Origin of the sequence: Streptomyces sp. NPDC005423 (assembly GCF_040606415.1) — a bacterium.
Classification (GTDB): Bacteria; Actinomycetota; Actinomycetes; order Streptomycetales; family Streptomycetaceae; genus Streptomyces.
In genome coordinates this window covers 54,990-102,741 of sequence record NZ_JBEXET010000027.1, presented here as the reverse complement: position 1 = coordinate 102,741, position 47,752 = coordinate 54,990, and the positions used below count along the sequence as shown (strand labels likewise).

Here is a 47,752-nt window from a genome sequence, read left to right as displayed (position 1 = left end):
GGTCCAGCCGCACTCCAGCGAGCCGGTCCTGCTCTCCACCCTCACCGACGAGCAGCAGACCGACGTGACCGTGCACGTGATCGTGCGCAGCGGCCCTCGTGCCCCGCCGACCCACACCGCCCGGAGCAGCCCGTGCCGCCCGCCCCGCCCTCCTTCCACCTGCTGCCCGGCGCCGGGGAGTCGCCCGTGATCCTCCATGTGCCGCACTCGGCGCGGGAGATACCGGCCGGGGTCCGGGCGGACCTCGTGCTGGACGACGCGGAGCTGACGCGGGAGTTGGACCACATCACCGACGGGCACACGGCCGAACTCGCCGCCGAGGCAGCCCAGTTGTGTGTGCCCACTCCGTGGCGGTTCGTCAACCGGCTGTCGCGCCTGGTGGTGGACCCCGAGCGGTTCCCCGACGAACGCGAGGAGATGCTCGCCGTCGGCATGGGCGCGGTCTACACGAGGACCACGCACCGCGCCGCCCTGCGGGCCGCCGGCCACGACCCGGCCCCGCTGGTCGACCGCTACTTCCGCCCCTACGCGCGGGCGATGACGGAGGCGGTCGCCGGCCGGCTCGCGGCCACCGGACGGGCCGTCGTCATCGACGTCCACTCCTACCCGAGCACCCCGCTCCCCTACGAGCTGCACGGCACCGGCCCCCGGCCGCCCGTCTGCCTCGGCACCGACCCCTTCCACACCCCGCCCGCCCTGCTGTCGGCGGCCCGCGAGGCGTTCGCCCCGTGCGGCGGAACCGGCCTGGACACCCCGTTCGGCGGGGCCTACGTACCGCTGGAGTACTACGGCCGGGAGCCCGCGGTGAGCGCCCTGATGGTGGAGATCCGGCGGGACACCTACATGACGGAGCCCGGCGGTCCCCCGGGCCCCGGACTCTCCCGGCTCGCGTCGGCGCTGGCGGCGCTCGTCACGGCCGTCCCGCGCTGACCTCCGGCTGGAGCACTCCCGCAGGACAGCCGTCCCCCGCCGTACGAGGGTGGACAGCATGACCGAGGAGACCAGCACACTGACCGGCCGTCCCGCGCCCCCGCCCGTCCGGGAGTGGCCCGCGCTCGATTTGGCCGGGACCGAGTTCGACCCCGTCCTCGCGGGGCTGATGCGGGAGGGCCCGCTGACCCGGATCCGGCTGCCGCACGGCGAGGGCTGGGCCTGGCTGGCCACCCGTTACGACGACGTACGGATGATCACCAACGATCCCCGGTTCGGCCGCGCGGAGCTCGCCACCCGGCAGGTGACCCGGCTCGCCCCGCACTTCAAACCGCGCACGGGCTCGCTCGCCTTCGCCGACCAGCCGGACCACAACCGGCTGCGCAGGGCGATCGCCGGGGCGTTCACCGTGGGCGCGATGAGGCGGCTGCGGCCCCGGGCGCAGCAGCTGCTCGACGGGCTGGTCGACGCCGTCGTACGGGAGGGACCGCCCGTCGATCTGGTCGAGCGGGTGCTGGAGCCCTTCCCGATCACCGTGGTCAGCGAGGTCATGGGGGTGCCCGGCGGCGACCAGGAGCGGGTGCACTCCTGGACCCGGCAGATCATCTCCACCTCCGGCGGCGCCGAGGCGGCCGAGCGGGCCAAGGAGGGGATGTACGCCTGGATCACGGAGACCGTCCGCGCCCGCGCCGGGAGCACCGGCGACGACGTGTACTCGCTCCTCGGCACCGCCGTGGCGCGCGGCGAGATCAGCGAGCAGGAGGCGGTCGGCCTCGCCGGTCCGCTGCAGATCGGCGGCGAGGCGGTCACCCACAACTCCGGCCAGATGCTCTATCTGCTGCTCACCCGGCCGGAGTTGGCGGAGCGGCTGCGCGCACAGCCGGAGTCGCGCGAGGCCGCCCTCGACGAACTCCTGCGCCACATCCCGCACCGCGCCTCGGTGGGCCTGGCCCGGATCGCGCTGGAGGACGTCGAACTGCACGGGCTGCGCATCGCCGCGGGCGACCCGGTCTACGTCTCCTATCTCGCGGCCAACCGTGACCCGGACGTCTTCCCGGACCCGGACGGCATCGACGTCGACCGCGACCCCAACCCGCATCTGGCCTTCGGCAACGGCACCCACTACTGCACGGGCGCGGTGCTCGCCCGGTTCCAGATCGAACTGCTCGTCGGCACCCTGCTGGACCGGCTGCCGGGGCTGCGGCTCGCCGTCCCGGCGGCGGAGATCGGCTGGCGCCGGAAGACCATGATCCGGGGGCCGCGGACCCTGCCGGTCACCTGGTAAGGCCGTCCAGGGCCGCGCGGGTCAGGGGCCGCGCGGGTCAGGCCCGCAGCCACTCGGTGACGACCACCCCTCCGCCGGCCCGGAGCCGGAGCGCGAACGGGCCGCTCGGTGTCACATCACTGGTGAAACGGCCCATGCCGTCGGCGGTGAGAGTGGTGGGCGCCAAGGTCTGCGGGCCGTTCAGCACCTCGATGCCGGCCGGCTGCGGCGGCAGGAGCTGGCCCATCAGTCCCTCGGCGGTCACCTCGATGTCGACGGTGAGGTCACCGGCCACGAAGGTGAGCATGCGGGGTACGTCGGTGGCGCCCCGCACCGGGATCGCGTCGACCAGCGAGTCGAAGGTCAGCTCGGCCAGCCGCGCCTCCACGTCGAGCAGGACGTAGGCCTCGGTGGCGAGCAGCCGCAGTTCGGCCGGGACCGGGTCCAGGATGGCGGCGGCCTGCCGCAATTCCTCCTCCAGCAGCCCGTCGGCGAACTCCTCCGGGTCGAACTCCGCGCCGCCGATGGGCTCTTGGGCCCCCTCGTCGAACGTGTCGTCGCCGTGCATACCGCTCACACCGCCCCTCGCGCGTCGAGCCGGGCCCGCAGCCGGCGCAGACAGCGCTGGCGCAGCGGGCCGATACTGCCCACGGCGATACCCAGGGCCGCGGACACCTCCTGGTAACTGGGCGGCGGGGAGGCGATCAGGATGCGCAGCAACTGCCTGCACCGGTCCCCCAGTTCCTCGAACTCCTGCCACAACCGCCGGATGCGCTCGGCCTGGGCGTCCGCCTCCTCCGAGTCCAGCAGCGACTGCTCCGGGGTGCGGTCCTCGCTGATCCGGTCCAGGAGCCGGGGATCGTCGGTCGGCATCAGCCGCCGCAGGGCCTTCAGCACCTTCAGGCATTCGTTGCGCGCGGTGCTCGCCAGCCACGAGCCCGCCTTCTCCGGTTCCCTGATCCGCCCCAGATGCTGGGCGAAGCGGAACCACACGGTCTGGTACACCTCGTGGGCGTCGGCGTCGGAGAGCCGGTGCGCGCGCACCACGGACCACACCAGGGGGCTCAGCCCTTCCACAAGCGCTTTCCAGGCCGCCGCGTCGCCGTCGACGGCGGACTGGACATGCGCGCCGACAACTGCACGGTCCACGGCCCCACCCCTCGTGTACGGCATGTCATCGTACGCCGTGGAGCGGGAGGTTCCGGCCGTCATGCGGGAGGAGCGAGCGCCACCACGGGGGCCGGGCGCCAGGTGGGCGGACGGAGCGCCGGGACATGCGCCCCGCGCACCTCCGCGTACTCGGTGTTGGCGGTGAGGAGTTGCCGCCGGGCGGTGCGCGGGTCGGTCTCCTTGTGCGCCGTCATGTGCGCGGCCACCATTCCGGCGGCGACCGGGGCGGCGAAGGAGGTGCCGCTCCAGTGCGCGAACCCCTCGAACATCACCTGGTCCGGTTTGCCCGTGGCGGTCTCCCGTTCCGCGCTCAACGCCCCGGTGTGCGACGGGTACTGGCAGGTGCAGGAGTAGGTGAACCCGAACCGGCAGGCGTCGTAGGTGGAGTGCTGGTAGATGTAGGGCACCGGTGCGTCGAACCCGGTGAGGGGGCCGACGAGGCGCTCGCCCGGGGCGTAACTCGTCACCCAGGCACCGTGGTTGCTGAAGCAGGCCCCGAACTCGCCGTCGCCGCGCAGCGCTCCGACCGACAGCACCACGTCCTCGTGGTCGGGCAGGCCGGCGTAGGCGGCGGGCCAGAACGGGGTGGCGCTGGCGTTGTTGCCGGCCGCGGCGACGAGCAGGGTGCGCTCCGCGCGCAGCGCCCGCATGAAGCCCTCGACGCCGAGGAGTCCGTCGGTGCGGCCGTTGGTGGTGCCGGCGGAGAGGCTGATGACGTCGGGCCAGCCGTGCTCGTCGACGGCGGCGAACAGGGCCTCGCCGAAGTCGGATTCGAGGATGGCGCCGGCGTCGTTGAGCGTGTTGCGGACCGTCACCTCCGTGTTGGGCGCGACGGCCGCGACCAGTCCGGCGATGAACGTGCCGTGTCCCACGTACTGCTGGAGCACGCCGTCGTCGCCGCACTCGCTGAGCTGGGCGTCGCCATGGGTGTGGGCCAGCAGGGGGTAGGAGCGGTAGTCGCGCATGAGCCCGGTGTCGATGACCAGGACGCCGACGGCCGTGTCGGGGTCGAAGACGGTCTCGGCGGGGGCCGGGTTGGCGCCCCGGGCGAGGGGGGCGGGCACGGGTTCGTCGCCCGGGCAGGCGTTCACCGCGATCGACACCACGTGGTTGCGGCTGACCAGCCGGCGGCCCGACCGGCCCTCGGGTTCCCGCAGGGCGCGCAGGGCGTGCGCCACGGCGCGGTCGCCGCGCCGGTCGCCGTGGCCGGGGTCGCCGACCTGGATACGGGTGATGCCCGACCGGTTGGTCTCGGGGCCGGCCCGGCGCACCTGGTCGGCGGTGAGCCCGGTGGCCTCGGTGAAGTGCGTGCGGACCGTGTCCTCGACGAGCCGGGCCTCCTCGCCGTCGCGGGCGAGGACGACGCCCTTCTCGTAGAAGAACTCCGCGGAGTCCTCCGGCCCCAACGCCAGGGGGACTTCGGGCATCGAGCGCTGGATCTGGTCGAACTGCTCGTGGAATCGCTGTGGTGCCATGGGGGATCCTCCCACTGAGGCGGTGGTCGTCAATCAGAGTCGTGGAGACCTCACTTGATACAGCGCCGGCCCTGTGTGACCCCCACCGGGGCCACTACCATCCGAGGAGTGACAGCGGGAAGCGACTCGGTCCTGGACCTCCTGCCGATGGTGTTCGCCGCCCCCGGTGAGGCGCTGGCCGGCGCGCGGCAGGTGCTCGCCGGTGATCCGTCGCCGTTCCGGGCCTCCGTCGCGCACCAGGTGATCGGCATGTGGCAGCGGGACTTCGGCGACACCCGGCTCGCCCTGCGCCATCTGCGGCGCGCCCGTGACCTGGCGGCGCGCGCGGAGTCGGCCGAGCGGGAGGCCGACGTGCTGGGCACGCTCGGGGTGGCGCTGGTGCACGCGGGCCGTACCCGGCAGGGCCTTGAGGCGTTCGAGCGGGGAGTGGCGCGCGGGACGGGGCACACCCGGGCCCGGGTGCTGTACCGGCGGGCGTACGTGTGGGAGGTCCTGGGCCGGCACCGGGAGGCGCTGGAGGACGTACGGCGGGCGATCCCCGTACTGCGGCAGGCGGACGACGTGATCTGGACGGCGCGGGCGCTCACCCTGCGGGCGACCGTGCATCTGGCCCTCGGCGCGGTGGACCGGGCGGACGCCGACTTCGCGGCGGCCGAGGTGCTGTGGGAGACCACCGGCCAGGAGCACGACAAGGCGGACGCGGTGGAGAGCCGGGGTCTGGCCGCGTTCCGCTCGGGGGACATCCCGGTGGCGCTGCGGCTCCTCGACGACGCGGAGGAGCGGTACGCCAAGCTCGCCACCCCGACGTTCGTGCTCACCATCCGGCGCTGCGAGGTGCTGATGGGCGCCGGGCTCGCGCCCGAGGCGCTCGCCCAGGCGGACGCGGCGATCGGAGTGCTCGACGGCATCGGCGGACAGTCGACCCGCAAGGCCGAGCTGTTGCTCGTCGCCGCCCGCGCCGCGCGGCTCGCGGACGATCCGGCCACGGCGACGGCGCGGGCGGCGCTCGCGGTACGGCTCTTCGCGGGGCAGCGGCGCACCTGGTGGGAGACGCACGCCCGGCTGGTGCTGCTGGAGGCGCGGGTCACCGCCGGGCGGGTGTCGGGACGGCTGGTCGGTGACGCCGCCGCGGTGGCGGAACGGCTGGCGGGGTTCGGTTCACCGGCCGCCCCTGAGGCGTCGCTGCTGGCGGGGCGGATCGCGCTGGCGCTGGGCTGGCGGACCGACGCGGAGCGGCACTTGGCGGTGGCCGCGCGCAGCAGACACGGCGGGCCGCCGCTGGCGGGGATGACGGGCTGGGCCGCGCAGGCGCTGCGCGCCGAGGCCGCCGGGTCGCCCCGCGGGGTGCTGGAGGCCTGCCGGCGCGGGCTCGACGTCCTCGACGACCACCGGATGACGCTCGGCGCCTCGGAGCTCAGGGCCAGGGCGACCGCGCAGGGCGCCGAACTCGCCGCGCTGGCGCAGCGGGCCAGTCTCTCCTCCGGCGGCCCCCGGCGGCTGCTGGTGTGGAGCGAGCGGTGGCGGGCCACCGTGCTCTCCACCCCGCCCAACCGGCCGCCCGCCGACCCGGTGCTGCTGAGCGCGCTGACCGCGTTCCGGGAGATCGCCGCCCGCGCGGAACAGGCCCGGACGGAGGGCCGTCCCATCCCGGCCCTGGAGCGTGAACAGCGGCGCCTGGAGCGGGCGGTGCGCTCACGCACCCTGCACATGCGCGGTGAGTCGCCCGGTGACGGCGACCGCTTCGACCCCGCGCGGCTGCTGGCCCGGCTGGGTGGCACGCGGCTGGTCGAACTCGCCGTGCTGGACGGGCGGGTGCACGTGCTGCTGTGCGGGCAGGGGCGGGTACGGCGGTTCGAGGCGGGGCTGCTCGCGGAGGCGGTGACCGAGGCGGAGTACGTGCAGGCGGGGCTGCGGCGGCTGGCGCATCCTGGGGCGGAGGCACGGCTGCCGGTGGTGGAGGCGGCGGGGCGGCGGCTGGAGGAACTGCTGCTCGGCGAGGCCGCCCGGCATCTGGGGTCGGGGCCGGTGGTCGTGGTGCCGCCGGGGCGGCTGCACCGGGTTCCCTGGGCCCTGTTGCCCGCCCTGCGCGAGCGGGTGCTCAGTGTGTCGCCGTCCGCCGGCAGCTGGCTGCGGGCCCGTGGGACGGAGCCGCCGCCGGGCGGCCGGCATGTCCTGGTGCGCGGTCCGGGTCTGGCGACCGGCGGCGCGGAGGTGCCCGAACTGGCCGACCGCTACGGCCGTCCCACGCTGCTGGAGCACGATGACGCCCGGGTGCCGCGGGTGCTGACCGCACTCGACGGGGCGGCGCTGGCGCACATCGCCGCGCACGGTACGTTCCGCTCGGACAGTCCGCTCTTCTCGTCCCTGCGGATGGCCGACGGGCCGCTGATCGTCCACGACTTCGAGCGCCTCGACCGCAGCCCGTACCGCATCATCCTCTCCAGCTGCGACACCGCCCGCTTCGCCTCGGTGGGCGCGGACGAACTGCTGGGCCTGGTCACCGCCCTGCTCCCGCTGGGCACGGCCGGGGTGGTCGCGAGCAGCGCCCCCGTCAACGACGCCGCCGTGGTGCCCCTGATGCTCGCGCTCCACCAGGGTCTCGGTTCGGGTCTCTCCCTCGCCGAGGCGCTGCGTGACGCCCGGGCCGCCCAGCCCGGGGACGCGGTGCACCGGGCGACGGGCTGGGCGTTCTCGGCGTTCGGGGCGGCCTGACCGACGACCGCTCCCCCTCGCCCGGCCGCTCCCGTTCGCCCGGCCGCCCCTCCTCGTCCGGCCGCTCCTCCTCCCCCTCGGCGGTCAGGCCGACCGCGCCTCCGGCAGCTCCACCAGCCACGGGAGGGCGCCGCGATCACTCCCGCCGAGCCGGGTGTACGCGCTGTAGAGGTGGTTGCCGACCGTGCGGACCGAGAGGGTGAGGCGTTCGGCGATCTGCCGGTTGCTGAGGCCGGCGGCGGCGAGGGTGACGATCTGGCGCTGCCTGGCGGTGAGTTCGCCCAGGACGAGGCCGGAGAGGGCCGGGGTGCGGGCGCCCTGGCAGCGGCGGGCGAGGGCGACCGCGCGGGTGCGGGAGAGCCGGGCGGCACGCGGGTCGCGGTGGGCCCGTACGGCCTGGGCGTGCGCCTCGGCGGCGAAGAGCAGGAAGCCGCGCGCCTCCAGGGTCCCGGCCGCCGCGTCGAGCGCCGGTCCGTCGCCCCGGGCGAGCGCGTCGGCGTGCCGGGCGAACACGGCCGCGCCCTCGCCCGGCAGCCGGGCCAGCCGTTCGGCGACCCCCTCGGGAGCACCGAGGCGCACGGCGTCGTAGAGGGCGTACGCGCCCGCACTCGCCCCGGTCCCGTCGGCGGCGTCGGGCGCCGCGGCGGGCCCGGCCCCCGTGCGGGGCAGCGGCCGGGCGGTCCCGGTCTCGTCCGACTGGGCTGCGGCGAGGGCGAGTTCGGCCTGGCAGTCGGGGTCCGCCGGTGTCTCCCGCAGTCCTTCGCGGGCCCACGCCGTGGCCTCGCGCAGCTCTCCGCGCAGCCGGGCGAACCGGGCCCGTACGGCGGCGTAGCCGGCCGGCACCAGCGCGTCCTCCGCAACGAGCCACTCCCCCACCGGAGTTGACGGCAGCCGTACGTCGGCCAGGTCGATACGGCGGACCAGCGCGGCCCGTTCGGCGGCCAGGGCCGGTCCGCACTGGCCGGGCGCGCGGGCGAGCCGGCGGGCCCGGAGCCGGCCGGCCGCCGCGCGCAGGGCCGGCCCGTGCAGGGGGTGGACGAGCGTGACGGCGCCCTTCTCGTCGACGTGGATCAGGTCCTCGTTCTCCAGGTGTTCGAGGACGCCGAGGTCGAAGTCGTCCATGGCCGGCGGCAGCGGTTCGGCGAAGGCCAGCCGCTCCAGCGTCTCGCGCTCGGCCGGACCGGTGCGGTCCAGCACCCGCGCGGCGCGTTCGCGTACGGCCGCGGTGACCGGGAGCGGGCCGCGCCAGGTCCACTCGTCCCCCTCTTCGGCCCTGGTGAGCGGCGCGCGTTCGCGGACCGCGCCGAGCAGGTCGCGCAGCAGCCGCAGATCGCCCTGGCAGAGGCGGTGCAGCCGGTTCGCGGTGAGCGGCTCGGGCACGCCCCCGGCGGCGGCCGTCAGCAGCTGGGCCGTCTCCTCCCGGGGCAGCGGTTCGAGCGCGAGGCGTGGCAGGAGTTCGCCGGTCCACAGGCGGGAGACCGCGCCGGGCACCGGGTGGTCGTCGGCGACCACGACCAGCAGGCGGATCCGGCCGTGTACGGCGAGCTGGTGGACCAGGGCGGCCGAGGCGTCGTCGAGCAGATGCGCGTCGTCCACGAGCAACAGCCGTATTCCGGCAAGGAGTTGTACGGCGCGGTGCAGGGTGACGTGCTCGGGCAGCAGGTGGGCGAAGGCGGCGAAGGGGAGTCCGCGGGCCTCGGGCGTCCCGGTCACCCTGGCGCAGTCGGTGCCCCGCACGGCCTCCGTGGCGAGCCGGGTCTTGCCCCGCCCCGCCGGACCGGTCACCACGATGCCGGTCCGTCCGGCGGCCAGCGACCGGCGGACCAGTTCGATCTCGTCCTCGCGTCCCGTGAACGGCCAGGGCAGTTCGAGGGTCCTTGCGTGCTGCTCGTCAATCGTCACGCCAACAGGAGTCGGCCTACTCACTCCTGATACAGGGGGACTTGAGTAGCCCGCGACTCAGGCGCCCGGGGAGGGCGAGGGGCAGTCTGAGCACATGACCGCACGGTACTGCTCTCTCGCGCAGCAGCCGGCCCCGTCCTTCGGACCGGGACTGGCCGCCGAGCGGGTCGGTGCGCTCATCGGCGGACGCCGGATGTGGGTCAACGGCACGGTTCTGCACTACTACTTCTTCGGCGTCGGCAACGGGGGCGACATCGACGGTTCCGCCATCCCGGTTCCCGGGACGGGTGAGACCCGGCGGGTGTCGTGGGCCGGCGCCGAGGAGCAGCAGAACGTCGTACGGGAGTGTTTCCGCGAGTGGCAGGAGCTCGGGACCGGAGTCTCGTTCACCGAGGTCGGCGACCGTTCGGAGGCGGAACTGCGGATCGGGTTCCAGCCCGGCGACGGCTCGTGGTCGGCGGTGGGGCGCGACGCGCTGTCGGTCGGGGTCAACGAGCGCACGATGAACCTCGGTTGGGATCTGACCGCGCCGGGACAGCGCGGTACGGCCCTGCACGAGATCGGGCACGCGCTCGGCATGCTCCATGAGCACCAGAGCCCGTTCGCGGGCATCCACTGGGACGACGAGGCGGTCTACGCCGATCTGGCGGGCCCGCCGAACTACTGGAACCGTGACAAGACGTATTTCAACATCCTGCGCAAGCTGGACCCGGACGAGGTCAACGGCTCCGTCTGGGACCCGCAGTCGATCATGGAGTACCCGTTCGCGTCAGGACTGATCCTGGAGCCTGAGCAGTACCGGGCGGGTCTGCACCCGTCCGGTGGGCTCTCGCCCTCCGACAAGGAGTTCGTCCTGCGCTGGTACCCGCCGGCCGACCCTCCCCGGCCGACCGAGCTGGTGCCGTTCCGCTCGGCTCCGCTGCGCCTGGGGCCGGGCGGGCAGGCGGACTTCGTGATCGATCCGCCGGAGACCCGCGAGTACACGGCGGGTGTCTTCGGGGAGACCGACACGGTGGTCGTGGTCTTCGAGGAGCGGGAGGGGGAACCGCGCTTCCTGGCCGGACAGGACGACGGGGGAACACCGCACAACGCCACACTCAGGGTCAGGCTCGTCAAGGGCCGCCGCTACTTCGTCCGTGTGCGCCTGTACTCCACGTGGGGTTCGGGGGAAACCGCGGTGATGTGCTGGTAACAGCATGAGCGCAGCCGCACACGGGCGGACGGACCACTGTCCGGCGCCGGGGGATGGCCGGGGAACGTTGCCTTCGGGGGAGGGAAACGTTCCCCGGCCACGGCGTTACCCCCTCACCGACGGTGCCACTCCCGCGCCAGCAGCTCGTAGGACCGCACCCGGTCCGCCTGGTCGTGGGTGATCGTGGTGATCAGCAACTCGTCGGCGCCGGTGGCCTCCTGGAGTTGTTCGGGCCGGTCGGCGACCCGGCCGGGCGAACCCACGAACTGGGTGTCCAGCCGGTCCTGGACCAGCGCCCGGTCCTCGTCGGTCCAGACGTGGGCGCGGGCCTCCTCGGGCGTGGGGAACTCGATGGCGCCCGCCGCGGTACGGATGGAGCGCACCCAGGGTCCGTAGCCGGCGGGCCGCCAGGTCGACGCTCTCCCTGCTGGTCGCGCTGCCGTGCCAGACCCGCACCGGCCGCTGGTAGGGCCGCGGCCACACCTCGGCGTCCGTCAGCTCCGGCCGGAAACGGGTCGCGGCGGTCACCCTGTCCTGGCGCCAGGTCTGCCGGAACACCTCGTAGCTCTCGGCGTTGGGGGTGACGTGGAAGAGGTCGCGCTGGGCGGCGCCGTTGCCCTTGCCGATGATCGGGTCGAGCCGGCCGCCGGAGAGGTGGTCCAGGGTGGCGTGGTCCTCGTAGGCGCGGACCGGGTCGAGCAGGCTCAGGGTGGTGACGGCGGTGAAGAGGCGGATGCGGCGGGTGAGCGCCGCGATGTGGCTGAGGACGACCGTGGGCGAGGAGGAGATGAACGGCCGCTCGTGCCGCTCCCCCACCCCGAACCCGTCGAAGCCCGACTCCTCGGCGAGCAGGCGTTGTCGACGACCTCGCGGAAGCGCTCCTGGGTGGACTTCAGCACACCGGTGACCGGGTCGGGGCGGTGGACGATCAGGGTGATCGCGAGGAACTTCACGACGCGGCCCGCTCGTCGCGTACGCCGTCGGGGTGGGCGAGGCCGAGGTGGTCGCGGAGGGTGGGGCCCTCGTACTCGGTGCGGAAGACGCCCTGTTCCTGGAGGAGGGGGACCACCTTGTCGGCGAACGGGTCGAGGCCGCCCGGCGTGATGTGCGGGACGAGGATGAAACCGTCGCCGGCGTCGGCCTGCACGAAGTCGTTGATGGTCTTCGCGACGGTGGCCGGGGAGCCGATGAACGCCTGCCGGTTGCCGGTCTCGATGACCAGGTCGCGGATGGACCAGCCGTTCGCGGCGGCCCGCTCACGCCACTCGCGGGCGGTGGCCAGCGGGTCGCGGTACATACGCACCTGGGCGCGGCCCTTGGAGATGTGGTTGTCGCCGGTGTCCGGGTCGATGTCGGGCAGGGGGCCGTCCGGGTCGTAGGAGGACAGGTCCCGGTTCCACACGAACTCCAGGTGCTTGATCGCGGTGGCGCCGCTGACCTGCTGGCGCCTGACCTCCTTGGCCAGCTCCTCGGCCTCGGCGTCGGTGTCGCCGAGCACGAAGGTGGCGGCGGGCAGGATGAGCAACTGGTCTCTGGCGCGGCCGTACTTGGCGAGGCGGGACTTGACGTCGGTGTAGAAGGCGCGGCCCTCGTCGAGGGTGCTGTACCGGCTGAAGATGGCGTCGGCACCGGAGGCGGCGAACTCGCGGCCCTCCTCTGAGTCGCCCGCCTGGAAGATGACCGGGCGGCCCTGCGGGGAGCGCGGGACGTTGAACTGGCCGTGGATGTCGAAGTGTTGGCCTTGGTGGACGAAGGCGCCGGCCTTGGCGTCACGCAGGAAGGCGCCGGTGGCCTGGTCGGCGAGGATCTCGTCGCCGCGCCAGGAGTCGAAGAGTTCGTTGGTGGTGGCCAGGAACTCCTTGGCCCGGGAGTAGCGCTCCTCCTGCGGGAGGAAGCCGCCGCGGCGGAAGTTCTCGCCGGTGAAGGCGTCCCAGGAGGTGACGACGTTCCAGGCGGAGCGGCCGCCGGAGAGGTGGTCGAGGCTGGCGAACTGGCGGGCCACCTCGTAGGGCTCGTTGAAGGTGGAGTTGATGGTGCCGGTCAGTCCGAGGTGTTCGGTGACGGCGGCGAGCGCGGCGAGGACGGTGAAGGTGTCGGGGCGGCCGACCACGTCCAAGTCGTATATCTTGCCGCCCTGTTCGCGCAGCCGGAGGCCCTCGGCGAGGAAGAGGAAGTCGAACTTGGCGCGTTCGGCGGTCCGTGCGAGGTGGGCGAAGGAGCTGAACTCGATGTGGCTGCCGGCCGCGGGGTCGCTCCACACGGTGGTGTTGTTGACACCGGGGAAGTGGGCGGCCAGGTGGATCTGCTTCAGGGGCTTGCTCATGGTCGTACGGTCCCTCCGGCTCAGGCGGATGCGGCGTAGCGGTTGGCGGGGCGGGCGAGACCGAGCAGGCCGCGCAGGGTGTCGGCCTCGTAGGCGCGGCGGAAGGCGGACCGGCGCTGGAGTTCGGGGACCAGACCCCGGGTGATCGCCGGCAGGTCGTGCCCGGCGACGGCGGGCCGCAGCCGGAACCCGGTCAGCCCCTCGCTCTGCAACTCCTGGAGAAGGTCGGCGAGTTGGGCGGGCGTACCGGTGAAGATCCGGGCGTCACCGGTGTACGGCTCCCCCGCGAGGGCGTCGAGGCGTTCGCGGCGGGCCACCGCCTCGGCCGGGTCGTCGTCGAGGAAGACCACCAGGTCGCCGAAGATGTGCACGGTCTCGTCGGCCCGGCCGGCGGCGCGCTGTTCGGCGCGGATCTCGGCGACGATCTCCCGGGCCTGGCCGGCGTCGTGCGGGGTGACGTAGCCGAGGTCGGTGGCGCGGGCCACCAGCCGGTAGGGGATCGTCTGGTGGGCGAGGGCGCTGACGAGGGGCTGGCCCTGGGGCGGCCGGGGGGTGATGGAGGGGCCCTTGACGCTGAAGTGGCGGCCCTCGAAGTCGATGTAGTGCAGCTTGTCCCGGTCGACGAAGCGGCCGGTGGCGACGTCCCTGATCTCGGCGTCGTCCTCCCAGCTGTCCCAGAGGCGGCGGACGACCTCGATGTGGTCGGCGGCCTCGTCGAAGTGGCCGGCCAGCCGCTCCTGCCCGGCCGGCGACGCGAGGTCTTCGAGGCGGAAGGGCGGGAAGGTGCGGCGGCCGAAGTGGTCGGCCTCGTGCGGACGGGCGGAGATCTGCACCCGCAGGCCGGCCCGGCCCGAGCTGACGTAGTCGAGCGTGGCGATCGCCTTGGAGATGTGGAACGGCTCGGTGTGCGTGGTCACCACGGTCGGCACCAGACCTATGTGCCGGGTGAGGGGTGCGATGCGGGCGGCGGTCAGTACGGCGTCGAGCCGGCCGCGGACCTGGTCGGTGCGGCCGTCCGGTTCGGCGTAGTGGGAGGACTGGAGGCCGAGGCCGTCCTCGAAGGTCACGAAGTCGAGGAGGCCGCGCTCGGCCTCGGCGACGAGGCCGGCCCAGTAGGCGGCGGTGAACAGCTCCCGGGGGCGCGCGACCGGCTCGCGCCAGGAGGCGGGGTGCCAGCCGGTGCCGTCGAGGGCGACGGCGAGATGCAGCGGGGAAAGGGGGGTCGAGGACACGAGGGTGCCTTCCTGGAGGTCCGTACGAGATCACCGGCCCGTGGACAGGTACGCGGGCGGGCCGGGGAACGCGGCGAAGGGGCCCCGGCCGACGGACGGGGGCGGGGTCAGGGGCGACAGAGCGCGCCGGCCACCCGCAGCAGATCGATGTGTGACCGGGTGGTGAGGCGCACCCGACGGCGCGGCACCGACTCGGGCGCGGGGAGAGGGGACGCGCTGCGCATGTCCTGCACCTCCACGGAGTCCGGCATCAAGTACGGCAACAGCACCGCTACGCCGTTTCTTCCACCGCGGCGGCGGCGGTCGGACGGGTGGGCCGGACGAGCGAGAAGACCGTAGGGCGGCGCAGGGTGAAACCGATCGACTCGTAGAGCCGGATCGCGCCCCCGTTGTCGGCGGCGGCGTGCAGGAAGGGGTGGTCGCCGCGCTCCTTGATGCCGGCGGCGACGGCGCGCACCAGCCGGGTGGCGAGGCCCCGGCCGCGGTGGCCGGGGTCGGTGCAGACCGCGCTGATCTCGGTCCAGCCCGGCGGCCGCACGCGTTCGCCGGCCAGGGCGACGAGCCGGCCGCGGTGGCGGATCCCGAGGTAGGTACCCATCTCGATCGTGCGGGGCAGGTAGGGGCCGGGCCGGGTGCGGGCGACGAGGTCGAGGATCTCGGGTACGTCGGCGGGGCCCAGGCGTACCGCCTCGGAGTCCGGTTCGGCGCGCAGCCCGGTGTCCACGAGCTGGACGCCCCGGCCGCTGCGGACGATCTCCCAGCCGTCGGGGGCCTTCGCCACACCGCTCACGGCGGCCGTGCCGCCGGGCCCGACGAGCGCGGCCAGGTCCGCCCAGGCGCGCGGGTCGTCGATGTCGGTCAGGGCGTGGAAGCCGGCCACGTCCACGGGGTAGCGGACGGCGCGGCCCAGGCGCTCGGCGAAGTGGGCGTGCGGGCCGGTGAGCGCGGCCCAGGCGGCATTGTCCAGAACGTGGGAGAGGGTGGTTTCGACACTGACGGTGGTAGACATCGGGTGACGGCTCCGGTGCTGGTCGTGCGGGCGGGGACCCCGCCGTGCGGCGGCGGGGGCCCCTCACTGAACGGGTGGGTCAGGAGTCGCTGAGCGGCAGTCCGGGCGGGTTGACCTGGGACTTGGCGACGGCCTCGTTGGAGAGGTTCCAGGCGGCCAGCCACTTGGCGTACTGCCCGTTCTCGATCAGGTAGTTGATCGCGTCGGCGAACGGCTTGGCGAAGCCGCTGCCCTTCTTCGCGGTGGCCGCGATCAGGCCCTGGAGGGTCGCGCCGGCGCCGGAGTAGGTGCCCGCGTTGCGGACCGCCTTGGCCGTGCCCTTGGTCTGGCTGACCTGGTAGGCGACCGAGGGGTTCGGGGCGAAGTAGGCGTCGATCTTGCCGGCGGCCAGGGCGAGATAGGTGCTGTTGTTGTCCTGGAAGTACTTGACGGTGAGCTTCTTGCCCTCGGCCGCCAGCTTCTTCTTCCACTCCAGGAGGATCCGCTCCTGGTTGGTGCCGGCGCCGACGGCGACGGTCTTGCCGGCCAGGCTCTCGTAGTCGCCGCCGAAGCTCCACTTGCTGCTCGCCGGCACCGCGAAGCCGAGGTTGTCCTGCCGGTAGGAGGCGAACTCGTACTTCTGCTTGCGCTCCTCGGTGACGGTGACGTTGGAGATGGCGACCTGGACCTTGCCGCTGTCGAGGCCGATGAAGAGGTTCTCCCAGGTCGAGTTCTGCAGCTCCGGCTTGAGGCCGAGGACGGCGGCGACCAGCCGGCCGAAGTCGGCTTCGGAGCCGGTGAGGGTCTTCTGATCCGAGCCGACGTAACCCAGCGGCGGGGACCCGGCGGGCAGGAAGCCGACGCCCACCTTCAACGTGCCGTTCTTCGCCACGGACTTGGGCAGTTCGGCGCTGATCGACTTCACTTCGGAGACCTTGAGCGTGGCCTGCTTGGCGGCGCCGTTGGAGAGCGCGCCCACGGTGACCGTGCCGGCCGCGCTGTCGGTCGTGGTGGCGGCGTCGCTGTCGCCACCGCAGGCGGCGAGCCCGCCGGCGAGGGAGGCGACGACGGTGCCCGCGGTGAGGCCGCGGACGAGTCCGCTGCGGAGGCTGAGGGAAGACATGGCTGTTCCTAGGCTCGGTGTTCGGGGTGTTCGGGAGGGTGGCGGACGCGGCTGAAGTGGCGGGCGGCTAAAGGACCTTGCTGAGGAAGTCCCTGGTCCGCTCGTGGTGGGGCCGGTCGAGGACCTCGTGCGGCGGGCCCTGTTCGACGATCTTTCCGGCGTCGATGAAGACCACCCGGTCGGCGACCTCGCGGGCGAAGCCGATCTCGTGGGTGACGATGACGAGGGTGGTGCCGCTGGTCGCCAGATCCTTGATGACGGCGAGGACTTCGCCGACGAGTTCGGGGTCGAGGGCGGAGGTCGGCTCGTCGAAGAGGATGACGCCGGGGCGCAGGGCGAGGGCGCGGGCGATCGCCACCCGCTGCTGCTGACCGCCGGACAGCTGTCGCGGGTAGGCGCCGGTCTTCTCCGCGAGACCGACCCGGCCGAGCAACTCCCGTGCCAGTTCCAGCGCTTCGGGCTTGGTGAGCCTGCCGGTGGCGACCGGGGCCGCGGCCACGTTGTCCAGGACGGTGAGATGCGGGAACAGGTTGAAGTTCTGGAAGACGAACCCGATGCGGCCGCGCTGGGCCAGGATCGCCCGCTCGCTCAGCTCCTTCAATCGCTCCCCTTGGCGCTTCACCCCGATCAGCTCGCCGTTGACGCTGACGTAGCCGATCTCGGGCTTCTCCAGGTGGTTGACGACCCGCAGCAGGGTGGACTTCCCGGAGCCGGACGGGCCGAGGATCACGGTGACCTCGCCGGGCCGTATCGTCAGGTCGACGCCGTCCAGCACCCGGTGGGCGCCGTACCACTTGTGCACGTTGTGCACGTCGACGGCGGCGGGCACGATCTCCGTCGGCGGTTCGGCTGTCGTGGTGGTCATATCGCGGCCTCCCTGCGGATGCGGGCCCGCAGGTCGGTGAGACCGGCGCGGAGTTTCTGCAGCGGGGTCGGCGGCAGGGAGCGGGTGGCGCCCCGGGCGTAGTACCGCTCGACGTAGAACTGGGCGACGGAGACGACACTGGTCAGGATCAGGTACCAGACGGTGACCACCAGCAGCAGCGGCACGATGTCGCCGGGGTAGGTGGAGCCCATCGACTGCGCCGTGCCGAAGAGGTCGAGCAGGGAGACGTAGAAGACCAGTGAGGTGCTCTTGACCAGGCCGATCAGCTGGTTGACGTAGTTCGGGGTGATGGAGCGCAGCGCCTGCGGGAAGACGATCCGGCGGAACTGGTAGGCCTTGGGCAGGCCGAGGGCGGAGGCCGCCTCGTGCTGGCCCTGGTCGACGGAGAGGATGCCGCCGCGGACCACTTCGGCCGCGTACGCCGCCTCGTTGAGGCTGAGGCCGACGACGGCGACGGCCATGTCGGTGGCGAGCCTCGACTCGTCGAAGGAGAAGAAGGCGGGGCCGAAGGGGACGCCGACGCTGAGCGTCTTGTACAGGGCGCTGAAGTTGTAGAGGAAGATCAGCACGACGATGAGCGGGACGGAGCGCAGCGCCCACACGTAGGTCCAGCTCACCGCGCGCAGCACCGGGCTCTTCGAGAGCCGGGCGACGGCGAGCAGGATGCCGCCGGCGAGCCCCAACACGGCGCTGAGCGCCGCCACTTCGAGGGTGATGAGGAGTCCGTCGAGGATCGTCGGGCGCAGGAACCAGTAGCCGAAGCGGCTCCACTGGTAGAACGGGTTGGTCGCCAGGCCGTGGACGAACTGGGCGACCAGGACCAGCACGACCACGGTGACGGCCCACCGGCCGGGCCGGCGCAGCGGGAGTACGCGCTGCGCGGTCAGTGCAGCCGGGGGGTCCGACCGGGCGTCGGCGGACGGTGTCTCGGCCAGGGACACGGTGGTGCCTGGGGGTTCACTCATGGAGGGCTCCGGCGGTAAGTCGGACACCCGGACCGCGGCGGCCGTGGCTGGGCGAGGACGGCGGAGCCGTCGACGACCCTGCGCCGCGGCGCAGTTGCACGGAGGGAAACGCAGTGACCGGGAGCTGGCGGACAACGGCTCACCGCACGGGCGGTGTTCGTCGGTAACGCGGGAAGCGGGGGCTGGGAGGAGCGTCAGCCTCGACAGCGGGCGCAGCCCGGTCCGGTACACAGTGCGCTGTTGACGCGGAGCAGATCGACGGAGCGGTCGGCGACGAGCGGGTTCGCGGACGGCCGTACGCAGCCCTGGGAGCGGCGCGGGGCCGTCCTGGTCGCTGCGTACATGTCCGTCACCGTCACTCTTCTGGGCCCGTGGGCCTCGCGCTTACCGAAACGTCATCCGGTCCGGTCGTCACCTGGGGCACCCCACCGCGTGCGAGGGTTGCCGGTCAGCTAGCCAGGGCTTGTCGCTGACGCTCATGACCGATCTGGCCGTAAGTTAGACAATTGCCCGAACGGATGTCAACGCCGGTCCACCGACTGGACGCCGCGGCACGCCGTTCAGCTGCGGCGGGCCTCGGTTCCGTCCGCCGCGTGGGCCGCCCAGTCCAGGATCTGGACGGCGGCTCCGGCCGCCTCCAGGCCCCGGCAGTGGGCCTCGTGGCGGCGGGCGATGCCGTCGAGGTCGAGCCGGCCGCCGAAGGCGGGGTGGGCGGCGAGCCGCCGGGCGTAGGCCCACAGCCGGGGGTGGTCGGCGACGCGCTGGACGGCGGCGGCGTCCAGGTGGTGGCGGTGCACGGTGTCGAGCTGTACCAGTGACACCCACAACTCGACGTCCGCGGCGGTGAGTTCGTCGCGGATCAGGAACTCGAGGCCGTCCAGCCAGCGTTCCAGCGCGCCCAGTGTCTCCAGCAGCCGGGCGAGGGCCGCGTCGCGTTCCGGCTGTCCCGCGCCGGCCGCCCCGGCGCACTGCGCGGCGTCCTCGATGCCCTGGGCGCACATCCGCTCGACGGCCTCGATCTCGGAGTCGGCGCCGGCCGGGTGGAGGTCGGGGCAGCCGGTGCCGAAGTGCCGGGCGAGGTCGCGGACGATGTCCTGGGCGTGGTTGCTGACGATCCGTCCGGACCAGTCGTCGCTGAGCACCGGCGCGGCGGCCGGTCCGGCGTAGTGGTGGGCGCCGGCCTCGTAGAGCGGGCGCAGGGCGCGGTGGCCGCCGTCGGCGTGGTCGGGCACGGCGGGCAGGTAGGTCACGGGGCAGACGTCGTCGAGACCGAGCAGGCTGTGGGTGACGGCGATGCGCAGACAGTCGGGGTCGGCGGTGGACAGGTGCAGCCGGTAGCGGCGCGGCACGGCGTAGTGGCCGCTGCGCGCGTCGCGTCCGATGCGGCCGCGGAAGGCGGGGGCGGGCCGGTCGGACGGGACGGCGGCGGAGGGCGTGCTGGACATGGGTCTCCCCGGGGACGGGCGCGCGGACGCGCGGCGGAAGCGTCGTCGAGCGGTGGGCGGGTGTCAGCGCAGGGGACTGATGGCGCTGCGGACCCGCAGCAGATCGATGTGACGGCGGGAGGTCAGAAGGGGCGTACGGATCACTCGGCTGGTGACCGGCTGGAAGCGCCCCATTGTTTCCCTACCTGTTCACTAGGATTCCCATCTGGAGTGTCGATCCACCTCCGCGCGCCGTCAAGAGGGTGTCCACGGGGCGAGCCCGGTCAGGACCGGGTAACCACGTCGGAACCGGCGGTGCTCTCGTCGAGGAATCCGCCCGACTGGTGCTGCCACAGCTTGGCGTAGGCGCCTTCGGCCGCGAGGAGTTCCTGGTGGGTGCCCTGCTCCACGATCCGTCCCCGGTCGAGCACGACGAGCCGGTCCATGCCGGCGACCGTGCTCAGCCGGTGCGCCACCACGAGCGCGGTCCGCCCCTCCATGAGCCGCCACAGCGCCTCCTGGACGAGGAGTTCGCTCTCGGAGTCCAGCGCGCTGGTCGCCTCGTCGAGCAGCAGGATCGGGGCGTCGCGCAGGATGGCCCGGGCGAGCGCGACCCGCTGGCGCTGGCCGCCGGAGAGCTTGATGCCCCGTTCGCCGACCATGGTGGCGAAGCCGTCCGGCAACGCGTCGGCGAACTCCGTGACGTGGGCGGCGTCGGCGGCCCGGCGGATCTCGGCCTCGGTGGCGTCCGGGCGGGCGAAGGCGATGTTCTCCCGCAGGGTGCGGTGGAACATCGCCGGGTCCTGCGGGACGTAGGCCATCAGTCCGCGCAGGTCGGCCTGGCGCAGCCGGCTGATGTCCTGGCCGCCGACGAGGATGCGCCCGGCGTCGATGTCCGTCATCCGCAGCAGCAGCCGGGCGAGGGTGGTCTTGCCGCCGCCGGAGCGGCCCACCAGGCCGACCTTCGCGCCGCTGGGCACGGTCAGGTCGAGCCCCCGGAAGAGGGGCTCCGCGCCCGCGTGGGCGAAGAGGACCCGCTCGAAGCGCACGTCGGCCGCCTGGGACCGCACCGGTTCGGGGACCGGCGGGTCGAGCACGGTCGGGGGCTTCAGCAGCAGCTCGGTGAATTGCGCGGCCTCCGTCATCGCGCTCTCCAGCCGGCGGTAGATCTGGTTGAACTCGAACATGATCCGGGTCGCGTTGGAGTAGTACGTGAAGGCGACCACGACGGCCTCGACGCCGTGCGCTCCCCCGCCGAGCGCGACGGCGAGCAGCAGGCCCAGCGCGTTGGTGAGCACGGAGAGCGGTGCGACGAGGGTGTCGATGCGCAGGTTGCCGTAGTCCCAGGAGCGCAGGGTGAGGCGGCGGGAGCGGGCGACACGGGAGCGGTGTTCGGCGGCCTCCCGTCCCTCGGCGGCGAACGCACGGACCGTGTCCATGTTCATGAGGCTGTCGGCGACATGGCCGGAGACCTCGGCGATCGCCTCCTCCCGCAGGTCGACCAGGGCCTGCCGGCGCCGCACCAGCGGCGCCACGCACGCGCCGGTCAGTACGAGCATCGCCAACAGCCCTACGACGAGGAGCGGTTCGTAGCGCCACAGGACCACCGAACCGAACAGCAGCGGTACGAGGCTGCCCACCACCTGGAAGGTCATGGTGTCGACGAAGTCCTCGAAGCGGGAGGCGAAGCTCAGCACCCGCTTGGTGAGCGAGCCGGCGAAGTTGTCGTGGAAGAACGCGGCGTCCTTGGCGAACAGCGCGTCCATACCGATCACGTACAACTGCTCGACGCCCAGGGCGTCGAGGCGGTTGAGGCAGTGCAGGCCGACGCGCCAGAACCCCTCGGCGAGCAGCAGGGTGCCGGCGAAGACGAGCACGTACGGCCACGTCGCGCCGACGGTGACCCGGGCGTCACCGGCGATCCGCGCGACGAGCTTCGCGACGACCAGCGGCGCGATGTAGTTGATGCCGATGTTGCCGACCGCCGGGAGCAGCATGGCGGGGACGGTCAGCCGCCGTAGGCGGCCCAACTCCTTTCCGTAGTGGCGGAGTGCGAGGAGCACGGAGCCCCTGCGCGGGTGCATCTCACGTGTTTCAGGCGATTCCATCCCAACCCTGTGATGTCGAGGGGCGGTTGTCCGGAACGGAAAGTGTCCCGCGCGGACACCCTCGGCGTCCACGTGTTTACGCTTGGTGACATCACAGGATCGAGCGGCGTCAAGTGGGGTCAGGTGGACGGCTGTTGGCTCACGAAGCTGTGGGTGCCCGGGCCGAGGTCCGAGACGACGACGGTCCCGCCGGTGCCGGTCACGGAGCGGGCCACGGCCCGGCGCCCGTCCCAGAGGGTCCGGCGGCCGGCGCGCACGTGCTGCCCTTGCGCGTCGCCGGGGAACGCGACCGAGCCCCGGGTGTGCGCGGGCACCTGGACGGTGAGCCGGAACTGCCGGGCGTCGTTCTCCCACTCGACGGTCAACGGGCCGTTCGGGGTAGGCAGTTGGCCCGTGGCCCAGTCGACGTCGCCGGGCTGCGGGTGGACCTCCCAGGTGGCGTAGCCGGGCGAGGTGGGCCGGGCGCCCAGCAGGTGGTGGGTCAGGGCCGGCAGCACTCCGGTGGACCAGCCGTGCGCCATGCTGGTGAAGGCGCCCTCGTACGGCGACCCGTCCGGGCCGATGCCCTCCCAGTGGGTGGTGCCGGGGTCGTTGCGGTCCATCCAGCCGTAGGTGCGGCGGATCTGGTCGAGCGCGGAGGCGGCCCGGCCGCTCAGGAAGCGGGCCTCGATCTCCGGGTAGGAGGTGAAGGCGTAGACCCGCTGGGACGCCTGCGCGAAGAGGGTGTCGTTGTCCATGAACGCGTTCCCGTACGGCTGTCTCGTCGTCGCGTCGAGGTGGGCGAGCGCCGACGCGGCGCGGCCGGTGTCGGCGATGCCCGTGACGACGGCCAGGGCGTTGCCGTCCTGCGCGTGCCGCACGGGGCCGGTCGCGGAGTCGAGGTAGGCGCCCGCGTCGGCGTCCCACAGCAGCGCGTTGACGGCCCGCGCGACCTGCTCCGCACGGGCGCTCCAGCGGGTGGCGTCGGCGTCCTGGCCCAGCGCTCCGGCCAGTTGGGCCGCGTTCTTGAGGGCCTGCACGTAGAGCGCGTTGTAGTAGGTGACGCGGCCCGTGCGGCCCAGGAACGCGTAGTCGCCGTAGCCGCTGGTGCCGTTGAGGCCCTTGCTCAGCAGGCCCGCGCCGTCGGTGACGCTCGGGTACCAGGCGTCCAGGACCTTCACCAGGGCCGGGTGGTAGCGGGCGGCGTAGGCGCGGTCCCCGGTGTAGAGGACGTAGTCCCAGCTGCACGTCACCCAGTACAGCGGATAGTCGAAGAGGGGGAGGGTGTAGCCGTTGATGGAGGCGGGCGGGATCCAGCCGTCGGCGCGCTGGTGGTCGGCGAGGTCGGCGAGGACGTTGCGGGCCGCCGCCGCGGTGTCGTCATGGGTCAGGTAGAGAGTGCGCGCGGAGACGGCGAGGTCGCCGACGTAGGGGTCGCGGTCGCGTTTGGCGCCGTCGTGCAGGACCTGCTTCCCCTCCAGGGTGGCGCTCCAGGCGCCCCGCGGATCGACGTCGTCCTGGCGGAAGGTGTCGGTGACCAGTTCGTTGGTGTACGAGGCTCCGTACCAGTAACGATTCAACTCCTCGTCGGAGCAGAGGAACCAGCCGCGGTAGGTGCTGGGCGTGCCCAGGCAGGCGGTGAACCGCAGCTCCACCGAGTCGATCTCCACCGTGCCCCAGGGCTGCGCGGCGGGGCTGTCGGAGGCGAGCGCGTCGAGGCTGACGGTGAGGTAGCGGAAGCCGTGCAGTCCGTCGGCGAACACCTTGTCGCCGGCCTGGAAGCCCTTGTGGTCCTCCCAGTCGGCGCCGCCCGCGGGTACGGCGAACTGGTCCGTGCCCTGTCCGGCGCCGCCCGCCTGGTCGGAGCGGGTGAAGTCCGAGCGGCCGGTGAGGAACTGGCGGGTCTCGGAGAACGCCAGCCGCACACCGGGCGAGCCGGCGGAGGCCGAGACGAACCGGAGCCGCGGATACCCCACCACCACCTTGCCGAAGTCCACGGTGACGCTCGGGACGGGAACCGGGGCGACCGGTGCGGGCCACACCTCGTTGATCCGGGTGAAGTCGCCGTGCGAGGTGTCCTGGGCGGCGTTCACCGTGATCCGCACCCGGTCGGTGGTGAACTCCTCGGTGAACGGAACGGCCCGCTGGACCGCGTCGTTCCCCGTGACCGTGGCGGCGGTGTGCCAGTCGCCGTCGCGCCACACGTCGACGGTGAGGTCGGTCGGCACTCCGTCGGCGTTGGAGATCACGGTGATCCCGCGCACCGCCGTGACCTGGGGCGTGACGATGGTGAGCGTGTCGGGGAACACCCCGATGGTGTCGTCGTTCCAGAAGGTGTCCGGGTCGCCGTCGACGGCGTTGGCCGCGTCGTAGGTGCGCGGCCGGCCGTCGTTGCCGTTGTTGCCGGCGTGCGCCGACGAGGCCTGGGCGGTCGTGCCCTCGGGCCAGCGGGGAGCCGCCTCGGGGCTCGGCCGCCGCAGCACGGTGGTGGCGCCGCCCGGCTTGAGCAGCGCCTCGGGGTCGCGGACGTCGCCGTCGACCGAGATGATCCGCACGGGCCGGACCGTACGGGAGGCGGGACCCTGCACGTACTGGTGCCAACCACGCTTGCGGCGGGCCGAGTTGGCGGTGCCGGTCGCGACGGACCCGTCGGCGGGGAGCGCCTGTGCCGACGGCGGCGCGGCGCCGAGGGCCGCGACGGTGAGCCCCGCGGTGCCCGCCGCGGCCAGAACGACGCGTCGGGAAACGCCTTCCTCCGGTGTGCCGTGCGACGCCACGATGCCTCCCTGAACTCTGAACGACAGTGCGTTGAATCGTTTCATTCGCCAGTTGCGAGGTGACGCTATCTCGAACACGGGGTGCGGTACAGGGTGGTGACAGGAGTGGCGGAAGTGCGGGGACACGCGCAACTCGCGCGGCGGGAACGGCGGTTGACAGGTCTATACCCTTGACTGGTCCATACCAATGCGGTTGAGTGAGGTTTCCCCATCCCCCACCACGGCCGCCCCCCACGCCGTGGCCGGTCCGCCCGGCTCGTGCGCACAAGGCTTCGCTCCGCCCTGCCCCCGACGGGGAACGGCCGTGCTTCACAGAGGAGTCGTGCCTGTGTCGAGGCGCCGCATCTCAGCAGTCCTGACCGCACTCGTGCTGGGAGGCCTCACCCCCGTGGTCCTTCCCGCCGCGAGCGCGTCCGCCGCCGCGTGTTCCAGCTACCCCGACTGGGTGGCGGGCAGGTCCTACGCGACCGGGAACATCGTCCGCTACACCGACGGCAAGGCTTACATCGCCGAGCACGACAACCCCGGCTACGACCCCGTCATCAGCACCTGGTACTGGGAGCCGTACGCCTGCGACAGCGGCCCCAGCACGCCCGTCGGCAGCTTCGTGGTGAGCGAGACGCAGTTCAACCAGATGTTCCCGAACCGGAACTCCTTCTACACCTACAGCGGTCTCACCGCCGCCCTCGGCGCCTACCCCGCCTTCGCCAACGCCGGCAGCGACACGGTCAGGAAGCAGGAGGCCGCGGCCTTCCTCGCCAACGTCAGCCACGAGACGGGCGGGTTGGTGTACGTGGTGGAGCAGAACACCGCCAACTACGCGACGTACTGCGACTGGAGCCAGTCGTACGGCTGCCCGGCCGGCCAGTCCGCCTACTACGGGCGCGGTCCGCTCCAGCTCAGCTGGAACTTCAACTACAAGGCCGCGGGCGACGCCCTCGGCATCGACCTGCTCGGCAACCCGTGGCTGGTGCAGAACGACGCCGCCGTTGCCTGGAAGACCGCGCTCTGGTACTGGAACACCCAGAGCGGCCCCGGCACGATGACGCCGCACAACGCCATGGTCAGCAGCGCGGGCTTCGGCCAGACCATCCGCTCCATCAACGGCTCGGTGGAGTGCGACGGCCGGAGCCCGGCCCAGGTGCAGAGCCGCGTGGACGCGTACAACCGCATCACCTCGATCCTCGGCGTCACCCCCGGCGCCAACCTCTACTGCTGACGACCGGCCGACGCGACGGATCTCCCGCCTCGTGGAAGAGGCGGGAGATCCGTCGTCGTGCGACGCGCGAAGGCCCCCCGAGCCCGGCGGCACCGCTCAGCGGACGCGGATGAAGACCACGTCGTAACCACTGTTCGTGGAGCGGGACTTGACGTAGACGCCGTCGCTTCCGCCGTTGGGGTTGCCGGTGTTGCCCTCGACGGTGGTGAAGGACGATCCGGACGACACCGTGCGCACGATGCCTATGTGCTCGTTGCCCCCGGTGAAGTCGCTGCCGCCGTCCCAGTCGAAGGCCACGATGTCGCCCGGCTGCGGGCTCGTCGTCACCGAGAGGTGGTAGTTGCCTGCCCGCGCCTGCTTCACCCAGCCCGAGACATAGGTGTTGCGGTAGGAGCTGGCACCGGTCTGCTTGGCCACCCAGCTCACGAACGTCGCGCACCAGGCGTAGTCACTCGTGGAGAGCGAAAGACCCACGGCCGAGCCGTAGCTGTTCGCGCGGGCGCTGCCCTCGACCGTGCCGGCCTCGGCCTCGGCCACGTCGAGGATCTTGGCGTAGCCGCCGCCGGGCGGCGTCGACGACGGCGGGGTGACCTCGCCGTACAGCGCGCTCTTGGTGTTCGGACCCACGTGGCCGTCGACCGAGAGACCCTTCTCGGCCTGGAAGTCCCTGACGGCGCTGTCGGTGAGCGGACCGAAGTCGCCGTCGACGGCGAGATCGGCACCGTGGTGGTTGAGCAGGCTCTGCAACTCCGTTACGCAGCCGCTGCGTTGGCCCTGCACGATCTCGGCCGGGCAGGAGGCGGAGTTCAGGTTGATCGGCGCGGCCGCCCCGTTGCCGCCACCGCCGCCGATGTTCGCGTACAGGGCGGCCTTGGTGTTCGTCCCGACCTCGCCGTCGGCGGTGAGGCCGCTCGCGGACTGGAACGCCTTCACCGCGGTCAGGGTCTGGGGGCCGAAGCTGCCGTCGACGTCGAGGGTCTGCCCCTTGCCGTTCAGCAGCGACTGAAGCGTCGCGACGCAACCGCCGCTCTGTCCCTCCACGATGTTCGCCGGGCAGGACGCCGACCGCAGGTCCAGGCCCGTCGCCGGTGACTCGTCGGTGTCGTACAGCGCCCGCTTGGTGTCGGTGCCGACCTGGCCGTCGGCGGTGAGCCCGTGCGAGGACTGGAAGCTGCGCACGGCACTCGCCGTACCGGCGCCGAAGTCGCCGTCCACGTCGACCGCGTAGCCATGGTGAACCAGCAGCCGCTGGAGTTCGGTGACGCATCCGCCCTGGTTGCCCTGGACAATGTTCGCGGGGCACGCGGAGGACTGGAGATTGACGGGGGCGGGCGCCGAGCCGGAGGTCGCGTACAGCTTGACCTTGGTCGCGGGGCCCACGCGCCCGTCCACGGCGATCGCGGTGGCGGCCTGGTACTCACGGACCGCGTAGAGCGTGCTCGGCCCGAACTGGCCGTCCACCGTCAGACCGGCACCGTGGGCGTTCAGCAGGTTCTGCAACTCCGTGACACAGCCGCTGGTCTGGCCCTGCACGATCTCGTTGGGGCAGGACGCGGAGGTCAGCTTGACGGCGACCGGCGCCGCCACTGCCGGACCGGCACCGATCACGATGCCGGCCGAGACCAAGGCCGCCGTGGCGGCGAAGGTCCCGAGCCGGATCCGCCACCCCGTGCCGGTGCGGCGCGACCCCGGATGCCGTGAGCCTTCGTTCTCGTCTTCGGCGTGAGCGAGCGATGCGAGTCTTCCCATGGGGGCGAGGTTCTCCTTCGGTTCGATTACTTCGGTTACGTCGGGCAGTTCGGGCAGTTCGGCTACCGGCGCGTCGTCCGACGCGTCGTCGGGCGGGGCGGCCAGGAGTGGCGCGTGGCGGGCGGGGGCGCTTCCGCCCGCCACGGCGGAAGCGCGGGTCCGAGGGAGCACACACGTCCTCGGCCCGTCCCTGCATGAGGCAAGGACGGGCCGGGGCCGGTCACTCGACGACCGGACCGGTCGGACGGGTCAGGTCAGGTCAGCCGGCGAAGCGCTTGAACGCCGCCCGGGTGCCCGCACCGGCGATACCGTCGATCGCGCCCGTGTAGCCGTAGTCGGACGCCAGCAGACGCTGGAGCGCCTTGATGGTGTTGGTGCCGGGGTCCCCGTCGATGGCGCCCGTGTAGCCCCAGTACTGGGCGAGGCAGCGCTGGAACGCCTTCCAGCTGTTGGTGCCCAGCTGACCGTCGATGCCGTCGGTGTATCCCCAGTAGTCCGCGAGGAACTCCTGGACGTTCTTGGCCTCGGCCGTGGTCAGACCGAAGTTCTGCGTCGTGGCCGCGACGGCGGGCTGTGCGAGAGCCGTGGTCCGCGCGGTGCTCGCGGGCGCCGCGTAGCTGATCCCCGCGGTCGCCACACTGCCGGCGGCGAGCCCGGCAACGGCCACGAGGCCGGCGATGGTCCTGCCCAGAGCGTTCGGTCGCATGCGTTCCTCTTTCGGTCGTGGGTCGGCACCTGTCCCGCCCGGCGAGCAGGTGGCGGGACCAAAGATGCAGGGCGCTCCGGGCCGACGGCCACGGCCGTGCGTCAAGTGGCGACTTCATGGGACGACTACCCCGGTGACCTGCGACGACAGGAGCCGACGGGACGGCTGCGCGGGACGCTGTGACAGATGTGACGGGCTCGTGGAGAATGCGCAGCAGCGGAGGGGGCCGCCGTTCACGCTGACGACCGCATTGGGGGGAACCATGCCGCGCTCCAAGGCGCTGCCCGCTGAACTCGATCCTTCCGCGCGGCAGTTGGCGGAACGGTTACGTCTGCTGAAGGACCACGGCGAGCTGACGATGCGACAGCTGGCGGCCAAGACGGGCTACAGCGCCAAGTCGTGGGAGCGGTACCTGGGAGGTACGTCGCTGCCGCCCCGGGAGGCGGTCGAGGCACTGGCCCGGATCACCGGGGCCGACCCCACTCCCCTGTTCGCGTTGCACGAGATCGCCGCCGACACCTGGGACACCCGCCGCACCAGGCCCGCCGCACCGCCACCGCTCACCACGCGGGGGCGGCAAGGGCCGGACCATGAACAAGAGCAAGGACAAGGACAGGGCCACGAACAGGAACAAGGCCGGGAACAGGAACGGGGATCGGAGCAGGAGCCGTCGGCGGAGCCGCGTCCCGGGTCTGCGCCCGTACCGACCGCGCCCACGGGGCCACCCGTCACCGGAGCGGCCCCCGGCCGTTTCTCGCACATCGCCCTGACGGCAGGCGTCGCCGCCCTGGCCGTGGCCCTCCTGGCGGCACTGCTGCTCCTCCAGCGCCTCGACGACGATGTCGCCCCGGCGGCCGTCGCCACCCCGCCCCGCACCACGGCGACCTCCCCGCAGCCCTCCTACACCTGTCACATCACGCGCGTCGACGGCCGCTGGTCGGCAGGCGTCAACGACGGCCGGGACACCGAGATCTTCTACGGCGCCACCGGCGCGGACGTCGCCGAGGCGCAGTGTCTGCTGCGCCGGGCGGGCATCTCACCGGGCGGGATCGACGGCATGTTCGGCCCCCTGACGCTGCGGGCGGTCAGGACGTTCCAGCTGCGCGCGGGCCTGACCGTCGACGGCATGCTCGGTCCGCGCTCCTGGAAGGCGTTGCGCGGATGACACCCGCCGCACCCTCACCGCCGGGCGCCCGACTGGCGTCCGTACTGCGGGAGTTGAGGCAGCGCACCGGTCTGAGCCTGGCACAGCTCGCCCACGCGACCACCTTCAGCAAGTCGTCCTGGGAGCGCTATCTCAACGGCAAGAGCCTGCCACCCCGCAGCGCGGTCAAGGAGCTGTGCCATCTCGCCGGTGAACCCGCCGACCACGCGCTGGCACTCTTGGACATCGCCCGCACGGAGCGCACGAGCCGCGCGGACCCCCCGCACGGCACGGACCCCACGGACGGCGCGGACCCCACGGACGGCGCGGACCCCACGGACCCCACCGTTGGCACCGACCCGACGGACCGCACCGACCACACGGACCGCACGGACCGCCCGGAGGACAGTGGTCCGGCGCCGGGGACGCGGGTCCGGCAGCGCACCGACTCCCGTACGGACACCCCGGCTTCGTCCGGCGTCACCGTCCCGTCCGGCACCGGCCGGGGCGAGACGGTCCCGCCCGCCACCGGCCACCCCCGTACCGGCCCGGACGGACACCGGCGCGCTACCGTCCTCACCGCCCTCGCGTCGCTCTGCGCCCTGGTCCTCGGCACGCTGGTGCTCGTCCACCTCCCTCCGTCGCAGCGCAGGCAGGTGCAGCCGTACCCCATGCCCCCTCCGGCCACCGGGGCGCTCTGCCGGCACACCGCCTGTCAGGACAAGGACCCGATCACAATGAAGTGCGCCGCCGACCCGGTGACCCTCGCCGAGCACAGGACCGGCACGGGCGCCTGGATCCAGATCCGCTACAGCCAGGAGTGCGGGACGGTCTGGGCCCGCGCGTGGGGCGCGGCCGTCAACGACCGCGCCGAACTCCGGACGAGCGGCCCGGCCGGCGCCCTCCGCGGCGTCCGGGTCACCAGCCACGACGAGGCGAACGCCTACGTCCACACCTCCATGAGCGTGGTCAGTCCCGGGACGTCCGTGCAAGCCTGCTTCAGCCCCACGGCGGGCGGCGAGCAGGAATGCTTCAGGACACACACGGACCGGGCCCTCTTCGCCCCATGAGATCTCGGACGTATCGCCCGGTTCCCGCCGAGCCCTCCGAAACCGGTCTCCACGCCGACGGGAGCCGCCGGCCGTGACCGGCGCATGGCTCGACCCGCGAGGACACGGAACGGCAACTCCCGGCGGGTGAGCCGTTTTCCGGCCCGGTCGGGGGTACACGAGCGCCGAACCCATCGGAGAGCGGCGTCAGGAGAGCCATGCGTGCCAAGGTCGGATACTTCAAGGCCAGGTCACTCAGGAGTCGCCTGAACCGCTGCGCCCGGGACGTGTTCGGCTGGGAGCGGCTGCGCCCGTCCCAACTCGACGCCATGACAGCCGTGATGGAAGGGCGCGACACCATCGTCGTGATGCCGACGGGCGCGGGGAAGTCGGCCGTCTACCAGGTGCCGGGTGTGCTGCTGGAGGGGCCGACCGTCGTGGTCTCGCCCCTGATAGCGCTCCAGCGGGACCAGGTCGCCCATCTCACCGGTATCGAGGGATCCAGCGCCTCGGCCGTCAACTCCGCGCAGCCCGCGCGGGACAACGAAGCCGCCTGGGAGCGCGTCCGCGAGGGCAGCCTGGACTTCCTGTTCGTCTCACCCGAGCAACTGGCCAAGGACGAGGTGGTGAAGCAGCTCGCCGCCGCCGCTCCCGCGCTCATGGTGGTCGACGAGGCGCACTGCGTCTCCTCGTGGGGCTACGACTTCCGGCCCGACTACCTGAACCTCTGCCATGTGCGCGAGCGCATCGGCCGGCCGCCGCTCCTCGCCCTCACCGCCAGCGCGGCGGCCCCCGTGCGGGCGGACATCGTGGAGCGGCTCGGCATGCGCGAGGCGCACGAGGTGGTCGCGGGGTTCGACCGCCGCAACATCACGCTGGAGGTCGTACGGCACCGGGAGAACGCGGAGAAGCGCCGGTGGGTGGTGGAACGGGCCGCGGCGGAGGCCAAACCGGGCATCGTCTACGCCGGGACGCGGCGCGAGACCGAGGAGTACGCGGAGGAGCTGGCGGCCCTCGGGTTCGACAGCGCCCCCTACCACGCGGGGCTGTCGGCGTCGGAGCGGTCCCGGACGCACGACCGGTTCCGGGACGGTGAACTGGACGTGGTCGTCGCGACGTCCGCGTTCGGGATGGGTATCGACAAGCCGAACATCCGCTTCGTGCTGCACGCGTCGGTGCCGGATTCCCTCGACACCTACTACCAGGAGATCGGCCGGGCGGGCCGCGACGGGGAACCGTCGACGGCGGTCCTCGCCTACCGGCCCGAGGACCTCGGCGTGCAGCGGTTCCGGGCGGGCGCCCGTCCCGACCCGGAGGTGCTGGACGGGCTGATCGACGCGGTGCGCGAGCACCGGGGACCGGTCACGGCGACCGCTCTGCGCGAACGCACCAAGCTCTCCCAGACGCGCCTGACGTCGATGCTGCACCTGTTGGAGGAGGCCGGAGCTGTGACGACGGAGAAGCGCGGCGGCGTCCGGGCCGTGCCCGGCGCGCGGCGGGACGTCTGCGTCCGCGAGGCGATGCGGATCGCGTCCGCCCGTGTCGATCTGGAGCGTTCCCGGGTGGAGATGATGCGGGCGTACGCGGAGACGAACGGCTGCCGCCGGCGCCACCTGCTCGGCTACTTCGGTGAGACGCTGGCGGAGGGCGACTGCGCGGGCTGCGATGTGTGCGCCCGTACACAGGAGTTGAGGGAGACCCCCGTCCGCGCGGGAGACATCCTCTCCGGTACGGGCCCCGACCCGCTGGAGCCCGAGACGGCCGACGGCTCCTTCCCGCCCGGAACGCGGGTGGGGCACAGCGCGTGGGGCGAGGGCGAGGTGATGAGCGAGGAGGGCGACAAGATCACGGTCCTGTTCGAGAGCGTGGGGTATCGCACCCTGTCCCTCCCCGCCGTCCAGGCGCGCGACCTGCTCACGCCGGTGCCGGCCGCCGTGCCGACGGGCTGACGCCCACGCCGGTTCCGACGGCACGGGTGACGGGCCGCTCCCGCCCGTTCGCGACGGTCAGCGCACGTCCCGCAAGCCGAGCGTGGTGTGCAGGATCAGCTGGGGCAGCCCGTCCCCTGTGCGGTACGGCTGGTCGATGACGGTGGTGAGCCGGTACTGCAGGTCCCCGTCCGGCTCCCCTAGCACAATGCCGGTGATCATCCACTCCAGCATCACGCCGTGCCGTTCGTCGATCGCGTACTCCTCACCCGGGTTCCGGCTTCGATGGTCGGCCGAGGTCAGCGCGGAGCCGATCCACCAGCCGCCGTCGACGGGCTCGAACGTCACCTCGTAGAAGACGATCCCCGACCGCCACACGGTGGCGGTCCGCCCGTCGACCACGACGTTCCACTTCTCCTCCATGGTCCGCCCCAGGAAGCCCTGTCGGATGCGGGACCACTGCTCGTGCGTCCAGGTCCGGGTGGGCAGCAGCGTGACGGGAACGGGGTCAACGAGCGGTTGGATATAGGGGACTTGGTCCTCGGGCGGCGGTTCCGGAAGTGGTGGCACGGGCGCCAGCGTACGAGAGGCCCGACCAGCGGAACCCGCGGGGTCCCTCCTGCCCCTTCCGCCGAAGTACGGCCTGGTCGGCCGGTGCCGGGTGCGCGGACGGCACGGTGGACGCGCCCCCGCTTCGCGAGGGTGCCGCCCGCGGCGCGGGCATCCGCACGCCCTTTCCGCGCCCAGCGGCGCCTCTCGTCGGTAACCAACTCCGTGCGCTCGCTCGGACAAGTGAATACAGATGGCTGCATGTTGCCCGCCCGTGTGGGTGGGCACAGTCCGGCCAACGGTTGCCACCGTTGGGAGGGAGACTGATGACGAGCCACGCAACCGACGTCGAACTGGCAGGCCTTCTCCACACAGCGCTGCACGCGACGGACTCGGCGGCACGCTGGACGATCGACACGGACGAGATGTGGTGCCGCGTCGTACCGGGTGCGGGGGCCCGGCGCCTTCAGGGCTGGAAGCTCCACGTGTCGGCAACTGCCGCCTCCGCGCCCGCCGTTCTCGCGAAGTGTCTGGACGTGCTGCTGCGCGACGAGTCGGCGTTCAAGTTCACCCGGTCGCTCGACCAGGTGAGCGCGCTCAACTCCCGTTCCACGCCGCGGGGAAGCTCGGGCAAGTTCATCACCGTCTACCCGCGTTCCGACGCCGACGCGGCCCGGCTCGCCCGGGAGTTGCACCGTGCCACGGCGGGACTGACCGGGCCGCGCATCCTGTCGGACCAGCCGTACGCCGCGGACAGCCTGGTGCACTACCGCTACGGCGCCTTCGCCGCCCGCCGGCGGCTCTCGGACGTGGGCCTGCTGATGTGGTACATCGAGGACCCCGACGGCAATCCCGTGGAGGACGAGCGCAGCGGCCGTTACGCTCCGCCCGCCTGGGCGGTCTGCCCGTTCCCCGCCTCGGTGCCCGCCCCGCGGCGCACGGCGGAGGCGGCGAGCCGTCCGGTGCTGCTCGGAGGCCGTTTCGCCGTACGGGAGGCGATCCGGCAGACCAACAAGGGCGGTGTCTACCGGGGAACCGACGTCAGCACCGGCGCCTCCGTGGTGATCAAGGAGACGCGTCCGCACGTGGAGGCCGACACCTCCGGCCGCGACGTCCGCGACTGGCTGCGCGCCGAGGCGCGGGCGCTGGAGAAGCTCAAGGGCACGGAGCTGGCTCCGGACGCCCTGGCGCTCTTCGAACACGGCGGGCACCTGTTCCTGGCGCAGAGCGAGGTCCCGGGTGTCCCCCTGCGGGTCTGGGTCGCCGAGCACTTCCGTGATGTCGGGAGTGCGCGCTACGGCGTCGACGCCCTCGCCCAGGTGGCCCGTCTGGTGGACCTGGTCGCGGCGGCCCACGCCCATGGCTGCGTCCTGCGGGACTTCACCCCGGGCAACGTCATGGTCCGCCCCGATGGCGTGCTGCGCCTGATCGACCTCGAACTCGCGGTCGTGGAGGACGAGTTCGCGCTGCCGACCCGGGTCGGAACCCCCGGCTTCAGCGCCCCTGAGCGCCTGGCCGACGCGCCCGTCTCCACGACGGCCGACTACTACAGCCTCGGCGCCACCATCTGCTTCGTCCTGGCCGGGAAGGTGCCGAACCTGCTGCCGGAGGAGCCCGCCGCCAGGACCGACCAGGAGCGGCTCGCCGGATGGCTGACCGCGTGTACCGAGTTCCTGCAACTGCCCGACGGATTGGTCGAGTTGGTCCTCGGGCTGATGCGGGACGATCCCGCCGAGCGCTGGGATCCGTCCCGGGCCCGTGAGGCGCTCCGGCAGGCCGGCGCCCCGGGCCGGCCCGGGCCCGACACCGCGACCCGCACGGTCGGCTCGACCCGCACGGCCCGCAGCGCGCTCGCGGACCGCGCGGACTCCCCGCACGACGCGGTGGCCGGGCTCGTAAACCACCTCGTCGACTCGATGACCCCGGCGGACGACCGGCGGCTGTGGCCGGTGTCGACCAGGGCCGGGGAGACCGACCCCTGCACCGTGCAGCAGGGCGCGGCCGGTGTACTGGCCGTCCTGACACGGTACTTCGAGGTCTCCGAGGACCCCCGGCTGCCCGCGCTGCTCCACACCGCGGGCCGCTGGATCGCGGACCGCACGGACACCGGCTCCACCCGCCCCGGCCTGCACTTCGGCGGCCGTGGCACCGCCTGGGCGCTCTACGACGCCGGACGCGCCATCGACGACCGGGCACTCGTCGACCACGCGCTGGCACTGGCGCTGGCTCCGCAGGAGTCCTCGCTCCACCACGACATCACCCACGGCACCGCGGGCAGTGGCACGGCCGCCATCCACCTGTGGCACCGCAGCGGCGACCCGCGCTTCGCCGAACTGGCCGTGGACGCGGCCGACCGGCTGGCCCGCGCCGTACAACGCGAGCCGTCCGGAGTGAGCTGGCCGGTGCCCGCGGACGCGCTCTCCGGCGAATCCGGCAAGCAGTACCTCGGCTTCGCCCACGGAGCGGCCGGCATCGGCTGCTTCCTCCTCTCCGCCGCGCTCGTCTCGCGGTGCCCCGAACACATGGAGCTGGCCCTGGAGGTCGGCGAGCGCCTGGTGGCCGGCGCCGTCCTCGTCGACGGGGCGGCCCAGTGGCCCTCGCACGCCACGGACGTGCCCACCGCCCCGTACTGGTGTCATGGCGCGGCGGGCATCGGCACCTTCCTCCTCCGCCTGTGGCAGGTCACCGGCGACCACAGGTTCGGTGACCTCGCCCGGCGCAGTGCGCGATCCGTCACGGAACGCGCCTCCCGCGCCCCTCTCAGCCAGTGCCACGGGCTGGCGGGCAACGGTGACTTCCTGCTCGACCTGGCCGTCGCCACGGGCGACCCCGTGCACCGGGCGGAGGCGGAGGAACTGGGCCGTCTCATCGTCGCGGAGGGAGCCCGTCGCCACGGCCACCTGGTCTTCCCCAACGAGTACGGAGACGTCTCGACCAGCTGGAGCGACGGGTCCGCCGGGACCTTGGCCTTCCTGCTGCGTACGCGTCACACAGACCTCCGGCACTGGATGGTCCAGTTGCCGGACTGAGCGGCAGAAATCCCTGCCGCCACCGCTCAACAGAAGGAGAACCCCATGGAAATCCAGGACCTCGAACTGCTGGCCCACCTCCACGCCCTGCCCGAGACGGACCCGGTCAGCGTCGACGGAGCGTCGTTCTCCGGGACGTGCGCCTGCGTCGGCCTGCTGACCCTGCTCAACACGGTCTGCATCGGCATCAGCTGCGCCTAGGCACGGTGGCATCACCCGGCCGGCGGCTGTCTCCGGACAGCCGCCGGCCGGTCCACCGGCCACGACCCAGGCGCCCCGAGCGGACGCGTACGCACGGTCCGCAGCGGACGGCGAAACCCTAGACGAGGACCGGACCACATGCAGCTTCACGCCGGTGACGACGATCTCGGCCGGGCAGCCCGCAGGACAACCGCCTTCACCACTCCGGAGGTCACCCGCCCGGCGCCCGCACAGAGCCCCGGGTCCGTGCCCGGCCCCGGGTACGCCATCACGACGCGCGGCCTGGCCAAGAGCTACCCCGGCCCGGACGGCACCACCACCCATGCCGTGCGCGGGCTGGACCTGGACGTGCGGGAGGGCGAGTCCTTCGCCTTCCTCGGTCCCAACGGCGCCGGGAAGTCCACCACCATCGCCATGCTGTGCGCCCTGGCCCGCCCCACCGCCGGCCGCGCCACGGTGGCCGGCGCCGACGTACGCGCCCAGCCCCACGAGGTACGGCGGCAGGTCGGCATGCTGTTCCAGCACAGCGCTCTCGACCCCGACCTGACGGCCGAACAGAACCTGCACGTCCACGCGCGCCTCTACGGGCTGAGACGCGACGTCGCCCGCCGCCGCGCAGCCGACGTACTGGCGACGGCCGGGCTGACCGACCGACGCCGCTCTCCGGTGCGCACCCTGTCCGGCGGTACCCGCCGCCGACTGGAGATCGCCCGTCAACTGCTGCACGCGCCCGCCGTGTTGTTCCTGGACGAGCCGACCACCGGGCTGGACCCGCATGCCCGCGCACAGGTCTGGGAGCATCTGCTCACCCTGCGCGAGCGGCACGGCAACACGCTCTTCGTCACCACGCACTACCTCGAAGAGGCGGAGAACTGCGACCGCATCGCCATCATCGACCACGGCGAACTGGTGGCCCAGGGCACACCGCTCGCGCTGAAGGTCGCGATCGGCGACGACCGGGTCGTGCTGCGCACCAGCGCGGACATCACGGCACACCAGATCGTCCGCCGGAGCGCGCCGCCGGCCCACTCCGTCACGGTGGACGCGAACGGGGTCTGCCTCCGGGTACCCGAGGGCAGTTCCTGGATCCCCCGCCTGTGCGCGTCGCTGGCACGTCACGGCATCGCCGTGCACGCCGCCTCGGCCACCCCGCCCACACTCGACGACGTCTTCTTCCACCACACCGGCCGCAGCCTCCACGGCGCGCACACCGGCCAGGCAACGGCCGGTACCACCCCGTCCGAGGCGACGGCAGAAACCGGCGGCGGCCCATGACCACGCTCCCCGCGCACTCCTCGGCTCCCGCCGCCGCCCGCGCTCCGGGCGGCGGACGGGCGGGCGGCCTGCGGCACGAACTCCGCGCGATCCACGGCCTGATGTACCGCGATCTGCTCCGCCTGACCGGCCAGCGCGCCCAGGCCGCGCTGATGATGCTCCAGCCGGTGCTGTACCTCCTCGTCCTCGGAGGCGGCCTGGCCGCGCTCATCCCCACCGCGTCCCTGGGCGTCGGCTACCAGACCTACCTCTTCCCCGGCATGCTGATGATGACGGTGCAGGCGCCGGCGACCATGGTCGGCATCCGCCTGATCCTCGACCGCCAGAGCGGCTACCTCCGGGAACTGCTGATGGCCCCGGTCCGCCGCTCCACCCTGCTCCTGGGCATCTGCGCCGGCGGAACCCTGGTCGCCGCGGTCCAGGGCACCGTACTGCTCGGCCTGGCGGGCGTGGTCGGCCTGCCCTACGACCCGGTTCTCCTGGTGCTGCTCCTCGCCGGCATGATCCTGATCTCGTTCGCCCTCACCTCCCTCGCCCTGGTCCTGGCCGTGACCCTCGGCAGGGCCGAGACGTTCCACACGCTGCTCGGTGTGGGGATGACGCCACTGCTGTTCCTCTCCGGCGGCTTCTTCCCGCTCCAGGCCCTCCCCTCCTGGGCCCACACACTGGCCGCCGCCAATCCGCTGGCCTACGGAGTGGACCTGCTCCGCCGCTGCATCGCCCTGCGGGCACCGGACCGGGCGGCGGTCGGCGGCCTCGACTGGGCCGGGTGGCAACCCCCTCTCCTGCTCGAAGCCGCCCTGCTCCTCGCCTGTGGCGCGGGCGCGCTGCTGTGGGCCGGGCACCGCTTCAAGGGCCTGGAGTAGCGAGCCGGTCGCGGCTCAGTCCGGGCCGTGGGTCCAGCGGCCGTCGGTCATCGTGGCGTGCACCGGCATGGCCCGCAGGGTGTCGGTGCCTGCCGCCAGCGGGTCCACGTCGACCACCACCAGGTCGGCGGGGTCCCCGACCCTGACCAGGCGGCGTCCGCGGGCCGCCGCCACCAGCGCGTCCCGGACGGTCAGCCGCTGCTCGGGGTGGAACGGAGGGCGTCCGTCGTCGGTACGCGAGACCGCCGCCGCGACGGCGAGCCACGGGTCGAGCGGCGAGACCGGGGCGTCCGAGCCGAACTCCAGGTGGGCGCCGGCGGCGAGCAGACCGGCGTAGGCGAAGGCCCGTCCGGTGCGCCCGGCCCAGTACCGCTCGGCGACGTCCCGGTCGTCGGTCGCGTGCCGGGGCTGCACTCCCGCCACGACCCCCAAATCGGCGAAGCGCGGCAGGTCTTGGGTGCTGAGCAGCTGCGCGTGCTCGATCCGGCCGCGGCAGCGCACCGCCTCGAAGGCGTCCAGGGCGACGGTGTTGGCGCGGTCGCCGATGGCGTGCACGGCGGGTTCGAGGCCGTGCGCGGCGGCCCGCCGCATGAGGTCCACCAGTTCGCGCGGTGAGGTCTCCGCGACACCGTGCGCGTCGTCCGTGCCCGCCTGCCCGGGGTAGGGGTCGCGGCACAGGGCGGTACGGGTGTTGAGGGAGCCGTCGGTGAAGAGTTTCAGCGGGCCCACCCGGACCGGGCCGCCGGGCGCGCCGACCTGGCTCCCCGTGCGCAACCCGCGTGCCACGGCCGCGTCGAGATGAGGGGGATAGACGGCCGCCGCCACCCGTACGGCCGGCCGGAACCGGGCCGAGCGCCGCTCCCACTCCCCGACCGTGTCGCCGAACTGGAAGTCGATGACACCGGTGACCCCGCGTGCGGCGGCGGCACGGCACGCCTCCTCGATCCAGCCGTCGACCACCTCGGCCGGTGCGCCCGGCAGCGCGGCCAGGATGTCGTGGGCCTCGTGCTCCCGGACCAGGCCGGTGGGGTGGTCGCCCCGTCCGAGGAGGGCCAGGCAGGCCGAGTTGAGCCAGACGGCGTGCAGATCGGCACTGACCAGGGCCACCGGCCGGTCGGGCAGTACGGCGTCCAGGAGCCGCTTGTGCGGGGCGTCCGGCCACAGTCCGTCCCGGAACCCGTACCCCAACAGGACCGCGTTGTGAGGCACTTGGGCGCTGCTCGCGCGCACCAGGCCGGCCACCGCCCGCGCGGAGCCGGTCCCGGACAGGTCGAGGCGGTGACGGACAGCGGCCCAGTCCGCCAGGTGGACGTGGGCGTCCCACAGGCCGGGCAGCAGGGTCCGCCCGTCCAGATCGAGGAGCCGCTCTCCGGCGCCCGGTACGAGGTGGTCCGCGCCCTCGCTCGCCGTGATGATGTGGGTGATCCTGCCGTCCGCCACCCTCAGCCGGGCGAGTGGCCCGCCCGCGCCGAGCCGCACGCGATCGAGGAGCAGCGCCGTCGCCGCGGCGGGGTCCCCGGCCGCGGACCCGTCCGGCCCGGTCGCACACGTCGTCATCAACTCTCCCTGTCAGGCGCCCGGTTGCCGTCCGACGGCCGACGTCAGCTGTACGTCCAGCGCCAGGCGCTCGACCGGTAGGCGCACGTGATGCCCGTACCGCTCGCGTCGGTCGTGGAGGCCCCGTGGTCACCGCTGCGGCAGAACTGCCCCGCCGCGTAACAGTTCCCGGAGTTGGAGACGATCGAACAGGTACCGGTGCTGTCACCGCCACCCCCACCGGCCTGACTGTCGCTGGTGCTGGTGCTGTTGCTGCCGGTGCCCGCGGCCCTGGCTGCGGCGGTCCGCGTGACGGTGACCGTGGGACGCGGCTTCGCCTTGGCCCTGACCGTCTCGGTGACCGTGGGCGCGGGTGCGGGCGCCGACGTCACGGTGGCCGTCGCGGTGATGGTCGTCGCGGGTGCCACCTTGGCCTCGACGGGCTGCTGCGCCCCGTCGCTCCCGGTGGTGCCGAGGAGGGCGCCCGCGGTGAACACGCCCAGACCGCCGATCCACACGAGCGCCCGCTTGCGCAACGGGCGGGTGTCCGGCGGCCGGGGTGCCGGTGGCGTAGGCGTGGTGTACGGATTCCCCATGTTCGTCCCCCCAGGGTGATGCGAGTGAAGTGACGTTAATGCTCCCTTGTGGGCGATGTGAAGATCCGGGGAGGCAGTGATCTTCCGTGATCCGGTGCCGGGGTAACGTGCGCCCATGGAACGGATCTTGGTGGCGGGTGTCACCGGTGCGGGCAAGTCGACGCTGGCCCGGACCCTGAGCGACCGGCTGGGCCTGCCCTTCCACGAGATGGACGCGCTCTACTTCACCGGTCCGGACTGGGCCGTCAACGAACGGCTGGCGGAGGACACCGCCCGCGTCGCCGCCGGGCCCCGCTGGATCATCGACTCGATCGGCTACCCGGACGTCCGCGACCTGTTGTGGAGCCGGGCCGACACCGTGGTCTGGCTCGACTACGGGAGGCAGGTGGTCATGCCCCGCGTGCTGCGCCGCTCCCTGCGCCGGAGCGTCACCCGCGAACGGATCTTCGGCGGCAATCGGGAGACCTGGCGGGGCTGGCTGAGCGGGGAGCATCCGGCGTGGTGGGCGTGGTCCCAACACCCCGTCCGGCGCCGGGAGATCGAGGCACGCTCCCGCGACCCCCGGTTCGCTCCGCTCGACACCCTGCGCTTCGCCCGCCCGTCCGAGACCGCGGAGTGGCTCGCGTCCCTCTGAATCCGACGTCGGCGGCCACCGCGGTCCCGGTCGGCGGCCGGGGTGCCGATGCCGGTCTCCTCCGCCAACTCCCGTGCGGCGGAGTCCCGGAGGGCCGCCGGGTCGAGCGGTTCGCCGGGCGGCAACGGTTCGCCCGGGACGGCTTGCTCGTCGCGCCATGTCGGCACAGCCTGCCCTCCGCCAAGTCCCGCGCCGCGCGGCTCAGTTGCCCGGGGCGCGGTGACCACCGATACCCGGCTCGGGAGGACGCCCCTCGTACGCGGCCCGCAGCAGCGCGAGCACGCCGTCCTCGGTGACGGGCCGGGGGTTGGCGTAGGCCGTGCTCGCCGCCTGTGCCGCCGCTGTGGCCAAGTCCCGCTCCTGTAGGCCCAGTTCGGCCAGGGTGCGGGGCGCGCCGAGCCGGCCGGCCAGCTCGCGCAGGGCGCCCGGGGCGTCGTCCGTGTCCAGCGCGTGCGCCACGGCGGCCACCGCCTCCGGCGCGGCGGGCGCGTTGTACGCCAGCGCGTACGGCAGCACCACCGTGTGCGTCTCGGCGTGCGGCAGACCGAAGGTGCCGCCGAGTACATGGCAGAGCTTGTGATGCAGGCCCATGGTCGTGGCGCCCAGACAGGACCCGCACAGCCACGCCCCGTACAGGGCGCGGCCACGTGCCCCGGCCGAACGGGGAGCGGCGGCCACCGCGGGGAGCGCGCCCGCCATCGCCCGTACGCCCTCCCCGGCCAGCAGCGCGACGAGGGGTGAGGTGTCGGGGGCGTAGAGGGCCTCCACGGCGTGCGCGACGGCGTTGACGCCGCTGGTCACCGAGAGCGGTACGGGGAGGTCGAGGGTGAGTTCGGGGTCGTAGACGACGCTGCGCGGGAGGACGGCGGGGTCGCGGCCGGTGCGTTTGGCGCCGTGTTCGGTGAGGCCCCAGACGGGGGTCATCTCCGAGCCGGAGTAGGTGGTGGGGACGGCGATCAGCGGGAGGCCGGTGCGCAGCGCGATCGCCTTGCCGAGGCCGATCGCCGAGCCGCCGCCGACCGCGACACAGCCGTCGGCGCCCGCCGAGCGGGCCAACGCCACCGCCCGGTCCGCGACTTCGGCCGGGACGTGCATCCGCGCCCCGGTGTGGACGCCCGCGCAGGCGTCCCCCAGGGAGTCGGCGACCGCCCGCGCGGTGGCGGCGCCGCGCTCCCCGGAGAGCACCAACAGCCGCCGCAGACCGAGCCGTTCGGCCTCGCCCGCGGTCGCGGTCAGCGCGGCGCCGGACCGGAACACGACCCGCGCGGGCTGGGCGTCGTAGGAGAAGTCCAGGGCCTTCACGCGCGCTCCAGTACGAGATCGAAGCGGGCGTGGCGGAACGGGCCGGTGATACCGAACTCCTTTGCCAGGGCGGGGTCTTCGGTGCGGGCGAAGTCCTTGACGAGGCTCTCCCTGACGGCGAGGACCGCGTCGGAGTCCAGGTAGTCGCCGCCCTTCACGAAGATGTGCGTGGTGACCGGGGTGTGGCCGTCGGCCGAGGCGATGAAGTGGATGTGGGCGGGGCGGTAGGGGTGGCGGCCGGTGGCGCTGAGCAGTTCGCCGACCGGACCGTCGGTGGGGATCGGGTACGGGCTCGGCACACAGGTACGGAACCAGAACCGGCCCTCGGTGTCGGCGGCGAACAACCCCCTTCCGTTGCCCGGGGGTTGGACGTCGGGGCGCTGCACGTCGTAGTAGCCGTCGGCGTCGGCCTGCCAGACGTCCAGGACCGCGCCGGGCAGCGGGGTGCCGTCCGCGGAGACCACCCGGCCGCTGACCACGCACGGTTCGCCGCCGCCCACCAGGTCGATGTCAGCGCCGAGTGCGCGCACCGGTGACTCGGTCAGGTGGAAGGGGCCCAGGACCGTCGACTCGGTGGCGCCCGGGGTCCGTTCGGCGTTGACGGTCTCCACCAGCATCGACAACCCGAGGACGTCCGAGAGGAGGATGAACTCCTGCCGGGTCTCCGTACAGGTTTGCCCGGTCTCCGTCAGGAAACGCACCGCCCGCTCCCACTCCTTGTGGGTGAGCCGGGTCTCCCGTGCGAACGCGTGCAGATGACGGATCAGCCCGGTCAGCACGTCGCGCAGCCGGGGGTCGGCGGTCGCCCGCAGACTGGCGACCGCCTCTTCGGTGACGGTGGCGGGGGTGGTCATGGCGGCTCCTTGCCCGGTACGGACGGCGGCGGACCGCCCATTGTCGGCCGGTCCGGACACTCGCCGCACCCTTCACGCACAGGTCACCTCCGCGCGTCCGCCCGGCCCGGCCGCCCCCGCCGGGTCGATCGGCCGGTCACTTGATCAACGCGTTCGCCACGACGACGACCACCCCGAGCAGCGCGTCCCCCATGCCGATCGCCGCGGCCACCGCCCAGCCGCGCGCCGCCGAGCGGGCCGTGACCACGCCCAGCACGAAGAGCAGGGCGATGTTGAGGACGAAGGCCGCGTACTCCACGCCGTTCGCGGGCCACCAGCCCCAGCCGGCCCCGGCGAGCAGCAGCACCGTCGGCACCACGGCCACGACCAGGGGCCACTCCTCGCGCAGGGAGCGCGCGGCGTCCCAACGGCCGTGCGGACCACGGTCGGCGATGAAGTGCGCGTAGCCGTGGGCGAGGGCCGAGGCCAGCGCGGTGACCAGCAGCCAGAGGGCGTCGTAGCGGCGGTCGGCGCGCGAGGTGTGGCCGTGCTGGGTGAGCGCGGCGACCATCGAGCAGGCCAGCACGGAACCGTAGACACCGCCGAACAGGACGGCCTCGCGGGTGCCGTGCGCGCGCGGCCCGGGGACGGCCGCCGTGGTGTCCGCCATGGGCCGCTCTCTCCAGCTGATGGGTACGGGAAGCCGGTCCCCTCCACGATCACCCGCGCTCCCGGCCGCTGCCACTCGGCCCGGCGCGACGAAGTGTCCGCGCGCCCGCCCCGATCCCCCACACTCTGTCGGGCGGCCGAGGCGCGGACGCTGGTTAGGGTCGGGGCATGACCCACAGCTTCGTCGTCCGCATCCCCGACGCCGCACTCGAACCCGAGCCGCTCGACCCGGCGCAGATCGTCTCCGGCGACCCGCAGGTGACCGGGAAGGTCGTGTGGGAGTCCGCGGACGGCCGGCAGCTCCGGGGGATCTGGCAGATCACCCCGGGCGTGGTCACCGACACGGAGGCGGACGAGATGTTCGTCGTGATCAGCGGCTCCGCCACGATCGAGGTCGAGGGCGGTGCCACGCTGGACGTCGGCCCCGGCGACCTGGCCGTGCTGCGCGCGGGCGACCGGACGACGTGGACCGTGCACGAGACGCTCCGCAAGGCGTACGCGATCAGTCTCTGACGGCGGCGGCCGTGGTGCCCCGGATCTCCAGCGAGGGCGCGGCGAGGTGGACGCGGCCGGGGAGGCCGGGCGCGGCGAAGCGGTCGAGGAGGCAGCGGGCGGCGCGCCGGCCGACCTCGTGGCCGGCGTTGTCGACGGTGGTCAGCCAGACGTGCCGCAGCCGGGCGATGCTCGTGTTGTCGTAGCCGCTGACGGAGAGGTCCCGGGGGACGCTCAGGCCGAGTTCCCCGGCCGCCGACAGGGCGCCGACGGAGGCGATGTCGTTCACCGCGAACACCGCGGTCGGCCGGTCCGGGCGGCTGAGCAGCCGGACGGTGCCGCGGTAGCCGCCCTCCTCGGTCATGTCGCTCGGCTCCACCAGCGTGCCGTCCGCGAGGCCGTGCGCCCGCATCGTCGCCTCGAAACTGCGCCGGCGCAGCTCGCCGACCGCGCCGTAGCCCGCGAGGTGGGCGATCCGGCGGTGGCCGAGGCCGATCAGGTGCTCGGTGATCAGCCGCGCGCCCCGCTCGTCGTCGCCCGCGACCGTGTCGACGCCGGCCGGCACCGGTTCGCGGGCGCCCGCGACGACGACCGGGATGCGGGCGGCGACCGGGCCGAGCGCGGCCGGGTCGGGCAGGGTGCCGACCACGACGAGCCCGTCGACCCGGAGGTCCAGGAGGGGTCCGGCCGGGTCCTGGCCGGTGCGGCGGTTGAGGCGGGCGTCGGCCAGCAGCATGTGCAGGCCGTTGTCGTGCAGCGGCGGGTTCAGGCCGTCGAGGAGGTCCACGAACCAGGGGTTGCGCAGATCGTTGAGGAGGACGCCGACCGTGCGGGTGCGCCGCTCGCTGAGGCTGCGCGCCGCCGTGTTGGGCCGGTAGCCCAGCTCGCGCACGGAGCGGAGCACGGCCTCCCGTTTCTCGGGGCGTACCTGCCGTGAGCCGCGCAGCACCAGGGAGACCAGCGACTTGGAGACACCGGCGTGGTCGGCGACGTCGCGGATGGTCGGGGGCCTCATGGGGATGGACCGTTCCACGGGCGCGGCACCTTGTCAAAGGGTCCGTGGGGCCTTGACACCCCCGGTGAGCGGCCCGCAGGGTGGCGTGGACAAGTTGTGGACCGGTCCAAAGAGGGGCTGTCATGGTGGATGCGTTCGGGGTCGCCGTCGTCGGGTTCGGCTGGATGGGCCGGGTGCACACCCAGGCGTACGCCCGGGTCCGGCACCACTATCCGCGGCTGGCCCTGCGGCCGGAGCTGGTGACCGTCGCCGAGGAGGTGCCGGGCCGGGCCGAGGAGGCCGTCGCCCAGTACGGGTTCACCGACGCGGTCCGCGACTGGCGCGAGGTGGCCGCCGATCCGCGCGTCCGGGCGGTCAGCATCACCGCGCCGAACTTCCTGCACCGGGAGATCGGGGTCGCGATGGCCGAGGCGGGCAAGCACATCTGGATCGAGAAGCCGGTGGGTCTCACCGCGACGGACGCCCGCGCGGTGGCCGACGCGGTGGCCAGGGCCGGCGTGCAGGGCGCGGTCGGCTTCAACTACCGCAACGCGCCCGCCGTGGAGGCCGCCCGGGAGCTGATCGCAGCCGGCGAGCTGGGCACGGTCACCCACGTCCGGGTCCGGCTGTTCAGCGACTACGCGGCGCATCCCGACTCCGCGCTGACCTGGCGGTACGAACGCGAGCGCGGCGGCAGCGGAGTCCTCGGCGACCTGGCCTCGCACGGCGCCGACCTGATCCGTTTCCTGCTCGGCCCGATCGCGTCGCTGACCGCCGACACCGCGGTCTTCGTCCCGGAGCGGGCCCGCCCGACCGGCGCGACCGCGGGCCATTCCCGGTCCGCCGGGGGCGAGTTGGGCCCGGTCGAGAACGAGGACTACGTCAGCTGCCTGCTCCGCCTGGCCTCCGGCGCCCGCGGTGTGCTGGAGGCCTGCCGGGTCTCGGTCGGCGAACAGAACAACTACGGGTTCGAGGTGCACAGCACGAAGGGCGCGGTCTTCTGGGACTTCCGCCGGATGAACGAGCTGGGGGTCAGCCGCGGCACCTCCTACCAGGACCAGCCGGTCAGCACGGTGTATGTCGGCCCCGGCGACGGGGAGTTCGGGGCGTTCCAGCCGGGCGCCGCGAACCCCATGGGCTACGACGACCTGAAGGTGGTCGAGGCGTACCGCTTCCTGCGTTCGGTGGCCGAGGGCGAACCGTACGGCGCGACCCTCGCCGACGCGGTGCACAGCGCCGCCGCGCTGGATGCCATGGTGCGCTCGGCGGAGAGCGGGTCCTGGGTCAACGTGGCGCAGGCGTAGGCATGTTGTAGGGCGTGACCACCTGGATCGCGGACGGCGGCATCGGGCCGGCCGGCGGCAGCGCGTCATGGGCGCGCATGACGAGACGGCACGCCTCGCGCATGTCCTGGCGCAGGTCGTGGTGGAGGACGGCGGAGAGCCGTCCCTCGCGCAGGAGCCGGGTGTTGTCGTGGTCGAGGTCGTGGGCGACGAAGACCGCGCACTCGCGGCCGAGGTCGGCGAAGGCGCGCAGGGTGGCGATGTTGCCGCCGCCGATCGAGTAGACGGCGCGGATCTGCGGGTCGCGTCGCAGCGCGGCCCGCACCAGGTCGTACTGGGTGGCGTCCAGACCCTGCCCCTCGGCGATCTCGACCAGGGTCCGCTCGGGGTGGCGGGCGCGCATGAAGCCGCGGAAGCCCATCTCGCGCTCCTCCTCGTTGCGGAAGAAGCCGCTGCTGAGGCTGGTCAGCACGTTGCCGGGCCGCTCGCCGAGCCAGGTGGCCATGAGGTAGGCGGCCGTCGCGCCCGCCGCCCGGTTGTCGATGCCGACGTAGGCGAGCCGGGCGCTGGTGGGCAGGTCGGTGACGAGGGTGACGACGGGAATGCCGGCGGCGACCAGCCGGGCGACGGCGGCGCTCGCCTCGGGCACGTCCGGCGCCTTGAGGATCACGCCCTGCGAACCGCGCCGGGCGATCCGGTCCAGCGTCCGCACCAGTTCCGCCACCGGTCCGGTCTCCCGGAAGTGGAACCGGGACCGTACGACGGCCGGGTGCAGGTCGGGCAGTTCGGCCTCCAGGGCCGCCCGTACGGCGGTGGAGAACCGCTCCGGGGTCTGCATCACTATGTCGATCATGAACGTTCGGCCGACCAGCCGGACCTGGGCGCGCTGCCGGTCCAGGTCGGCGATGGCCCGGCGGACCTCGCGCGCGGTGCTCTCGCGCACCCCGCCGCGCCCGTTGAGCACCCGGTCCACGGTGGCCTCGCTCAGTCCCGCCTGGCGTGCGATCTCCCGGATCGGGAAGGGGTGGCCCATGCCGCGTCTCCCTTGAAGGGTTTTTGATGGCTTGCTGCTGGTTGTTCGACGGGTTTGTCATGACAACAATGACAGAGCCGCGTCAGCTTGTGATCCGACAGAGGGGACGACGATGTCCTGCACGTTCGCACCACCCCCGCTCCGCGCGAAGCCGCGCGCCCGCCTCCCGCGACGCGAGAGCTGAGAGCGCGTGGGACTCCTCGACGACAAGATCG

The 47,752-nt window shown here is 73.0% G+C and carries 40 protein-coding genes, 2 pseudogenes and 1 riboswitch (1 of these 43 running past the window's edge); of the genes and pseudogenes, 17 read left to right on the top strand and 25 right to left on the bottom strand.

Annotation, left to right across the window (positions count from 1 at the left end; translation table 11 throughout):
* The 3 genes and pseudogenes from ABZT12_RS25945 to ABZT12_RS25935 all read left to right on the top strand — a co-directional run.
* Positions 1 to 94: pseudogene (locus tag ABZT12_RS25945) on the top strand (DUF5719 family protein); the annotation flags it as partial.
* A gap of 38 nt (positions 95 to 132) precedes the next feature.
* The gene (locus tag ABZT12_RS25940; protein ID WP_356388830.1) at positions 133 to 930 is read left to right on the top strand and encodes an N-formylglutamate amidohydrolase; all 798 of its coding nucleotides are present in this window, start codon (positions 133 to 135) and stop codon (positions 928 to 930) included.
* A 58-nt stretch (positions 931 to 988) separates the two neighbouring features.
* A complete protein-coding gene (locus ABZT12_RS25935) occupies positions 989 to 2,215 on the top strand; it encodes a cytochrome P450 (RefSeq protein ID WP_356388828.1) in 1,227 nt (408 codons plus the stop codon).
* Positions 2,216 to 2,252: 37 nt separating this feature from the next.
* On the opposite strand, the gene ABZT12_RS25930 is transcribed toward ABZT12_RS25935, so the two are convergent.
* The 3 genes from ABZT12_RS25930 to ABZT12_RS25920 are packed head-to-tail and all read right to left on the bottom strand — an operon-like array spanning position 2,253 to position 4,839.
* Positions 2,253 to 2,771 carry a hypothetical protein gene (locus ABZT12_RS25930; protein ID WP_356388826.1) on the bottom strand — a complete coding sequence of 173 codons (519 nt, stop codon included), beginning with the start codon at positions 2,769 to 2,771 and terminating at the stop codon, positions 2,253 to 2,255.
* Positions 2,768 to 3,406 (bottom strand): sigma-70 family RNA polymerase sigma factor, encoded by a 639-nt coding sequence (locus tag ABZT12_RS25925; RefSeq protein WP_356388824.1) that lies wholly within the window; start codon positions 3,404 to 3,406, stop codon positions 2,768 to 2,770. Before ABZT12_RS25925 ends, ABZT12_RS25930 begins: the two co-directional genes overlap by 4 nt.
* Positions 3,403 to 4,839: a S8/S53 family peptidase gene (locus ABZT12_RS25920; protein ID WP_356388822.1), complete on the bottom strand. Its 1,437-nt coding sequence runs from the start codon at positions 4,837 to 4,839 to the stop codon at positions 3,403 to 3,405. The genes ABZT12_RS25925 and ABZT12_RS25920 overlap by 4 nt, the downstream gene beginning before the upstream one ends.
* A gap of 108 nt (positions 4,840 to 4,947) precedes the next feature.
* On the opposite strand from ABZT12_RS25920, the gene ABZT12_RS25915 reads away from it, so the two are divergent.
* Complete coding sequence (locus tag ABZT12_RS25915) at positions 4,948 to 7,551, top strand: CHAT domain-containing protein (protein ID WP_356388820.1); 2,604 nt, start codon at positions 4,948 to 4,950, stop codon at positions 7,549 to 7,551.
* Between the two features lie 84 nt (positions 7,552 to 7,635).
* On the opposite strand, the gene ABZT12_RS25910 is transcribed toward ABZT12_RS25915, so the two are convergent.
* Positions 7,636 to 9,453 carry a LuxR C-terminal-related transcriptional regulator gene (locus ABZT12_RS25910; RefSeq protein ID WP_356388818.1) on the bottom strand — a complete coding sequence of 606 codons (1,818 nt, stop codon included), beginning with the start codon at positions 9,451 to 9,453 and terminating at the stop codon, positions 7,636 to 7,638.
* Positions 9,454 to 9,547: 94 nt separating this feature from the next.
* Between ABZT12_RS25910 and ABZT12_RS25905 the strand changes: the two genes are divergently transcribed.
* Entirely contained in the window at positions 9,548 to 10,645 is a 1,098-nt protein-coding gene (locus ABZT12_RS25905) for a M12 family metallopeptidase (RefSeq protein WP_356388816.1), read from the top strand.
* 113 nt (positions 10,646 to 10,758) lie between these two features.
* Here the strand turns inward: ABZT12_RS25905 and ABZT12_RS25900 are convergent, their stop codons facing one another.
* From ABZT12_RS25900 to ABZT12_RS25850, 11 genes and pseudogenes are all read right to left on the bottom strand, one after another.
* Positions 10,759 to 11,028 (bottom strand): hypothetical protein, encoded by a 270-nt coding sequence (locus ABZT12_RS25900; RefSeq protein WP_356388842.1) that lies wholly within the window; start codon positions 11,026 to 11,028, stop codon positions 10,759 to 10,761.
* A 16-nt stretch (positions 11,029 to 11,044) separates the two neighbouring features.
* Positions 11,045 to 11,598, bottom strand: a pseudogene (locus ABZT12_RS25895) (LLM class flavin-dependent oxidoreductase); the annotation flags it as partial.
* Positions 11,595 to 12,968, bottom strand: coding sequence for an NtaA/DmoA family FMN-dependent monooxygenase (locus ABZT12_RS25890; RefSeq protein WP_356388814.1), 1,374 nt, complete (start codon positions 12,966 to 12,968; stop codon positions 11,595 to 11,597). The pseudogene ABZT12_RS25895 and the gene ABZT12_RS25890, both read right to left, overlap by 4 nt.
* 20 nt (positions 12,969 to 12,988) lie before the next feature.
* Positions 12,989 to 14,200: an LLM class flavin-dependent oxidoreductase gene (locus ABZT12_RS25885; RefSeq protein WP_356388812.1), complete on the bottom strand. Its 1,212-nt coding sequence runs from the start codon at positions 14,198 to 14,200 to the stop codon at positions 12,989 to 12,991.
* Between the two features lie 271 nt (positions 14,201 to 14,471).
* The gene (locus ABZT12_RS25880) at positions 14,472 to 15,209 is read right to left on the bottom strand and encodes a GNAT family N-acetyltransferase (protein WP_356388810.1); all 738 of its coding nucleotides are present in this window, start codon (positions 15,207 to 15,209) and stop codon (positions 14,472 to 14,474) included.
* Between the two features lie 79 nt (positions 15,210 to 15,288).
* Positions 15,289 to 16,311, bottom strand: coding sequence for an ABC transporter substrate-binding protein (locus tag ABZT12_RS25875; protein WP_356388808.1), 1,023 nt, complete (start codon positions 16,309 to 16,311; stop codon positions 15,289 to 15,291).
* Positions 16,312 to 16,378: 67 nt separating this feature from the next.
* Positions 16,379 to 17,176: an amino acid ABC transporter ATP-binding protein gene (locus ABZT12_RS25870; protein WP_356388806.1), complete on the bottom strand. Its 798-nt coding sequence runs from the start codon at positions 17,174 to 17,176 to the stop codon at positions 16,379 to 16,381.
* On the bottom strand, positions 17,173 to 18,162 hold the full coding sequence (locus tag ABZT12_RS25865; RefSeq protein WP_356388803.1) for an amino acid ABC transporter permease: 990 nt from the start codon (positions 18,160 to 18,162) through the stop codon (positions 17,173 to 17,175). Before ABZT12_RS25865 ends, ABZT12_RS25870 begins: the two co-directional genes overlap by 4 nt.
* A gap of 375 nt (positions 18,163 to 18,537) precedes the next feature.
* A riboswitch (SAM riboswitch) is annotated at positions 18,538 to 18,646 on the bottom strand.
* A 76-nt stretch (positions 18,647 to 18,722) separates the two neighbouring features.
* On the bottom strand, positions 18,723 to 19,607 hold the full coding sequence (locus ABZT12_RS25860; RefSeq protein WP_356388801.1) for a glutathione S-transferase C-terminal domain-containing protein: 885 nt from the start codon (positions 19,605 to 19,607) through the stop codon (positions 18,723 to 18,725).
* A gap of 263 nt (positions 19,608 to 19,870) precedes the next feature.
* Positions 19,871 to 21,694 carry an ABC transporter ATP-binding protein gene (locus ABZT12_RS25855; protein WP_356388799.1) on the bottom strand — a complete coding sequence of 608 codons (1,824 nt, stop codon included), beginning with the start codon at positions 21,692 to 21,694 and terminating at the stop codon, positions 19,871 to 19,873.
* Positions 21,695 to 21,813: 119 nt separating this feature from the next.
* On the bottom strand, positions 21,814 to 24,450 hold the full coding sequence (locus ABZT12_RS25850) for an alpha-L-rhamnosidase C-terminal domain-containing protein (protein WP_356388797.1): 2,637 nt from the start codon (positions 24,448 to 24,450) through the stop codon (positions 21,814 to 21,816).
* Between the two features lie 328 nt (positions 24,451 to 24,778).
* On the opposite strand from ABZT12_RS25850, the gene ABZT12_RS25845 reads away from it, so the two are divergent.
* Positions 24,779 to 25,669, top strand: a complete 891-nt coding sequence (locus ABZT12_RS25845; protein ID WP_356388838.1) for a glycoside hydrolase family 19 protein — start codon at positions 24,779 to 24,781, stop codon at positions 25,667 to 25,669.
* 96 nt (positions 25,670 to 25,765) lie between these two features.
* On the opposite strand, the gene ABZT12_RS25840 is transcribed toward ABZT12_RS25845, so the two are convergent.
* The gene (locus ABZT12_RS25840) at positions 25,766 to 27,418 is read right to left on the bottom strand and encodes a peptidoglycan-binding protein (RefSeq protein WP_356388795.1); all 1,653 of its coding nucleotides are present in this window, start codon (positions 27,416 to 27,418) and stop codon (positions 25,766 to 25,768) included.
* Positions 27,419 to 27,677: 259 nt separating this feature from the next.
* Positions 27,678 to 28,124, bottom strand: coding sequence for a peptidoglycan-binding protein (locus tag ABZT12_RS25835; RefSeq protein WP_356388793.1), 447 nt, complete (start codon positions 28,122 to 28,124; stop codon positions 27,678 to 27,680).
* A 262-nt stretch (positions 28,125 to 28,386) separates the two neighbouring features.
* Here ABZT12_RS25835 and ABZT12_RS25830 point away from each other — a divergent pair, with 262 nt between their 5' ends.
* The 3 genes from ABZT12_RS25830 to ABZT12_RS25820 all read left to right on the top strand — a co-directional run bounded on the left by ABZT12_RS25830 (position 28,387) and on the right by ABZT12_RS25820 (position 32,266).
* Positions 28,387 to 29,289: a peptidoglycan-binding protein gene (locus ABZT12_RS25830; protein ID WP_356388791.1), complete on the top strand. Its 903-nt coding sequence runs from the start codon at positions 28,387 to 28,389 to the stop codon at positions 29,287 to 29,289.
* The gene (locus tag ABZT12_RS25825) at positions 29,286 to 30,338 is read left to right on the top strand and encodes a helix-turn-helix domain-containing protein (protein WP_356388789.1); all 1,053 of its coding nucleotides are present in this window, start codon (positions 29,286 to 29,288) and stop codon (positions 30,336 to 30,338) included. Before ABZT12_RS25830 ends, ABZT12_RS25825 begins: the two co-directional genes overlap by 4 nt.
* 197 nt (positions 30,339 to 30,535) lie before the next feature.
* Positions 30,536 to 32,266, top strand: a complete 1,731-nt coding sequence (locus ABZT12_RS25820) for a RecQ family ATP-dependent DNA helicase (protein ID WP_356388787.1) — start codon at positions 30,536 to 30,538, stop codon at positions 32,264 to 32,266.
* A 57-nt stretch (positions 32,267 to 32,323) separates the two neighbouring features.
* On the opposite strand, the gene ABZT12_RS25815 is transcribed toward ABZT12_RS25820, so the two are convergent.
* Positions 32,324 to 32,815: a hypothetical protein gene (locus tag ABZT12_RS25815; RefSeq protein WP_356388785.1), complete on the bottom strand. Its 492-nt coding sequence runs from the start codon at positions 32,813 to 32,815 to the stop codon at positions 32,324 to 32,326.
* 305 nt (positions 32,816 to 33,120) lie between these two features.
* Between ABZT12_RS25815 and lanL the strand changes: the two genes are divergently transcribed.
* The 4 genes from lanL to ABZT12_RS25795 all read left to right on the top strand — a co-directional run bounded on the left by lanL (position 33,121) and on the right by ABZT12_RS25795 (position 38,165).
* Positions 33,121 to 35,823, top strand: a complete 2,703-nt coding sequence (gene lanL / locus ABZT12_RS25810) for a class IV lanthionine synthetase LanL (protein ID WP_356388783.1) — start codon at positions 33,121 to 33,123, stop codon at positions 35,821 to 35,823.
* Positions 35,824 to 35,868: 45 nt separating this feature from the next.
* A complete protein-coding gene (locus tag ABZT12_RS25805) occupies positions 35,869 to 36,024 on the top strand; it encodes a VenA family class IV lanthipeptide (RefSeq protein ID WP_356388781.1) in 156 nt (51 codons plus the stop codon).
* Between the two features lie 138 nt (positions 36,025 to 36,162).
* On the top strand, positions 36,163 to 37,299 hold the full coding sequence (locus ABZT12_RS25800) for an ATP-binding cassette domain-containing protein (protein WP_356388779.1): 1,137 nt from the start codon (positions 36,163 to 36,165) through the stop codon (positions 37,297 to 37,299).
* On the top strand, positions 37,296 to 38,165 hold the full coding sequence (locus ABZT12_RS25795) for an ABC transporter permease (protein WP_356388777.1): 870 nt from the start codon (positions 37,296 to 37,298) through the stop codon (positions 38,163 to 38,165). The genes ABZT12_RS25800 and ABZT12_RS25795 overlap by 4 nt, the downstream gene beginning before the upstream one ends.
* 15 nt (positions 38,166 to 38,180) lie before the next feature.
* On the opposite strand, the gene ABZT12_RS25790 is transcribed toward ABZT12_RS25795, so the two are convergent.
* Entirely contained in the window at positions 38,181 to 39,722 is a 1,542-nt protein-coding gene (locus ABZT12_RS25790) for an amidohydrolase (RefSeq protein ID WP_356388775.1), read from the bottom strand.
* 44 nt (positions 39,723 to 39,766) lie between these two features.
* Positions 39,767 to 40,297 (bottom strand): hypothetical protein, encoded by a 531-nt coding sequence (locus ABZT12_RS25785; RefSeq protein WP_356388773.1) that lies wholly within the window; start codon positions 40,295 to 40,297, stop codon positions 39,767 to 39,769.
* A gap of 115 nt (positions 40,298 to 40,412) precedes the next feature.
* Here ABZT12_RS25785 and ABZT12_RS25780 point away from each other — a divergent pair, with 115 nt between their 5' ends.
* The gene (locus tag ABZT12_RS25780; RefSeq protein ID WP_356388771.1) at positions 40,413 to 40,931 is read left to right on the top strand and encodes an adenylate kinase; all 519 of its coding nucleotides are present in this window, start codon (positions 40,413 to 40,415) and stop codon (positions 40,929 to 40,931) included.
* A gap of 201 nt (positions 40,932 to 41,132) precedes the next feature.
* On the opposite strand, the gene ABZT12_RS25775 is transcribed toward ABZT12_RS25780, so the two are convergent.
* The 3 genes from ABZT12_RS25775 to ABZT12_RS25765 all read right to left on the bottom strand — a co-directional run bounded on the left by ABZT12_RS25775 (position 41,133) and on the right by ABZT12_RS25765 (position 43,736).
* Positions 41,133 to 42,224 (bottom strand): maleylacetate reductase, encoded by a 1,092-nt coding sequence (locus ABZT12_RS25775; protein WP_356388836.1) that lies wholly within the window; start codon positions 42,222 to 42,224, stop codon positions 41,133 to 41,135.
* A gap of 5 nt (positions 42,225 to 42,229) precedes the next feature.
* Positions 42,230 to 43,087, bottom strand: a complete 858-nt coding sequence (locus ABZT12_RS25770; protein WP_356388769.1) for an intradiol ring-cleavage dioxygenase — start codon at positions 43,085 to 43,087, stop codon at positions 42,230 to 42,232.
* Positions 43,088 to 43,223: 136 nt separating this feature from the next.
* Complete coding sequence (locus tag ABZT12_RS25765) at positions 43,224 to 43,736, bottom strand: hypothetical protein (protein ID WP_356388767.1); 513 nt, start codon at positions 43,734 to 43,736, stop codon at positions 43,224 to 43,226.
* A 167-nt stretch (positions 43,737 to 43,903) separates the two neighbouring features.
* Between ABZT12_RS25765 and ABZT12_RS25760 the strand changes: the two genes are divergently transcribed.
* Positions 43,904 to 44,248 carry a cupin domain-containing protein gene (locus tag ABZT12_RS25760; RefSeq protein WP_356388765.1) on the top strand — a complete coding sequence of 115 codons (345 nt, stop codon included), beginning with the start codon at positions 43,904 to 43,906 and terminating at the stop codon, positions 44,246 to 44,248.
* Here the strand turns inward: ABZT12_RS25760 and ABZT12_RS25755 are convergent.
* Positions 44,238 to 45,242, bottom strand: a complete 1,005-nt coding sequence (locus ABZT12_RS25755) for a LacI family DNA-binding transcriptional regulator (protein ID WP_356388763.1) — start codon at positions 45,240 to 45,242, stop codon at positions 44,238 to 44,240. The genes ABZT12_RS25760 and ABZT12_RS25755 overlap by 11 nt on opposite strands.
* A gap of 122 nt (positions 45,243 to 45,364) precedes the next feature.
* On the opposite strand from ABZT12_RS25755, the gene ABZT12_RS25750 reads away from it, so the two are divergent.
* Entirely contained in the window at positions 45,365 to 46,525 is a 1,161-nt protein-coding gene (locus ABZT12_RS25750) for a Gfo/Idh/MocA family oxidoreductase (protein ID WP_356388761.1), read from the top strand.
* Here ABZT12_RS25750 and ABZT12_RS25745 read toward each other — a convergent pair.
* On the bottom strand, positions 46,506 to 47,537 hold the full coding sequence (locus ABZT12_RS25745; protein WP_356388759.1) for a LacI family DNA-binding transcriptional regulator: 1,032 nt from the start codon (positions 47,535 to 47,537) through the stop codon (positions 46,506 to 46,508). The genes ABZT12_RS25750 and ABZT12_RS25745 overlap by 20 nt on opposite strands.
* A 190-nt stretch (positions 47,538 to 47,727) precedes the next feature.
* On the opposite strand from ABZT12_RS25745, the gene ABZT12_RS25740 reads away from it, so the two are divergent.
* Positions 47,728 to 47,752, top strand: partial view of an SDR family oxidoreductase gene (locus ABZT12_RS25740; protein ID WP_356388757.1) — the 5' end (the start) only. It continues 752 nt past the right edge of the window; 25 of the gene's 777 nt are visible here — the first part of the coding sequence; the start codon lies at positions 47,728 to 47,730; its stop codon lies beyond the right edge, outside the window.

Coding starts and splice junctions, on each gene's coding strand:
- ABZT12_RS25835 (WP_356388793.1), bottom strand. CDS start 28,124: ATGCGACCGAACGCTCTGGGCAGGACCATCGCCGGCCTCGTGGCCGTT.
- ABZT12_RS25745 (WP_356388759.1), bottom strand. CDS start 47,537: ATGGGCCACCCCTTCCCGATCCGGGAGATCGCACGCCAGGCGGGACTG.
- ABZT12_RS25755 (WP_356388763.1), bottom strand. CDS start 45,242: ATGAGGCCCCCGACCATCCGCGACGTCGCCGACCACGCCGGTGTCTCC.
- ABZT12_RS25905 (WP_356388816.1), top strand. CDS start 9,548: ATGACCGCACGGTACTGCTCTCTCGCGCAGCAGCCGGCCCCGTCCTTC.
- ABZT12_RS25785 (WP_356388773.1), bottom strand. CDS start 40,297: ATGGGGAATCCGTACACCACGCCTACGCCACCGGCACCCCGGCCGCCG.
- ABZT12_RS25825 (WP_356388789.1), top strand. CDS start 29,286: ATGACACCCGCCGCACCCTCACCGCCGGGCGCCCGACTGGCGTCCGTA.
- ABZT12_RS25760 (WP_356388765.1), top strand. CDS start 43,904: ATGACCCACAGCTTCGTCGTCCGCATCCCCGACGCCGCACTCGAACCC.
- ABZT12_RS25790 (WP_356388775.1), bottom strand. CDS start 39,722: ATGACGACGTGTGCGACCGGGCCGGACGGGTCCGCGGCCGGGGACCCC.
- ABZT12_RS25800 (WP_356388779.1), top strand. CDS start 36,163: ATGCAGCTTCACGCCGGTGACGACGATCTCGGCCGGGCAGCCCGCAGG.
- ABZT12_RS25840 (WP_356388795.1), bottom strand. CDS start 27,418: ATGGGAAGACTCGCATCGCTCGCTCACGCCGAAGACGAGAACGAAGGC.
- ABZT12_RS25870 (WP_356388806.1), bottom strand. CDS start 17,176: ATGACCACCACGACAGCCGAACCGCCGACGGAGATCGTGCCCGCCGCC.
- ABZT12_RS25935 (WP_356388828.1), top strand. CDS start 989: ATGACCGAGGAGACCAGCACACTGACCGGCCGTCCCGCGCCCCCGCCC.
- ABZT12_RS25830 (WP_356388791.1), top strand. CDS start 28,387: ATGCCGCGCTCCAAGGCGCTGCCCGCTGAACTCGATCCTTCCGCGCGG.
- ABZT12_RS25920 (WP_356388822.1), bottom strand. CDS start 4,839: ATGGCACCACAGCGATTCCACGAGCAGTTCGACCAGATCCAGCGCTCG.
- ABZT12_RS25780 (WP_356388771.1), top strand. CDS start 40,413: ATGGAACGGATCTTGGTGGCGGGTGTCACCGGTGCGGGCAAGTCGACG.
- lanL (WP_356388783.1), top strand. CDS start 33,121: ATGACGAGCCACGCAACCGACGTCGAACTGGCAGGCCTTCTCCACACA.
- ABZT12_RS25875 (WP_356388808.1), bottom strand. CDS start 16,311: ATGTCTTCCCTCAGCCTCCGCAGCGGACTCGTCCGCGGCCTCACCGCG.
- ABZT12_RS25750 (WP_356388761.1), top strand. CDS start 45,365: ATGGTGGATGCGTTCGGGGTCGCCGTCGTCGGGTTCGGCTGGATGGGC.
- ABZT12_RS25865 (WP_356388803.1), bottom strand. CDS start 18,162: ATGAGTGAACCCCCAGGCACCACCGTGTCCCTGGCCGAGACACCGTCC.
- ABZT12_RS25805 (WP_356388781.1), top strand. CDS start 35,869: ATGGAAATCCAGGACCTCGAACTGCTGGCCCACCTCCACGCCCTGCCC.
- ABZT12_RS25860 (WP_356388801.1), bottom strand. CDS start 19,607: ATGTCCAGCACGCCCTCCGCCGCCGTCCCGTCCGACCGGCCCGCCCCC.
- ABZT12_RS25765 (WP_356388767.1), bottom strand. CDS start 43,736: ATGGCGGACACCACGGCGGCCGTCCCCGGGCCGCGCGCGCACGGCACC.
- ABZT12_RS25795 (WP_356388777.1), top strand. CDS start 37,296: ATGACCACGCTCCCCGCGCACTCCTCGGCTCCCGCCGCCGCCCGCGCT.
- ABZT12_RS25880 (WP_356388810.1), bottom strand. CDS start 15,209: ATGTCTACCACCGTCAGTGTCGAAACCACCCTCTCCCACGTTCTGGAC.
- ABZT12_RS25925 (WP_356388824.1), bottom strand. CDS start 3,406: ATGACGGCCGGAACCTCCCGCTCCACGGCGTACGATGACATGCCGTAC.
- ABZT12_RS25820 (WP_356388787.1), top strand. CDS start 30,536: ATGCGTGCCAAGGTCGGATACTTCAAGGCCAGGTCACTCAGGAGTCGC.
- ABZT12_RS25855 (WP_356388799.1), bottom strand. CDS start 21,694: ATGGAATCGCCTGAAACACGTGAGATGCACCCGCGCAGGGGCTCCGTG.
- ABZT12_RS25890 (WP_356388814.1), bottom strand. CDS start 12,968: ATGAGCAAGCCCCTGAAGCAGATCCACCTGGCCGCCCACTTCCCCGGT.
- ABZT12_RS25770 (WP_356388769.1), bottom strand. CDS start 43,087: ATGACCACCCCCGCCACCGTCACCGAAGAGGCGGTCGCCAGTCTGCGG.